The following is a 57671-nucleotide window of genomic DNA, read 5'->3' as shown; positions in this document are numbered from 1 at the left end:
CACTAAATTACGCGGGTTTGGGTCCACCGGCGCAAATTTGCCATGTTTCGTGGAAAAGGCGGAGCACACGTTCACGCGACCGTGAAGGTGGCTTTGTTTCCGGCTGTTCAGCACCGGTACAGAAACCGGCTGCTAGAAGACGTCACTTTGCGGAGTAAATGCCGCGCGTATTATTTCCAGCCGTCTGAAAAGGCGGTGTCGTTCAACTCGGTTGTTCAGAAATTCAAAGTCCATGTCCGATCATAAAAACGTATCCGCCGCAACGCCTGAGTTCGATACGAGGCAGATCGACCACAACGGGTCTATCCGTGCCGACTATATGACTGCCGAGGAGCTTGGCGCCTGCGCGGCGGCTCTCGCTTCGGGCCAGGTTCCGGCTCTGCCAGGCTTGCAGGCTTTCGAATTCTTCTCGCGCCACCGGGAAAACGAGAAGGAGATCCTCAGGGTCTACCGGATTTCGTCTGCGGATGTCGAAGCCGGTGCAACCATCACGCCGGCCGCCGAATGGCTGCTCGACAACCATTACATCGTCGAGGAAGGTATTCAGGAAGTTCGCCGTGACTTCCCGAAGAAGTTCTTCCGCCAGCTTCCGACCATGAAGGTCGGTGATATGGAATTGCCGCGCACGCTGGTTCTGGCGTGGCTTTACGTTGCCCACACCCACAGCCAGGTGAACACTGAAACCCTCGCCACCATGGTCGAGGGCTTCCAGTCGGTGCAGACGCTGGAAATCGGCGAACTCTGGGCGTTGCCGTCCTTCCTGCGCTTCGTGCTGGTTGAAAACCTGCGCCGCATCGCGCTGCGCGTCGAGCGCTCGCGCGACATGCGCCACCGGGCCAACGATGCCGCCGACGAGGTGATCCGTCTCAATGACGAGAAGGCCTGCCAGAACCTTTTTGCCTCCATCGCGCCGCTTGCGACCGATTCGACCTTTGCCACACAGTTTCATTACCGCCTGCGCAACGGTTCGCAGGCCTCGGACTTCGCCATCAAGTGGCTTGAAGAGCGCCTGAAGGCCATTGGCACCGATGCCGAGACAGTCGCGACCTGGGAACAGAACCGCCTGTCGTCCGGCAACGTGACCATGGGGTCGCTGATCAAGAGCCTGCGCCTCATCAACGATACCGAATGGTCTGTCTGGTTCGAGGATGTCAGCCAGATCGACAAGATCCTGCGCGCGGAAACCGATTACGGCGCGCTCGATTTCGGTTCGCGCAACGCCTATCGCAACCGCATCGAAATGATTGCGCGTCGCTGCGGCAAGAGCGAAGTAGACGTGGCGAAAACCGCCATCCGCCTGACACAGGAGGCGGCTGAAAAGCCCTCTGAGAACGGTCAGGAAGCCAATGTCGGTGCTTTCCTTGCGGGATCGCGCCGCTCCGAGCTTGAGAAGGCCGTCGGCTACAGCCTTCTGCCGGTGCAGCATTTCGTGCGCGCGGTGCGTCGTCTCAACTGGTTCGCGATTGCCGGGCCGGTTGTCTTGCTCACGGTTCTCGCAATGGCGGCTGTCGGCGCGTTTCTCGGCGCGGTCGGTCTGGGCTGGCCGCTCATCATTCTCTTCCTGCTGATGTTCTCGCTGCCAGCTTCGGAAGGTGCGACGGGCCTGTTCAACACGCTCGTCACCTTCTTCGTGCGGCCGGCGCGACTGGTCGGCTTCGAATTCAAGGAAGGCATTCCCGAAGACGCCCGCACGATGGTCGTCGTTCCCTGCCTGATCGGCAATCGCGATCAGGTGGATGAACTCGTCCGCAATCTGGAAGTTCACTACCTTGCCAATCCGCATGGCGCGGTTTCCTTCGCGCTCGTTTCCGACTGGCCGGACTCCAAGGTCGAGGAAAACGATGCCGATACCGAAGTGCTGGATTACGCCAAGCAGGAAATCGCCCGCCTCAACCAGCGTTACAAGGATGTGGGCGAACGCTTCTTCCTGCTGCATCGCCGCCGCCTCTATAACGAGGCCGAAGGCGCCTGGATGGGCTGGGAGCGCAAGCGCGGCAAGCTGCATGAACTGAACCTTCTGCTGCGTGGCGACCGCGATACCAACTTCCTGCCCGGTGCCAACCGCGTTCCGGCCGGCGTGAAATATGTCATGACGCTCGACGCCGATACGCGCCTGATGCGCGAAGCCGTCACCAAGCTCGTCGGCAAGATGCATCACCCGATCAACCGTCCGGTTCATGATCCCAAGACGGGCCGGGTCATTTCCGGCTACGGCGTGCTTCAGCCGCGCGTTACGCCGTCGCTGACCACCGGCCAGGACGCCTCGGTCTTCCAGCGCGTCTTCTCGGTCGGCCGCGGCATCGACCCCTATGTCTTCACGGTTTCCGACGTCTATCAGGACCTGACGGGTGAGGGCTCCTTCACCGGCAAGGGTCTTTACGATGTTGATGCCTTCGAGACGGCGCTCAAGGGCCGCATCGAGGAAAACACCATCCTCAGCCACGACCTGCTCGAAGGTTCGTTCGCCCGCTGCGGCCTCGTGACCGATGTCGAACTGGTCGAAGACTTTCCGACGCGCTACGAGGTGGAAGTGTCGCGCCAGCATCGCTGGGCGCGTGGCGACTGGCAGCTCATTCCCTACATCTTCGATGCAGCCCGCGAAATTACCGCGCTTGGTCGCTGGAAGATGTTTGACAACCTGCGCCGTTCGCTGACCCCGATCGCCTGGGCCTTCGCCTCGGTGCTTGGCTGGTACTTCCTCGATCCGCTCGGCGCGCTCGTCTGGCAGATCATCCTGATCTTCAGCCTGTTTGTCGCTCCGACGATCTCCCTCATCTCCAATATTCTACCGCGTTCCACGGACATCGTGCAGCGGGTGCATTTCAGCACGCTGTGGTCCGATATTCGCGATACCAACGCGCAGGTTGCGCTGCGCATCGTGTTCATCGCCGACAGCGCGTGGATGATGGCGGACGCCATCGTGCGTTCGCTCTATCGCCTGTTCGTCAGCCGCAAGAAGATGCTGGAATGGCGCACCGCCGCCAGCGTCCAGTCCTCGGCGCAGGTCTCAATCGCCGGCTATTACCGCAAGATGTGGCATGCACCGGCCGTTGCCTTCGCCAGCCTTGCCCTTGCCGCTGCCGCTGGCGACAATGCCTTCCTCGTTGGCATTCCCTTCGTGATGCTATGGGTGCTTTCGCCGGCGATTGCCTGGTATGTCAGCCAGTCTGCGGAAACCGAAGACCAGCTCTTCGTTCCCGATGACGTGGCCGTTGGCCTGCGTCGTATCGGTCGCCGCACCTGGCGTTATTTCGACACCTTCGTCACGCCCGAGCAGAACTACCTGCCGCCGGACAACGTGCAGGAATCGCCGCAGTTCGCGGTCGCCACCCGCACCTCGCCCACCAATATCGGCGTCTACCTGCTTTCGACCATTTCCGCCCGCCGCTTTGGCTGGATCGGCTTCCAGGAAACGATCGAGCGGTTGGAAAACACGATCACGACCATCGAAAAGATGGAAAAATATCGTGGCCACCTTATCAACTGGTATCATACCGACACGCTGAAAATGCTTGGCCAGCGCTATGTCTCGACGGTGGACAGCGGCAACCTTGCCGGCCATCTCGTTGCCGTGTCCTCGGCATTGCGTGAATGGGCGGAAGCGCCTTCCGCGCATCTTCAGGCCAATCTCGACGGTCTCGGTGATGTCGCCGGCATTCTTCGCGATGCGCTGAAGGACCTGCCTGACGATCGCAAGAACGTGCGCCCGCTGCGCCGCCGTCTGGAAGAACGCATTACCGGCTTCACCACGGCGCTCGCTTCGGTGAAGCGTGAACACGAGTTCGCGTCGATCCGCATCATCAACCTTGCGGTTCTTGCCCGCGATCTCGACAAGCTTGCGGCCAACCTGCACCACGAGGTGAAGTCGGCCGCTTCGGAAGAAGTGACGAAGTGGACGCAGACGCTGGTGAAAACCTGCGAAGGCCATGTGGCCGACAGCGTGTTCGACATTTCCAACATCGAGCCGCTGCGTGCCCAGCTTGCCTCGCTGCGCGACCGCGCCCGCGATCTTGCCTTCTCGATGGATTTCTCCTTCCTGTTCCGCAAGGAGCGCCGTCTGCTGTCCATCGGTTTCCGGGTCGACAGCAAGGAGCTGGACGAGGCCTGCTACGACCTTCTGGCTTCGGAAGCGCGCCTTACTTCACTCTTTGCCATCGCCAAGGGCGATATTCCGACCGAACACTGGTACAAGCTCGGCCGTCAGGTGGTGCCGATTGGCACGCGTGGCGCGCTGATCTCCTGGTCGGGTTCGATGTTCGAATATCTGATGCCGCCGCTTGTCATGCAGGAGCGTCAGGGCGGTATTCTGAACCAGACCAACAACCTGATCGTCAAGGAGCAGATCAACCACGGCCGCCGTCTCGGCATTGCTGCCTGGGGCATCTCGGAAGCGGCCTTCAATGCCCGCGACCATAACCTGAACTACCAGTACACCAACTTCGGCGTGCCGACCCTTGGTCTCAAGCGGGGCCTTGGTCAGAACGCGGTGATCGCGCCTTATGCGTCGATCCTGGCTGCCCAGTACGATCCGATCTCAGCCTATGAGAACCTCAAGGTGCTGGAATCGCTCGGCGCCGTCGGTCTCTACGGTTATCACGATGCCGTGGACTTCACGCCGACCCGCGTGCCGGACGGCAAGACCTGCGCCGTGGTCTACAACTACTATGCCCACCATCACGGCATGTCCGTCGCCGCTGTCGCCAACGTCTGCTTCAACGGCTGGCTGCGCGAACTCTTCCATGCCGATCCGGTGGTGGAAGCCGCTGAACTGCTGCTGCAGGAAAAGGCGCCGCGCGAAGTGCCGGTGATGAACGCCCGCGGCGAGGAAACACCTGGCGGCAAGGGCGGCGGCGAGCAGCTTCTGCGCGCCGAGTTCCGCAACATTGCCGATCCGCAGACCAAGGACCGCGAACTGGTCTTCCTGTCGAATGGCCATTACAATGTCATGCTCACGGCGACCGGCTCGGGTTATTCGCGCTGGAACGGTCAGAGCGTCACCCGCTGGAAGCCCGATCCGACCGAAGATCGCTGGGGCACCTTCATCTTCCTGCGCGATACTGCGTCGGGCGACTGGTGGTCGGCGACTGCCGAACCGCGCCGCATTGCCGGCGAGAGCAACAAGGTTCTGTTCTCCGACGACAAGGCCGAGTTCCACAAGACGGTCGGCGAGATCCAGAGCACCGTCGAATGCATCGTGGCCAACGAGTTCGATGCCGAAGGTCGCCGCATCACGCTGATCAACACTGGCACCGAGGATCGTTTCATCGAAGTGACGTCCTACATGGAGCCGGTCATTTCGAACGACAACGATGACAACGCCCATCCGCTGTTCTCGCGCATGTTCGTCAAGACGGAGATCGGCCGTCGTGGCGATGTGATCCGCGCCTGGCGCAACAAACGTAACCACAACGAACCGGATATGTGGGTGGCGCATCTGGCCGCCGATAATTCCGGCGAACGTCCGACCGAGTTCGAAACCGACCGCCGCCGCTTCGTCGGCCGTGGCCGTACGCTGGGTGAGGCGGCGGCCTTCGATGCGGGCGCAACGCTTTCGGGCGTCGATGGCTTCACGCTCGACCCGGTTCTGGTGCTGCGTCGCGTCGTGCGTGTTCCCGCCGGCAAGAAGGTTCAGGCCGTGTTCTGGACCATTGCCGCGCCGAACCGTCAGGATATCGACAAGGCTATCGAGCGCTACCGTCACTCGGAAGCTTTCGGGCAGGAGCTCATTCACGCCTGGACGCGGACGCAGGTGCAGTTGCGCCATGTGGGCGTGACCTCGCAGCAGGCCGTTGCCTACCAGCATCTCGGCCGCTACCTCACCTATCCGGATATGCACCTCAGGGCCGATGCCGGGACGGTGGAAGCCGGCCTCAAGTCGCAGTCCTCGCTCTGGGGCCTGTCGATTTCGGGCGACTTCCCGATCTTCACGCTGCGCGTCAATGACGACCTTGATTACGATGTGGTCAAGGAAGCGTTGTCGGCGCAGGAATATCTGCGCTCGCGCGGTGTCGTCAGCGATCTGGTGATCCTCAACGAAAAGCCGGCCTCTTACGCGCAGGACATGCAGCATGCGCTGGAAGCGCTGGTGGAAAACGCCATCCGCTTTGCCCAGCAGTCGGGTGACGGTCGCCCGAACGTCTTCACCGCCCGCAAGGACGTGATGGACGAAGCGACGTGGAGCGCACTGCTTGCCATTTCCCGCGTCGTTCTGCACGCCCGCAACGGCAAGATCATGGACCAGGTCAACCGCGCCGTTCAGCTTTTTGCGCCGAACAATGCGGCCAGCACCGCGCGCGTCAAGGACGAGCAGGAGGCCGTCGCCGTCCTGCCGCCGCCGCCCGCACCGTTCCCGAACGAACGTGCTGTCGAAGACAAGGGCGATCTCGACTTCTGGAACGGCTTCGGCGGCTTCACGCCGGATGGTTCTGAATATGTCGTGCGCCTTTATGGTGGCCAGTCGACGCCGCAGCCGTGGATCAACGTCATCTCGAACTACGAGTTCGGCTTCCACGTTGCAGCCGAGGGCGGCGCCTTCACCTGGAGCCGCAACAGCCGCGACTACCAGCTCACCCAGTGGACGAACGATTCCGTGACCAACCGTCCCGGTGAGGCGTTCCATGTGGCCGATCTCGGTTCCGGCGCAGTCTACACGCCGTTCGCAGCCCTTTCCAACGATCCGGAGGCGCTCTACGAGGCGCGTCACGGCATGGGCTACAGCCGCTTCCTGTCGAAGCGTGACGGGTTGGCACTGGAGCTTACCCAGACGGTCGACCGCGAACGTCCGGTCAAGGTTTCGCGCCTGACCTTGACCAACGAAGGCTCGGAAACCAGGACCTTCCGCGTCTATGGTTCGGTCGAGTGGATGCTCGGCAACAACCGGGCGAAGACGGCTCCGTTCATTCTGAGTTCGAGGGAAGAGGGGGCTTCGACCATCGTCGCCACCAACCCCTACAGCCTTGCCTATAGTGGCCGCTTCTCCTTCTTCAGCGCCAGCGAACCGCTTGCCGGCCTGACGACGAGCCGCCGCGAATTCATCGGTCGTAACGGCAATATTCGCCTGCCGCAGGCGGTGGCTGCCAATTCCGCGCTTTCGGGCCAGATCGAGAGCGACGGCGATCCGTGTGCCGTGCTGGCCGTGGATGTGACGTTGACGCCCGGCGAGACGAAGGAAGTCCGCTTCCTGCTCGGCGATACCGATTCGGCTGACAAGGCTCGGGCGCTGGCCGATGAAGCCCGTGCAGAGAACTTCGAAACCCTGCTCGACAGGCAGAAGGCTTTCTGGGGCGATTTCACCGGCCGCATCAAGGTGGAGACGCCGGACAAGGCGTTCAACCATCTCGTCAACCGCTGGCTGCCCTATCAGGCACTCGGCTGCCGCATCATGGCGCGTGCCGCCTTCTACCAGGCCTCGGGTGCCTACGGCTTCCGCGACCAGTTGCAGGATACGCTCAACCTCATCCTGCAGGAGCCGTCGCTGGCCCGTGCGCAGATTCTGAATGCTGCCTCGCGGCAGTTCAAGGAAGGCGACGTGCTGCACTGGTGGCTGCCGGATACCGGTGCCGGCGTCCGCACACTCATCTCGGATGACGTGGTGTGGCTGGCGCATGCGGTTCACCGCTATGTCAGCACCACCGGCGACAAGGCGGTGCTCGAAGAGAAGCTGCCCTTCCTCATGGGCGAGGCATTGAAGCAGGGTCAGCACGACTCGTTCTTCAAGCCTGACGAGAGCGACGATATCGGCAGCCTTTACGAACATGCCGCCCGCGCACTCGATCTGGCGATTGCCCGCACCGGCGATAACGGCCTCCCGCTCATTCTCGGGGGCGACTGGAACGACGGCATGAACCGCGTCGGCATCGAGGGCAAGGGAACGAGCGTGTGGCTCGGGTGGTTCCTGGCTGCTGCGCTCCGCGATTTCCTGCCCTATGCGGAAGAACGCGGCGATGCCGCCCGCAAGGAACGCTGGGCTTCGCACCTCGCCTCGCTCAAGACCGCGCTGGAAACGGCCGGTTGGGATGGTGCCTACTACCGTCGCGGCACGTTCGACAATGGCGCGCCGCTCGGCTCAACGCTCTCCGACGAATGCCAGATCGATTCGCTCGGCCAGTCGTGGAGTGTACTGTCGGGCATGGGCGATCCGGCCCGTTCGGAACAGGCCATGGATGCGGTGATGAACCAGCTTGTCGATAGCGACGAGAACATCATTCGCCTGTTCACGCCGCCCTTTGCCGAAACCCGCAAGGACCCCGGTTATATCCGCGCCTATCCTCCGGGTGTGCGCGAGAACGGCGGGCAATATACCCATGCCGCCATCTGGGTCGTGCTGGCGCTTGCCAAGCTTGGCCGTGCCGAAGATGCATGGCGCTGCTTCTCGATGCTCAACCCGGTCAACCACGCGCTGGACAAGGATGCGGCCGAGAAATACCGCGTCGAGCCCTATGTGGTTGCCGCCGATGTTTACGGCGAAGATTACAAGGCGGGTCGCGGTGGCTGGACCTGGTACACGGGCTCCGCCGGCTGGCTCTACCGCACGGCCATCGAGGGCATTCTGGGTATCGCCCGTACTCCGGATGGCATTGATGTCGCTCCGGCGTTGCCAGCGGCCTGGGACGGCTACTCCGCCGAGATCGCCATTGATGGGCGCACCCACAAGATCACGGTCAGCCGCGCGGGCGACAAGCCGGTCGTGACTATTGACGGCGAGGTGGTGAAGGCCGACGCCTGAGTGACGTGATATCCTGATCATGAAGGAGGCCGGGCGTGAAAGCGCCCGGCCTTTTGCATGGGCTGGTGCCACCTTGATCCGGGGGCGAAACCCGCCTAGAGCTTGGTTCGGACCTCAGCATGGCGAACGGTCTGCATATCAATCGCAGGTTCAGGCCGCATGACGGACAGCGCCGATTTCATGGCCAGACGCAGACAGGTGCTCGACGCGCCAGGCGTTGTCGTGGCCTTTCACATGCGCAACTGGAAACGTGATTTTCTTAGCCATTTCTTTCCGCACAAGCATTTCCACTTTGCCGATTTCCACTTGAACGAGCGGGGTTTCCGCAGGCATGTGCTGCCGGCGCTTGCATCGCGCGAAAAGCCGCTGGTCTTCGTCTGGAGCCAAAATTTGCCGGATTTCGCCGAACGGGCTATCCGTGACCTTGGACTCGACGTCTATTTCATCGAGGATGGCTTCGTCCGCTCCATGGCAGGCCATGCCAGCCGGTCAGCTCCGTTTTCCCTGACGCTTGACCGGCAACGCGCCTATTTCGACTGCCGGGGGCCGAGCGACCTCGAGGATTTGCTGAACACCTATGATTTCAATGCGGACCCGGCACTTCTGGCACGGGCGCGGCAGGCCATCAGCGCGGTGCTGGCGGGGCGGCTGACGAAATACAACGCTCCGGATGTGCCGGCGGGGACACCATCTTCGGGCAATGGTTCCGCGCAACGGCGCATTCTCGTGGTGGGGCAGGTGGAAGAGGATGCCTCCATTCGCTTCGGCTGCGACCGTCCCGTAACCAACAACGATCTTGTGCGTCTGGCCGCCCGTGAAAACCCGGAGGCTGAGATCCTCTACAAACCCCATCCCGACGTATTGAACGGGGTACGGCGTCATCTCTCCGATCCGGCGGAGGTGGCGCATCTGTGCACCATTCTCAAGGGCCCGGTGTCGCTGCCGGATGCGCTGGAAATAGCAGATCATGTCTACACCATTACCTCGCTCTCGGGCTTCGAGGCGCTGATGCGCGGCAAACCGGTCACGGTGATAGGCGCACCCTTCTATGCCGGCTGGGGGCTGACGGATGACCGGCAGCCGATGCAGCGGCGGGGGAGGCCGCTCAGTGTCGAGGCAGTCTTTGCCGCCGCCTATCTTCTCTATCCGCTTTATTTCGATCCCGACACGGGCAAGGCGACCACGCTCGAGGCTGTGCTGGAACGGGTAGCTTCCCGCCGGCCCGTGACCGCCACCTTCCGCCCGGCGCGGGCCGAATGGCGCCCCTTCGGCCCCTATGGCCTTCTGGGCTGGCGTCATCTGCTGACGCCGCTTCTTTCGCCGATCATCGCTCGGGTGGGTGAACGGGAGGATGCCGAACTTTACCGATCAAACCCCGCCCGCTTCTTCCGGGACAAGGATGACCGGCGTTTTCGCCTCATCGGGCGGCTGCTCTATCCCTGGTAAGGATCACTGGGGCTGCTTGGCCCGGGCTCGCGCATCGTCTTCCTCGATGGAAATGCCGCTTTCGCGCAGAAGCGCAGAGAAGCGCCCGCCGGCATGGCTCAGTTCATCATAGGTGCCGGTTTCGAGGATGTGGCCATGTTCAAGGAAGATCACCCGGTCGGCGTCACGAATGGTCGAGAGGCGGTGAGCGATGATGAAGGTGGTGCGGCCCTTGCGCAGCCGGTCGATCGCTTCCTTCACCTTGGCTTCGGTTTCCACGTCGAGTGCGCTGGTCGCCTCGTCAAGGATCAGGATGGGCGCATCCTTGAGGATGGCGCGGGCGATGGCGATGCGCTGGCGCTCGCCGCCCGAGAGGCGGTTACCGCGTTCGCCGACGCGGGTATCGTAGTGTTCGACGCGGCTCTCGATGAAGTCACGGGCTGCGGCGGCTTCTGCGGCGCGGTGCACGTCGTCATCGGTGGCGTTTTCGCGCCCGAGCCGGATGTTCTCCGCAATCGAGCGGTCGAGCAGGCCTGAATCCTGGAACACGGTGGCGATGGCCCGGCGCAGCGATTGCCGCGTAACCGTGGCGATGTCGGTGCCATCGATGAGGATGGCGCCCTCCTGCGGTTCGTGAACGCGCTGGAGAAGGTTGACGAGGGTGGTCTTGCCGGCGCCGGTCGGGCCGACAATGGCAAGTGTCTGGCCGGCGTCGACCGTGAAGGAGACGTTGTGGATGCCCTGCGTCGTCTTGGCAAAATCGAAGGACACGTTGCGGAACTCGATATTGCCCTTCACATTCTTCAGTTCGGCGGCGTCGGTATTGTCCTCACGCTCACGCACGGCGTCTTCCAGCTTGTAGAAGTCCTCCAGCTTGGCGCGGGCCTCGAAGATCTGGTTGGTGAACTGTAGCAACAGATCGAGGCGGCCGATGAGCAGCGTTGCAAAGCCGGTAAAGGCGATGACATCACCGACCTTCATCTCGCCCTTCTGGACGAGCACCGTGCCGATGACGAGGATGATCATCATCGAGATGGTGGAGGCCATGCGGTTGAGCGCGCTGGCCAGCGCCCACCAGTCGAGAACCGGATATTGCGCCGAGAGAAGCTTGCGCGTGAATTCCTTCAAGGCGCGTGTTTCGGCCTCGATGCGGTTGTAGCTGTGAATGACCGAAACGTTGCTGATGCAATCGCTGATATGGGAAAAGACGCGATGGTAGTGGCCTTCCACGGAGGCCTGGCCATCTTTGGTCTTGCTCATGACCAGCTTGCCGATCAGCAGATAGAGCACGCCGAGGCCAAGAAGCACCATGGTAAGCCGCACATCCATGGACAGCGCGGTCGGGATCAACAAAGCCAAGGCCACGGCGGTCGCCAGATGCGAGCGCATGAATTCCAGCCATAAGCCGAACAGCGAATCGGAGGCGCGCAGCAGCGTGTGGAGCGCATTCGACGTGCCCCGGCGGTTATGCCAGGACAGCGGCATGGAGACGATGCGCTCGAAGGCTTCCGTGAGCAGCGATGCACGCCGGCCATGGGCAAGGCGGTCTGCTTCGCGAGCCACCAGCACGAAGGCGATGGTGTTGAAGACGGCGAAGCCGGCCCACATCATCAGAACGGGCTTTACGTCCCCCTTGCTGGAAATGGCCTCGATGATCTTGCCGAACAGAATGGGTTCCGCGATGGTGATGACGGCCAGCACCGCATTGGCGACGACGACCATCGAAACACGAAGACGATTGGCTCCGAGATACTTCAGCGCGCGGAGATAGACCTGCAACAGTGACAAATGGGAAACCTCGACAAAGCCGGACACCGCAATTTCCAGACCGCGGCTGTTCCGTCACCCGACGCTTGGGTAGCATGCGAACTGCGAGAACCATAATTCACTTTTGATCACGGGAACACAGTTTTGTTATGGCCGATACATGCCTCTCCGCGTGCTGTTGCGCAATCGGGCAACGTTATTTTTTGCAGGTCAATAATCGTTTTGCGCGTAGCGGGTTAATTGTCTAAGCTTATGGTTATTGATAGGTTGATTTTCATGTTCGGGGCAGTTCGTGCTTCCTCCCCACTGAGGGCGATCATTCGCTCCGGATCGGCAATGAGTGATCGGAGGCATCGTGCAATCAGATAGCATCATCCAGTTCCTAATGGCCGTTGATGAGTGCGATTCGCTCGAGCGACTCATGGACGCTTTCACCGGAATTCTCGATGATGAGGGCTACGGCCACTACGCGGTTCTGCGCATTCCCATGGTCAGCGAAACCTCCGTTTTCCGCATCCTGCATCACCAACTTCCGGAAAACTGGGTCGATTTCTACATGTCGCGCGGGTATCATCTCATCGATCCCGTTTTGCGACACCTCTCGGCGGCGCAGGGCTACTATCGCTTCGCGGACGCCTATGGCGCGTTCGAGAAAGATACCCATCGGCGTGGCATCGAGCGACTGGCTGCCGATCGTATGCGTTTCGGGATCGAGGACGGTTATCTCTTTCCGATCTACGGACGTCTTGGCCTGATGGGGGCCATTGCAGTGGCCGGGCGACGCAGCGATATCGCCCCGATGGAGCTTCGTCTGATGAATGCTGCGGTCAACCACCTCTTCTGGCGTATCGTCAATCTGGGTGACGGGGTCATTCCGACCAGCCTGCCACCATCCGATCAGCCGGTTTCCATGACGCGGCGCGAAAAGGAAGTCATTGCCCTTCTGGCCGAGGGGCTGACATCGAACGAAATCGCCCGCGAACTCTCCATCTCCAACCATACGGTTGACTGGTACGTCAACGGCTTGCAGGACAAGCTGGAGGCCCGCAATCGCCAGCACGCGATCTCTCTCGCCTTCCGTCGCGGGCTTCTGGTCTGACCACCCAGTGCACGCCTACCCAGAATCCCGTTCGGCGGCGCAAAATAGTTCTAAGGTGAAATTGCGCATCATCAGGTGAGTCGCTAACATCCGCGTGAACCGGGTGAGGAGTGCTTGGGAGGCCGTCTGACGGCCATTGCCCGGTTGCAATTGAACGCGGTGCATTTGAACATGGTTCGTCCGGTTCCCGGCGTGAGCAGGGTCGGCGAGAGGCGTTTCGGCGTGCTGGAAAACGCACGACCTGGAGGAGATTTCGACTTGCGGATCAAAAAGATACTCGTTGCCAACCGATCTGAGATCGCTATCCGTGTGTTCCGGGCAGCCAATGAATTGGGGATCGCAACCGTCGCCGTATGGGCCGAGGAGGACAAGCTGTCGCTCCACCGCTTCAAGGCCGACGAAAGCTACCGGATCGGGCGGGGCCCGCATCTTTCGAAAGACATGGGGCCGATCGAGAGTTACCTGTCTATCGAGGAAATCATTCGCGTCGCAAAACTCTCCGGTGCAGATGCCATCCATCCCGGTTACGGCCTCCTCTCCGAAAGTCCTGAATTCGTAGAGGCCTGCAACGATGCAGGTATCATTTTCATCGGTCCGAAGGCCGAAACCATGCGCCGGCTTGGCAACAAGGTGGCTGCCCGCAACCTGGCAATGTCGGTGAACGTGCCGGTGGTTCCGGCCACCGAACCGCTGCCGGACGATCCGGCGGAAGTCGCACGCATGGCCGAGGAGATCGGTTATCCGGTGATGCTCAAGGCCTCCTGGGGCGGTGGCGGTCGCGGCATGCGCGTCATTCGTTCCGCCGACGACCTGATGCGCGAGGTGACGGAAGCCAAGCGCGAGGCCAAGGCTGCCTTCGGCAAGGACGAGGTCTATCTGGAAAAGCTCGTCGAGCGTGCCCGCCACGTCGAAAGCCAGATTCTCGGCGACACGCACGGCAATGCCGTTCATCTCTTCGAGCGTGACTGCTCCATCCAGCGTCGTAACCAGAAGGTCGTGGAGCGTGCCCCGGCCCCCTATCTTTCCGAGGCCCAGCGTCAGGAACTGGCGGATTATTCGCTGAAGATCGCGAAGGCGACGAATTACATCGGTGCCGGCACGGTCGAGTATCTGATGGACGCCGATACCGGCAAATTCTACTTCATCGAAGTGAACCCGCGCATTCAGGTGGAGCATACCGTGACCGAAACGGTCACGGGTATCGATATCGTCAAGGCGCAGATTCACGTTCTTGAAGGCTATGCCATCGGCACACCCGAATCCGGCGTGCCGCCGCAGGAAGCGATCCGGCTGAACGGCCATGCCATGCAGTGCCGCATCACCACTGAAGATCCGGAACACAACTTCATTCCGGACTACGGTCGCATCACCGCCTACCGTTCGGCGGCGGGTTTCGGCATCCGTCTCGATGGCGGTACCGCTTATGCAGGCGCCATCATCACCCGCTTCTATGATCCGCTGCTGGTGAAGGTCACGGCCTGGGCGCCGACCGCCGATCAGGCGATCAGCCGCATGGATCGCGCGTTGCGCGAATTCCGTATCCGTGGCGTCGCCACCAACCTGACCTTCCTCGAAGCGATCATCACGCATCCGAAGTTCAAGGATAACACCTACACCACGCGTTTCATCGACTCGACGCCGGAGCTTTTCCAGCAGGTGAAGCGTCAGGACCGCGCGACCAAGCTTCTGACCTATCTCGCCGATGTGACGGTAAACGGTCATCCGGAGACGCGTGGCCGCGCCAGGCCTTCGGCCGATGCCGCTGCGCCGGTCGTGCCCGGCATCGATGCACCGATCCTCGACGGTACGAAACAGAAGCTCGATGCGCTCGGCCCGAAGGGGTTCGCCGAGTGGATGCGCAATGAAAAGCGTGTTCTGCTGACCGACACGACCATGCGTGACGGTCATCAGTCGCTGCTCGCCACGCGCATGCGCACCTATGACATCGCCTCGGTCGCCGGCACCTATGCCAAGGCTCTGCCGGGCCTGTTCTCGCTGGAATGCTGGGGCGGCGCGACTTTCGACGTGTCCATGCGCTTCCTGACGGAAGACCCGTGGGAGCGTCTGGCGCTGATCCGTGAAAGCGCGCCAAATATCCTGTTGCAGATGCTTCTGCGCGGGGCGAACGGCGTTGGCTACAAGAACTATCCCGACAATGTCGTGAAGTATTTCGTGCGTCAGGCCGCGCGCGGCGGCATCGATCTGTTCCGCGTGTTCGACTGCCTTAACTGGGTCGACAACATGCGTGTGTCGATGGACGCCATCCTTGAAGAGAACAAGCTTTGCGAGGCGGCGATCTGCTACACCGGCGATATTCTCGATCCGGAACGGGCCAAGTACAGCCTGAAATATTACACCGATCTGGCGGTCGAACTGGAGAAGGCCGGCGCCAACATCATCGCCGTCAAGGACATGGCGGGCCTTCTGAAGCCCGGCGCGGCCAAGGTCCTGTTCAAGGCGTTGCGCGAGGCGACCGGCCTGCCGATCCACTTCCATACACATGATACGTCCGGCGTTTCTGCGGCCAGCGTGCTGGCAGCGGTCGATGCGGGCGTCGATGCCGTCGATGCTGCCATGGACGCCTTCTCCGGCGGCACGTCGCAGCCCTGCCTCGGCTCCATCGTCGAAGCGCTCAAGGGCACCGAACGCGACAGCGGTCTGGACGCCGCCTGGATTCGCCGCCTGTCCTTCTATTGGGAAGCGGTGCGCAACCAGTATGCGGCCTTCGAAAGCGATCTCAAGGGACCGGCCTCGGAAGTCTATCTTCATGAAATGCCGGGTGGCCAGTTCACCAACCTCAAGGAACAGGCTCGTTCGCTCGGTCTTGAATCCCGCTGGCATGAAGTGGCGCAAGCCTATGCCGACGCGAACAAGATGTTCGGCGATATCGTCAAGGTCACGCCGTCCTCCAAGGTGGTGGGCGACATGGCGCTGATGATGGTCAGCCAGGATCTGACGGTTGCGGATGTCGAGAACCCGGACAAGGATGTGTCCTTCCCGGAATCGGCGATTTCCATGCTCAAGGGCGATCTCGGTCAGCCTCCGGGCGGCTGGCCGGCCGCGCTGCAGAAGAAGGCGCTGAAGGGTGACACGCCCTATACGGTGGTGCCGGGTTCGCTGCTGCCGGAAGCTGATCTCGACGCCGAGCGCAAGACGATCGAAACCAAGCTCGATCGTGCCATCAACGACTACGAGTTTGCCTCCTACCTGATGTATCCGAAGGTCTTCACCGACTTCGCTCTGGCCAGCCAGACCTATGGTCCGGTTTCGGTTCTGCCGACGCCCGCCTATTTCTACGGTCTGGAAAACGGCGAGGAAGTTTCGGCGCAGATCGAAAAGGGCAAGGATCTCGTTGTCGTGCTGCTGGCGACCTCCGATCCCGACGAGCAGGGTCTGGTCAAGGTGTTCTTCGAGCTGAACGGCCAGCCGCGCCTCATCAAGGTGCCGGATCGCTCACTGGCTGCTTCCGCCAAGGCACGCCGCAAGGCCGAAGCTGGCAATGGCGCGCATCTCGGCGCGCCGATGCCGGGCGTCATCTCCACCGTCTTCGTGAATGTCGGCCAGGAAGTGAAGGCGGGTGATGTGCTCGTTTCCATCGAAGCGATGAAGATGGAAACGGCGCTGCACGCCGAACGGGATGCGACGATTGCCGAAGTGCTGGTGAAGCCGGGCGATCAGATCGACGCCAAGGACCTGCTGATCGTATACGGCGGTTAACAGCCAACCGCATCAACGCAGACAAGCGAATGGTTGAGGCTCAGCTTTGCTGGGCCTTTTCCTTTTTCCAGGCGCGCCGTTCGGAGAGAACGATGATGAGGCCGGCCGACGCGATCATCAGCGCACCGATGACGACGTTCGTCGTGGGCGTGTCACCCCAGATAACGTAGCCGAGCAGGAAGGCCCAGACGAGGGCGGAATATTCGAAAGGGGCGAGCACGGAGACCGGCGCGCGACGGATACTTTCGAACAGGGCATATTGGGCCAGCCCGCCGAACACCGCGGTGCCGAGCAGCAGCCCCATTTGCGACCAGCTCGGTGTCGTCCAGAAGAAGGCGGTGGCGGCAGTCATCGCGATCACGAACATGGCGTTGGTAATGGTCATCTGCACAATGGTCTTTTCCGCCATGGCCGTTCTGCGCAGATAGATGGTGGCGCTGGCCCAGAGCACGGCGGCGGTCAGCGCGAGCAGGGCCGCGCCACTCACCTCAAGCCGGGTGATGCCGGAGGCGGCTGCAACGCCCGCAAAGCCGGTGAGGATGGCGATCCAGCGAATGGGCGGCACGGTTTCTTTGAGTATCGGTACGGCGAGCAAGGTAGCGGCGATGGGGGCTGCATAATAAAGCGTCATCAATTGTCCGAGCGGCAGATAACGTGCCGCCGAATAATAGCAGAGCCAGGCGCCGAGCAGCAAAAAGGAGCGCAGTACCATCGGCTTCATGACCGGTGAGGCGATGGTGCGGGCAATGTGGGCGCGACCGCCACCGATCAGGATACAGCCGATGAGAATGGCAAGGGACCGGGTGAAGAGGACCTCGAAAACGGGAATATCGCCTTCCACCAGAAGCTTCACCGCTGCATCGTGAAAATTGAACAGCGCATAGCTGACGCAGGAAAATGCGATGCCGGCTGGAATGGTGCTTTTTGTGGATGGAGACATGAGCGGCCTGCGAAGCGCCGCAGAGGGGACGACCAGAGCGCGGCCACCATGCATCTGTCATTTGTCAGGATATGTCAATTGTAAGGGAAATTGACTGTTCACAGCGCTAAAACCATGCATAAGTCTCGACCGGAAACGTTGCAGGAGATGGATTCAACGATGGAATCGGCTGTTTTGGAGAAAAATGCGACCGTGCGACCAACCGGGTTTTTTCCCGGCATCCGGCTCGGCGTATCGCTGCTTTTCCTTGCCAATGGCTTTGCCGCCGGTTCCTGGGCGCCGAAAATCCCGGAATTCGCCCAGCGTCTGGCGCTCGGCGAGAGCGCACTCGGGGTCATGATCATGATCTTCGGCATCGGCTCGCTTCTGATGATGCCCGTGGCCGGCGCAATGGTGGCGCGGCTCGGGTCCGGTCGCATCTCGCTCATGTCCGGCTTCGCGCTGATGCCGATGCTGTTGCTGATTACGCTGTCGCCCGGCTGGCTGAGTGCGGCGGTGGCCATGTTTCTCTTCGGCGGTTTCATCGGTGCCATGGATGTGGCGATGAACGCCAATGCGGTGGCGGTGGAAAAAGCCATGCATCGGGCCATCATGTCGTCCTGCCATGCCTTCTGGAGCCTTGGCGGCCTGCTCGGCGCGGGTATTGGCGGCTATCTCATCGAAGTTCTCGGGATATTCGGCCATGCCGTTCTCGTGACCGTCGTCATCGGCTTGCTCATTGCCGCCACCTGGCCGGTTCTCTACCGCCACGACGCGCCGGAGGCCAGTGTGGACGGAGGCAAGGAAAAACTGCGGCTGCCGGCAACGCCCTTGCCCTGGCTGATCGGCCTCATTGCGCTGTTTTCGATGATCCCCGAAGGCGCGATGCTCGATTGGAGTGCGCTTTATCTCAAGAACGAACTCGGGGCTCCGCTTGCCGTTTCCGGCTTTGCCTATGCCGCCTTCTCGCTGACCATGGCGGCGATGCGTTTTGCCGGCGATCTCGTGCGTGATCGGTTCGGGCCGGTGAGGACGCTGCGCGCATCTGCAGCGCTTGGCATGATCGGCCTCTTCATCGCCGGTGTCGCGCCCACCACGACTGTCGCGCTCATCGGGTTTGCCATTGCCGGTATCGGCATTGCGAACATGTCACCGATCATCTACTCGGCGGCGGGTTCCATTCCGGGCGTGCCCTCCGGCATCGGCCTTTCTGTGGTCACGACGCTCGGCTATTCCGGTATCCTGTTCGCGCCGTCCATCATCGGTTTCATTGCCGCCCATGCCGGTCTCGGCACGGTATTCATGGCCATGCCGCTTCTGGCGCTCACGGTATTGGCGCTTTCGCATCTGGTGCGTCACGCCGAACGCAAGTGACTGCTTGAGAAAAGTGATGGCCGAAGCGGTTGACAAGGCGTAAAGCTTGCGCCACCTCAAAATCAGTCAGTCCGCTTGTTCATAAGGGCCGCCATGTCGTCTTGCCTTGCCGATTACGATCCGAAACCGCGCCGCGCCTCCGTCGCCGTCGATGTCGGCGGCGTGATTGTAGGGGGAGGCGCCCCGGTCGTGGTGCAATCCATGACCAACACCGATACGGCGGATGTGGACGCCACGGTGGCGCAGGTCGCGGCACTGTTCAAGGCCGGGTCTGAAATCGTGCGCATCACCGTCGACCGCGACGAGAGCGCCGCTGCCGTGCCGAAAATCCGCGAACGCCTGCTGCGCCTTGGGCTCGACGTGCCGCTGGTAGGTGATTTCCATTATATCGGCCACAAGCTTCTGGCCGATCACCCGGCCTGCGCCGAGGCGCTGGCAAAATACCGTATCAATCCCGGCAATGTGGGTTTCAAGGACAAGAAGGACAAGCAGTTTGCCGAGATCGTCGAAATGGCGATCCGTTACGACAAGCCGGTCCGCATTGGCGTGAACTGGGGATCGCTCGATCAGGAGCTGCTGACGACCCTGATGGACAAGAATCAGGCAGAGGGCTTTCCGCTGTCGGCCCGGCAGGTGACGCGCGAAGCCATCGTTCAGTCGGCGCTGATTTCGGCCGAACTTGCGGAAGAGATCGGCCTGCCGCGTGACCACATCATTCTCTCCGCCAAGGTCAGCCAGGTGCAGGACCTTATCGCGGTCTATTCCATGCTGTCGGAACGTTCCGACCATGCGCTGCATCTCGGTCTCACCGAAGCGGGCATGGGCTCGAAGGGTATCGTCGCTTCCTCTGCGGCCATGGGCTATGTGCTGCAGCAGGGTATCGGCGATACGATCCGCGTTTCGCTGACACCGGAACCGAATGGTGATCGCACCCGCGAAGTGCAGGTGGCGCAGGAACTTCTGCAGGTCATGGGTTTCCGCCAGTTCATTCCGGTCGTTGCCGCCTGTCCGGGTTGCGGGCGCACCACGTCCACCGTATTCCAGGAACTGGCGCAGCGTATTCAGGACGATATTCGCAAGAACATGCCGGTCTGGCGCGAGAAATATCCGGGTGTCGAGGGGCTGAACGTCGCCGTCATGGGCTGCATCGTCAATGGTCCCGGCGAAAGCAAGCATGCCGATATCGGCATTTCCTTGCCGGGCACGGGCGAGACGCCGTCCGCCCCCGTCTTCATCGACGGTCAGAAGGCCATGACGCTGCGCGGGCCGAACATCGCCGCCGATTTCGAGGCGCTGGTGATCGAATACATCGAAAAACGCTACGGTTCGGGAAAACAGGCTGCGGAATGAGCCCGGCCTTCAAGATTTGGCCTTAATCAAAAGTAAATGCTTCTGCGATTCAGTTCGACGCATCACGGCTGGTTCGGCAGTGCTGGCTTGCACACAGGGATATTCGGAGCTTTCATGTTGAAAAAGGTTATCACGCTGGCCGTTGCAGCCGGCCTTCTGGCCTCTTGCACCACTACCAATCCCTATACGGGTGAACAGCAGATGTCGAAGACCTCGGGCGGGGCGCTTCTGGGCGCGACCGTCGGTGCGCTCGGCGGTCTCGCCGTCGGTCATGACGCCAACAGCCGCCGCAATGCCGCCCTCATCGGCGCCGGCATCGGCGCGCTCGGTGGCGGTCTCATCGGTAATTACATGGATCAGCAGGAAGCCCAGCTTCGCGCCGAACTGCAGGGCACGGGTGTTTCCGTCACCCGCGCCGGTGATCGTATCATCCTGAACATGCCGTCGAACATCACCTTCGACACCGATCAGGATGCGATCAAGCCGGAATTCTATCCGACACTGAACTCCGTCGCCATCGTGCTGAACAAGTTCAACAAGACGCTCGTCGATGTGAACGGCCATACGGACTCGGTCGGCAACGCTGCCTACAATCAGGGCCTGTCGGAGCGCCGCGCCATGTCGGTGGCCACCTATCTCGGTGGTCAGGGCCTCGACCAGCGCCGCGTTTCGGCGCTCGGTTACGGCATGTCGCAGCCCGTCGCCTCGAATTCCACGCCGCAGGGCCGCGCCCAGAATCGCCGCGTGGAAATCCAGATCGCCCCGATCCGTCAGGGCTGATCCAGCGCATTTGTTTGTTGCGGGAGCGCCCTGCCATGCCTGAACCGGCGGGCCGCTCCTGCGGCACCTGCATTCTCTGCTGCTGGCTGCCGGATATCGACGCGCTCGACAAACCGGCGAATGTGCCATGCGCGCATTGCAGCCCGGCGGGAGGCTGCGCGATCTATCCCGCCCGGCCCCGGCTCTGCCGGGATTTCTTCTGCGAATGGATGACGGATGCGCGGCTAGGCGCCGAATGGGAGCCGACTGTCGCGCATATGATGGTCTACCGGCAGGGACCCCAGACGACCATTCTGGTCGATCCCGCTTATCCCGATGCATGGCGGCAGGAGCCCCATGTCAGCCAGCTTCGCGAATGGGCGAAGGCTCCTGAGCCTGAGGGCGGTTACGTCATCGTCTTCGTTGGCGATGATGTGTTCAAGGTCAGGCCCGATCCGGGCTGACGATCAGTTCGCGCTCTCGAAAATTGCGTCGAGCGCGGCAATCAGCCGGGCACATTCGGCTTCCGAGCCGATGGTGATGCGCAGGAAATCCGAAATGCGGGGCCTGGCGAAATGGCGCACGATCACGGCGCGTTGTCTGAGCGCCGTTGCCAGTGTCTTGCCTTCGAAACCGGGTTTACGAGCAAAGACGAAATTGGCCTGAGAGGGCAGCACTTCGAAACCGCGCGCCTCAAGCTTTGCTGTCAGGTCCTCACGAATGGCGATCAGCCGGTCGCGATGGCTGGAGAACCATGCCTCATCCTCTATGGAGGCGATGGCGGCAACCTGCGCCAGCCGGTCCAGCGGATAGGAGTTGAAGCTGTCCTTCATCTGCTCCAGCGCCTCGATCAGCGGGCGCTGCGCAATCGCATAGCCAATGCGCAGGCCGGCCAGTGATCGCGACTTGGAGAAGGTGCGGATGACAATGACATTCTCATGTGTGGCAACGAGAGGAATGGCGGTCTCGCCGCCGAAATCCACATAGGCTTCGTCGATCGCCACGACCTGATCCGCATGGGTGCTGGCCAGTTGCGAGATATCGGCAAGCGGCAGGCCGATGCCCGTCGGTGCGTTCGGATTGGGAAGGATGATTGCGCCACAAGGTCCCGCATAGTCCTCCGGACGAATACGGAAATCGTCCGAAAGCGGAATGATCCGCGTGTTTATGTCGAAGAGGCGGCTATAGGTCGGGTAGAAGCTGTAGGTGATGTCTGGATAGAGCAAAGGCGCGTCGTGCTTCAGCAGGCCGGCAAACAGGAAGGCCAGCACCTCGTCCGAGCCGTTGCCGACGAAGACCTGATCCGGCGATACGCCGTGATAAGTGGCCAGGGTCTGGCGCAGACGGGTCGCTGACGGATCCGGGTAGAGCCGGAGGTCGTCGGTTGCCGCCGTGCGGATGGCATCGAGAACGCGGGGCGATGGACCCCACGGGTTCTCATTGGTGTTCAGCTTGATGAGATCCGGAATGGCTGGCTGTTCACCGGCCACGTAGGGTTCAAGCGAAGCGACGAGGGGCGACCAGAATTTGCTCATGCTCAGTTCTTTCGCTGGGCCACGAAATGGGCCGCTTCCACCAGAATGGCGGCGCGGTCGCCATAGGGGGCGAGGAGGGCGGTGGCCTCGTCGATCAGCCGGGTCAGTTCCGCCTCCGCCCATTCCTTTCCGTGCAATGCCACCAGCGTTCCCTTGCCGCGGGCGGCATCCTTGCCGGCGGCCTTGCCGAGCGTGGCGGCATCGGCGGTCAGATCGAGCAGGTCGTCGGCGATCTGGAAGGCGCGGCCGATGATTTCGCCGAAGCGGCGCATGCGCTGCCGGTCTTCGGTGGATGCGGCCGAGAGGATGGCGCCGGCCTCACAGGCAAAACGGATCAGCGCGCCGGTCTTCATGGCCTGAAGGGTGACGATGCCCTGCTCGCCCGGGCGGTCCTTTTCGGCGGCGAGATCGAGCGCCTGGCCGCCAACCATGCCGCCTATGCCGGCGGCGCGGGAAAGCGCCAGAACCAGTTGCGTCTTCTCCCTGTCGGCCAGCGGTGTTTCCGGTGCAGCGATGATGTCGAAGGCCAGCGTCAGCAGGCCATCACCGGCGAGAATGGCGGTCGCCTCGTCAAAGGCGATGTGGACGGTCGGCTGCCCACGTCGCAGATCGTCGTCATCCATGGCGGGCAAGTCGTCGTGCACCAGCGAATAGCAATGCAGGCATTCGAGCGCGGCGCCCACGCGGCGGGCGGCAAGCGCGCTGCCGCCGAAAATAGCTGCGCTTTCAATGACGAGGAAGGGCCGAAGACGCTTGCCGCCGTTCAGAACGCCGTGGCGCATGGCTTGCAGAAGCCGGGGCGGGCGGGCAATCTCGTCGCTCTCCGGCGCATCGGCCAGAATGTGTTCCAGGAGCTGCCCGATACCGGCCGCCCGGTTGCGCAGACGCTGTTCGAAAGTCTCTGACGTGCTCATGCGTGCTGTTTGGCATGAGGCGGGTTTCGTTGCAACGGGAAAGCGGCGTCCCACTCTGGCCTTGCGGGCTGTCGCGGGCTATTTATGCCTATCAAACCCGGCAGTGGTGGAAGGTCGCGTGGATATTGAAGCGGAAGGCAAGACGGATGGGGGCGGGGAGGCGGTGCGCGCCCGGCGCTTTCTGCCGTCCGTTCAGGGCCGGTTCCGTTCCATTCTGATGGGCGTCGGCTTTTTCGTCCTCATCCCCTATGCCCTTATCGTTCTGTACTGGCTGCCTTTCGTTCGGCCCGTCTCGACCCTGATGCTGGCCGATCTTGCCTTTTTTCGCGGTTATGACCGGCAATGGGTAGAACTTGATGACATTTCGCCGAATGTCGTGAAGGCGGTGATGATGTCTGAGGATGGGCAGTTCTGCGCCCATAACGGCGTCGACTGGGGCCAGTTGCGTGGCGTGGTGCAGGATGCGCTTGACGGTGAGGCAACGCGCGGCGCCAGCACGATCACCATGCAGACGGCCAAGAACCTCTTTCTGTGGAATGGTCGCTCCTTCCTGCGCAAGACGCTGGAGTTGCCGCTGGCGCTTTTCGCCAATACGCTGTGGTCGAAGCGGCGGACGATGGAGATCTACCTCAACATCGCCGAATGGGGGCCTGGGCTCTATGGTATCGAGGCGGCGGCGCGGCATTATTTCAAGGTGCCCGCTGCGAAGCTGTCGCTACGCCAGGCAACGCTTCTTGCGGTGTCGCTGCCCAATCCCGTTCTGCGCAAGGCCTCCAAGCCGACCCGCAACATGACGCGTCTCGTGCCGGTCATCGAGCGGCGGGCGCGGGCCTCTGGCGATTATATCACCTGCATTTATAACTGAGTTCTGGGGAATTCATTGGTCCCGCCCACCCTGCTGCGATTATCTTCGCGCCAACATGCGTGAGGGGTTCAATGGACAGGTTCGTTCTCTATATCGGTAACAGAAACTACTCCTCCTGGTCGCTACGGCCATGGATGGCGTTTGAGGGCTGCGGCATTCCCTTCGAGGAGGTGCTCTTGCCCTTCGACTTCGAGAACGGCAATCCGCATCTTCTTGAAGTCTCGCCGACCGGGCGCGTGCCGGTGCTTCACCATGGTGATATGCATGTGTGGGAATCGCTGGCAATCATCGAGTATGCGGCCGAGCTTTTTCCTGAGGCCGGGCTCTGGCCCGCCGCTCGCCACGCGAAGGCCATTGCGCGCTCGGTTTCCATGGAGATGCTTTCCGGCTTCGTCGCCCTGCGGAGCGCCTGTCCCATGAACATCCGTCGCCCGAAACGGGCGATTGCGCTGCCCGCGGGCGTGGCGGCCAATGTGGCGCGCATCGAAACGATCTGGCGCGAATGCCGGGCGACCTCGGGTGGACCTTTCCTGTTCGGAGCCTTTTCGGCGGCGGATGCGATGTTTGCGCCGGTCGTCAGCCGCTTCGATACCTATGATCTCGTTAGGTCGGCGGATACGCTCGATTATATGAATACGATCAAGGCGCATCCGGCCTTTGTGAAGTGGCGAGACCTTGCCTGTGCCGAGCCCTGGATCGTCAGGCAAGACGAGGTCTGAGGATTCGTGAAAAAATGCGTCCGGGGACTGGTCAAAGCCCCGGCTTGTATGTATAAGCCAGCCAAATTCCCGGATCGACAGGGTTTCTGTGTGCGCGGTTTTTCCGCGGGCCCCGTCCGGAACGTCAATTGGAGTTGAGAAAATGGCTGTACCGAAGAGAAAAACGAGCCCGTCCAAGCGCGGTATGCGCCGTTCTGCTGACGCGCTGAAGGGCTCGGCTTACGTCGAGGACAAGAATTCCGGCGAACTGCGCCGTCCGCACCACATCGACCTGAAGACGGGCATGTATCGCGGTCGCCAGGTTCTGACGCCGAAGGAAAGCGCATAATCCGCGCATTCCGTCTGGAATGAAAAAAGGCCATCCCTCGGGATGGCCTTTTTGTTTGTCCTGACGGTGAAGATCACGCCGGCGGGCTCCTCTTCCCGCCGGCGGATCGCGTCGTTTCAGAGGCGGTCCAGCCGCTCCTGCAGCGTGCGGAACTGGGCGCGCAGGTCTTCGATGTCGCGGTTGTCGCTGCGGCGGCGTTCATGGCGCGTTGCACGGAAAGCCGGATGGAAGGTTTCCGCCGTGCGGCGAGCTTCTTCCTCGATCGCGCCCGCGGCACCGCTGGCGGCCCGTTCGGCCATCTGGCTGCGCTGTTCCGTAAAGGTGCGCATGGCGTGGTCGAGAAACTCGCCGGCAATCGCCTGCGACCGGTCGCCATAGCAGGCGATCAGGCGGCGCAGGAAGGCGGGCGTCAAAAGCGCGTTGCCGCCATCGGTCTCCTGTTCGAACACGATCTGCGTCAGGACCGTCTGGGTGATGTCATCGCCGGTGCGGGCGTCGAGCACGGAGAACTCCTCTTCTTTCCGTACCATCTTCGCCAGGTCATCGAGCGTCACATAGGAACTGGTCGCCGTATTATAGAGGCGTCGGTTCGCATATTTCTTGATGATAGTCGTGCCTATAGATTTGGCCATTCTCAACTCCTCCCGTCAAAATGGTCAATTTTTCCTCTTCCATTGGGAGTTTACGCCCAAATCAACGGCAAATACAATCGATTTGTGCATCGCAGCAGCACAGTTGACACAAATCCGGGTTAGTATGGTTTCGCGCATAGCCAAGGCCCGATTTTGCCGGAGGCGGCCCCGCCCCCTTTCGTTTCTGCGAAAAACAGGTTATGAGCGCGGCAAATGAACATGGCGCTCTCCTCTCCTTGCGCCCCAGCCCCAGAGATTTGACAGATGGAACTTCGCAATATCGCGATCATTGCGCACGTTGACCATGGGAAAACGACCCTCGTCGACGAACTTCTCAAGCAGTCCGGTTCTTTCCGTGAGAACCAGCGCGTCAATGAGCGCGTCATGGATTCCAACGACCTCGAAAAAGAGCGCGGCATCACGATTCTTGCCAAGGCGACGTCGATCGAGTGGAAGGATACCCGCATCAACATTGTCGACACGCCCGGCCACGCCGACTTCGGCGGCGAAGTGGAGCGTATTCTCTCGATGGTGGACGGCGCTATCGTTCTGGTCGACTCTTCTGAAGGCCCGATGCCGCAGACGAAGTTCGTGGTATCCAAGGCGCTGAAGGTCGGTCTTCGCCCGATCGTCGCGATCAACAAGATCGACCGTCCGGATGGCCGCCATGAGGAAGTCATCAACGAAGTGTTCGACCTGTTTGCGAACCTCGACGCCACCGATGAGCAGCTCGACTTCCCGATCCTCTACGGTTCCGGCCGCGATGGCTGGATGAACTTCAACCCGGAAGGCCCGAAGGAAGAGGGGCTTGCTCCCCTCCTGGATCTGGTGCTGAAGCACGTTCCGGCTCCGACCGTCGAGGAAGGCCCGTTCCGTCTCATCGGCACCATTCTCGAAGCGAACCCCTTCCTCGGCCGTATCATCACCGGCCGCATCGCTTCCGGTTCGATCAAGCCGAACCAGGCCGTCAAGGTTCTGGGCCAGGATGGCAAGCTGATCGAAAACGGTCGTATTTCCAAGATCCTCGCGTTCCGCGGCATCGAGCGTACCGCCATCGAGGAAGCCCATGCCGGTGACATCGTCGCCATTGCTGGTCTTTCCAAGGGCACGGTTGCCGACACGTTCTGCGATCCGTCTGTCACCGAAGCCATGAAGGCGCAGCCGATCGATCCGCCGACCGTTACGATGTCCTTCATCGTCAATGACAGCCCGCTTGCCGGCACCGAAGGTGACAAGGTTACGAGCCGTGTCATCCGCGACCGTCTGTTCAAGGAAGCCGAAGGCAATGTCGCGCTGAAGATCGAAGAAGCCGAAGGCAAGGATTCGTTCTTCGTTTCCGGGCGTGGTGAATTGCAGCTTGCCGTTCTCATCGAAACCATGCGCCGCGAAGGCTTCGAACTGGCCGTATCGCGCCCCCGCGTCGTGATGCACAAGGACGAAGCGACCGGCGAGATGATGGAGCCGATCGAGGAAGTCGTTGTCGACGTCGACGAAGAGCATTCCGGCGTGGTCGTGCAGAAGATGTCCGAGCGCAAGGCAGAAATGACCGAACTGCGCCCCTCGGGCGGCAACCGCGTTCGCCTGAAGTTCCTGGCCCCGACGCGCGGCCTGATCGGCTATCAGTCAGAACTGCTGACCGACACGCGCGGCACGGCAATCATGAACCGCCTGTTCCACGACTATCAGCCCTACAAGGGCGCGATTTCCGGGCGCACCAACGGTGTGCTGCTCTCGAACGGTTCGGGCGAAGCCGTGGCCTATGCCATGTTCAACCTGGAAGATCGCGGTCCGATGATCATCGAGCCGGGCGAAAAGGTCTATCAGGGCATGATCATCGGCATCCACAGCCGTGACAACGACCTGGAAGTGAACGTGCTGAAGGGCAAGCAGCTCACCAACATCCGCGCCGCCGGCAAGGATGAAGCCGTGAAGCTGACGCCGCCGATCCGCATGACGCTCGATCGCGCGCTCTCCTGGATTCAGGACGACGAACTGATGGAGGTGACGCCGAAGTCCATCCGTCTGCGCAAGCTCTATCTCGACCCGAACGATCGCAAGCGGTTCGAAAAGTCGAAACTCGCCTGATCGGTTCGAGCGATCTCCATCAGACCCCGGCCTTCGTGCCGGGGTTTTTGTTTGTGGGTTGGACGTCTCGGGGGCTTGCTGCAATCGTTAAAAGAAGCTTAACATCGGTCCGTCTCCGATGAGGTTGGAGGCCGGATGCGCGAAAATGTATCGAGTGCGCGACCGAAGGACCGGAGCCGGCGTTATGAAGACGTTAACCATTGATGTGAGGCGTGCCGAGCCTCAGGATGCGGCGTCGATCTCCGATGCACACCGGCTTTCGTGGCAATATGCCTATGCTGGGCTCATTCCGCACAAGGCGCTTACGCGCATGGTGGAGCGGCGACGCGAGGACTGGTGGCGCAAGGCAGCGCGCGGTCCTGCAACGCTTCTGGTGGCCGATGTGGCCGGCGTTATCGCCGGTTATGCGACCTTGGGCCTCAATCGCGCCCGGGCCTTGCCGCAGGAAGGTGAGATCTACGAACTTTACCTGCGTCCCGAATATCAGGGCATCGGCCTTGGCTATACCCTGTTCCATGAAGGTCGCCGTCTTCTCAAATCGCTCGGCTGCTCCGGTCTTGTCGCCTGGTGCCTTGAAGACAGCGAGAACGCCAGCCATTTCTTCCGCGCCCAGGGCGGGTCCGACGTTGCGGAAGGCATGGAGGACTTCGACGGTGTGGAACTGAAGAAGATCGGCTTCGTCTGGCCCTGAGGACATTTCGTTGTCCTCTGGCGGTCATTCCCCAAATTAGGTTTGCGCCTCAGGCGCGCTTTAGCCTACGTGCATGTTGCATTGGTGCTGGAAACTCTTTATCCAAACGGCCAACTTAACCCAGCTTGCAGAGGCTTATCATGCGTATTGATGCGATTGAGATTGGCAAGAACCCGCCGGAAGACGTGAACGTCATCATCGAAGTTCCGGTTGGCGGCCAGCCGATCAAGTATGAAATGGACAAGGAAGCCGGTGCGCTCGTTGTCGATCGCTTCCTCTATACGCCGATGACCTATCCGGGCAATTACGGTTTCGTGCCGCATACGCTGTCCGAAGATGGCGATCCGGTCGACGTCCTGATCTGCAACACCCGCCCGCTGGTCCCCGGCTGCGTCATCAAGTGCCGCCCGATCGGCGTCATGGTCATGGAAGATGATGGCGGCAAGGACGAGAAGATTCTTGCTGTTCCGGTGCCGAAGCTGACGCGTCGCTATGACCACGTTCACAACTATACCGACCTGCCGGATATCACCCTGAAGCAGATCGAGCACTTCTTCGAGCACTACAAGGATCTGGAGCCGGGCAAGTGGGTGAAGATCGCCGGCTGGCAGGGTGTCGACGTTGCCAAGAAGCTGATCGTCGAAGCCATCGAACGGGCCAAGGCCGCCAAGAAGGCCTGATTTCAGGCCGGACGGTCTTGAACGAGCGCTTCAAGACGCTGAACGATATCCTCCGGATCGCCATCGATCCGAAGGATTTTTTGTCTGGCGGTATCGCCGGAGAGCAGTTCGACCGACGATTTGGAAACGCCCAGCATCTTGGCGAGCGCTGCAATCATGGCCTTGTTGGCCTTGCCCTTTTCCGGCACAGCGCTGACGCGCATCTTTAACCGGGTATCGCCATTGGCATCGGCTTCGATGCCGTCGACCGCATCACGCCCACCACTCGGTGTCAGCCTTACGGCAAGGCGTATGTGGTCGTCTGTTTTCTGCCAGGGCAGGCCGCTCACTGCAGCATCGGCCAAATCGTATTCCACATGAAGGTTCGCAGGAAGAAGATCAGGATCAGTACGACAACCGGAGAAAGATCGATGCCGCCGAGATTGGGAAGGATGCGGCGGATCGGCGCCAGAACCGGCTCGGTGACGTTATAGAGAAAGCGGCCGATCGAACTGACGAACTGGTTCGAGGAGTTGATCACGTTGAACGCGTAGAGCCAGGAGAAGATCGCACTCGCGATCAGAACCCAGGTGTAAAGGTTCAGCACCAGATCAATCGTCTGCAACAGGGCGAACATGCATGTCTCCATTTCTTTGTTGACAGAGATGTAGACATTGGCGACTTAACGGACAAGCCCCACTCGATTACCGCGCATCATCATGTTTAACATCCGGGGCCTTGAACCGCCTTCAGGATCGGATTTTCCATGAGCGTTACCCGCGCTGACGATGATCGCTTTGCCGCCTTCCGGCACCGGTCCTATGCGCTGTTCTTCTCCGCGCGCTTTCTGACCGCCTTCGCCACACAGATCATCAGCGTCTCCGTGGGCTGGCAGATGTATGACGTGACGGGCAATGCGCTCTATCTGGGCCTCATCGGCCTGTTCCAGTTCCTGCCGTCGCTTTTCCTCATTCTGGTCACGGGGACAGTGGCGGATCGCTACAACCGCCGGGTCATCGTGGCACTGTGCCTGTTGCTGGCTTCCGCCTGCGCGGCCGGCCTCTTCGTGCTGACTGTGACCGGGTCGTTCTCGCCCTGGCCGGTCTTTGCCATTCTCGGCGTCTTCGGTGTGGAGCGCGCCTTCATGGGCCCGGCCGTGCAGTCGCTCGGGCCCAATCTGGTGCCGGCGCAGGATCTGCCGAATGCGGTGGCATGGAACTCCTCGTCGTGGCAGGCGGCATCCATTCTGGGGCCCGTGGCGGGTGGTCTGCTTTATGGGCTTGGCCCGACCATCGCTTATGGCACGGCTTTCGTGTTCATGGCACTGGGGGCTGTGCTGGTCATCGCCATTCCCAAGCCCGGCGCCCGCACGGCCTCGCGCGCTGTCAATCTCGAAACCATTCTGGCCGGTTTCCGCTTCATTGCCTCGGAAAAGGTGGTGCTCGGAGCGATTTCGCTCGATCTCTTCGCCGTGCTGCTTGGCGGCGCCGTGGCGTTGATGCCGATCTTCGCCCGCGATGTGCTGACGCTTGGCCCCTGGGGACTTGGCCTGCTGCGTGCCGCGCCGGGCATCGGCGCGATTGCCGTGGCGCTGTTCCTGGCCGCCTATCCCATCCGCCATCATGCCGGGACGATCATGTTCGTCGGGGTGGGGCTGTTCGGCTTCGCGACCGTTCTTTTCGGCCTGTCGGAAACCGCGTGGATTTCGATTGCAGCCCTCATGCTGCTCGGCGCATCCGACATGCTTTCGGTCTATGTGCGCGAAACGCTTCTGGCGCTTTGGACGCCGGACGAGGTGCGCGGACGCGTCAATGCCGTCAACATGGTGTTCATCGGCGCGTCCAACGAGCTTGGCGAGTTCCGGGCCGGCACCATGGCGCACGGTGTCGGTGCGGTGCCGGCAGTCATTGTCGGCGGCATCGGCACGATTGCCGTCGCCATCGTCTGGGCGGGACTGTTTCCGACGCTGCGCAAGATCGACAATCTCGATGCGCCGACCGGTGCGAGCCGGGGCTGACGGGCGGATCAGCCGCCTGTCGTCTGGTATTGCCGTTCGAAGACGATTTCGAGGAAATCCGATAACCACGCCCTGAGCGGAGCGTCGAAGAGCATACGGCCTTCGAGATGTTCACTGCCACGCTGCGCGTTCGGCATGGTGAAGCGGCTGGCACCCCGAACCACCCAGCTCTGCATCATCGCCCGTGTCAGTTCTGCGTGGAACTGGATGCCGAAGGCGTTTTCGCCATAGCGGAAGGCCTGGTTGGGATAGGCGTCGCCTTCCGCCAGAAGCTTCGCACCGTGCGGCAGGTCAAAGCCTTCCCGGTGGAAGTGATAGACCATTTGCGGCCAGCGCATCATCTGCCGGCCATGTTCCGTCGGACGCAGCCGATACCAGCCGATTTCCGTAAGGCCTTTCTCATCGGCTGCGACCCGCGCGCCCAGATGGCGGGCCAGCATCTGTGCACCAAGACAGATGCCCAGATAGGGGCGGTTTTCTTTGAGCGGAACCTTCAACCAGTCGATTTCGGCCTGGACGTAATCATGCGGATCGTTGGCGCTCATCGGGCCGCCGAAGACGACGGCGCCGGAATGCCCGGCCAGCGTATCCGGCAGGCTGTCGCCGAGCGCCGGGCGGCGGATATCGAGGTGATAACCCTTCTCGACCAGAATTTGCCCCACGCGCCCCGGACTTGAACGCTCCTGATGTAGGACGATCAGCATCGGTGCGCGGGCAGGCTTGCGGCTGGGGTCGAAAAGCATGGTGCGTTCTGTTCCTTTTGCTGTCAGGCCGGCCCTTCGTCTTGTCGCCGGGCTTCTGCGTCCTGTCGCTGGAGAACCCTGTCCCGACCGGAGACACCGAGCAGATCGGTGATACGCCAGACGATATGGTCCTCGATTTCGTTGCGTGCGCCGTCTGCGTAAGTGATGTCCCACAACAGGCCGACCAGTGCTATCTTTTCGTCTTCCGAAAGGGCGCGGTTGATGACGGACGTGAAGCGGTAATAATCCACCGCTTCGCTTTCCGCCGCTTCGCCTGCCTTCAGCAAAGCCGACAATGCCTCGTCACTCAAGGAATATTGTTGTTTGAGCAAGGTATCGAGGCGTTGACGCTCCGTTTCATCGATGACGCCATCGGCGCGCATGACCTGAATACAGAGCGCGGCAACGGCAACGCGCGGGTCGTTCGTCTCGAAACGCTCCGTTTCTTCACCGCCGGCGAGGGATTTCAGGAAGGACTGGATCTGTTCCCACATGCGCGGTTCTCCGTCAGTAGAGCGGAAGGCGAGTCTTGTCGCCCGATGTTTGGTCAGGCTTCTTCACGCCCGGATCATCCGGTGGGCGCCCGAAGAAGGGTTCCGGCACTGCGGTAACCGGTTCCGTCGCTTCTGGCGCGGCGACGGGCGCCGGTGCCTTCACCACGACAGGAGACGGTTGTGGCGTGACGGGCGCAGGGGGTGCCACGGAAGAGGGTTCTTCCGCGATCGCCTGTTTGACGCCCGGATCGTCCGGCGGGCGTCCGAAGAACGGCATGACTTCGCCCTTGCGATCGGTGACGGTGGTGGCGGCCGCTGGTTCAAGCACCGGATCGGGCCGGATGATGACCGGTTCGGCCTTTGGAGCGGATGCGGACACCGTGCCGGTCTTTGCTTCCGCAGACACCGGCTTGACCGGCGGCAGGGAGGCAAACGCGGCTTCGGCGGCGGACAGGCTGCCTTCTTCCACCGGGCCGGAAAGCTGACCGTAGGGCACTTTCCAATGGAACGCATCCAGCTTGCCGGTGACGGGTGAGGTCGGTCGCCAGGTTTCCGAGACCGCGCCGTCGGCCACCCAGGCGGGATCGCGCGGGGCCTTCAGCGCCTGCGCCATCCAGTGACGGATGCGGGCGTCGTCGCCGGTTTCGGCTTCCTCGATGTCAGCCAGCAGCAGGAAGGCGCTTTCGCGCGGTTCCATGCGGGCGGCGGCCATGGCCTTTTCGCGGGCCTTGGCAAGGTCGCGGGCGGCAAGGGCGGCATCGGCAACCGCCAGCAGCGATTCCACGTGGTTGGGACGCAGCGACTGCAGCCGTTCGGCGCGTTTCAACCGATCCAGCGCGGTGTCGCCGCCACGGGCGCGCACATAGAGAGCAGCCACCTGCGGGTGAGGTTCGATCTTCCAGACCTGCTCCAGAACTGCGGCCGCCTTGCGAAGGTTGTCCTCGCGGACATAGCCCTGCGCGGCGATGAGCGCCGCGGGCACGAAGCCCTTATCGAACTTCAGCGCCTGCACCGCATTATCGCGGGCAACCGCCGGGTCCTTCTCGATGGCTTCGCTGGCCTTGGCGGTCAGGAGAACGGCCCGCAGACGGTTTGCCGTCGGCTTATCCAGCACATGCGCGGCCTTCTGGCGGTCGAGCAGGTCGAGCGCGGCCTGCCAGTTGCCGGATTGCGCATGGTGTTCCAGTGTCGCTTCGGCTGCCCAGGACAGGTAGGGAGCCGCTTCCGCTGCCTGCTCGGCATATTGCCGGGCCGCCTCGTTGGCGCCGAGACGCCGGGCCTCGACATAAAGGCCGCGAAGGCCAAGCTCACGCGTTTCCGGATCGTTGGCCATGGCCTCGAACTTCGCGCGGGCCTCATCATAGCGCCCTTCGATCAGGGCCGCCTGCGCATCGAGCAGCAGGATCAGCGGTTCCTGATCGGCGCGCAGCAGGCCGCGCGAGCGGGCGGCCATCTTGCGGGCCAGCAGCGCATTGCCGGCGCCGGCGGCAATCAGGCCAGTCGAAAGCGCCTGATAACCGCGGTCGCGCTTGCGGGCGCGAAAGAAGCGACGCACGGAATGGGGGGAGGTCCAGACGGTGCGGATGAGCCACCAGACCAGCATGACCGCCGCCACGAAGGCAACGGCGATGGAGGCCGCGACCATCAGGCTCATTTCGATGAGCTGGCCCTGCCAGATGACGGAGAGCGTGCCGGGGCGGTCTGCCAGCCAGGAAAAGCCGAAGCCGAGTGCCAGAACCATGCCGGCGTAAATCAGAAGCTTGATCATTGTGTCGCCTCCCTCACCGTCAGTTTCCCGCCGCGCCAAGCACGGCGTTCTTGAGCGTTGCGCCCACGAGCTTTTCCACCTCGATGCGTGCGGCGAGCGCCTTGCCGAAATCCGGCGCAGCGGCGCGGCCCTCCTCGGGCAGGCGGTTCCACTCGGCAAGGGCTGCGTCGAGATCGCCACCCTTGAGAGCTTCCTCGGCGCGGGCGATGAAGGCCTCCGGCGTGTCGCCTTCCACATGCCCGACCGGGCGGACCTTGACGAGCGAGAGCGCACTCGACCAGAGCCTGTCGACGACGCCTTCGTTCGGGTCGGGCTTGTTCACCACGGCGAGAACCGCATTGGCGGCATCCGGAAAGCTGGCGATCAGCGCCGCGCGGGTCGGCACGCCGGTTTGAGCATAGGGCGTCAGGCCGGCAACGGCGGGCTCGTCTGCCGCAACGCCGGCAAAGGTTTCGAGTTCGGAGACGAAGCTGCCGCCGCGATCAATGGCGGCCTTCAGGCCGGAGGCGGCAATGGCGCGCGCCACCGCATTGCGGTGGGTCGTGTCGTTCACATCGGTCTCGACCTTTTGCAGCCGGTCTATGAGATTGGTCTGGATCGATTGCTGCTTCTCGTCGGCGCCGGCGACGGAGCCTTCAAGCTGGGTCAACTGACCTTCCAGCGCGGCGATCCTGGCTTCCACCGGTGCGAGGTCGACAGGTGCGGCAGCAGGCGCTCCGGGGCCTGCCGCTTCCAGTGCGGTAAGGCGGGCTTCCAGCGCGGATGTATCTGCCGTCGCGCCGGCGGGCCGTGCGGCAAGGGCTGCGATGCTGCTCTTCAACGTGGCGAGTTCCGCCTCGAGCGCTGCCGTGCCGGCAGACGGCTGGGCCGGTGCGGTGGGTGCCGCACCAAGCGAGGGCAGGTAGCCGGCATATTGCATGGAGCCGGCGCCGGCGAGGGCGACAAGGCCGCCGAAAATGCCGGCGGCAATGGCGCCGGTCACAGATGTTCCCGACTTGCGCTCGATCACGGTTGGCGCTGCGACGGGAATCTCCGTCTCGGTTTCCGGCACAGGCTCGGCGGCGAGGGCTTCGGCCGTGCCGATATCCTCGGGCTTTTCCTCGTCGGCTGCCTTGGGCTCATCGGCATTGGGCAATTCCTGGGCGTGATCCGGTCCGGTGGCTGAAACGGGTGTTTCCACCGGTACCGCATCCGGCAGTTCCGTCAGGGCTTCGGAGATGGCATCGCCCGGAGAGGTTGCGGGAATAGCTTCGTTTGCGGCATCGGTCGCCTCCATGTCGATGATGGCCGGTTCCTGCTTCGCTTTGGCGCGACGTGGCGGTTTTTCCGATCCCATGATCTTCCCTCGCAACTGACATTTCGTTTCATGCCGGAATAAAACGCCGTGCATGTCCTCTTCTCAGGAAACCTAGTCAGTGATCCCTCGGAAGGAAAGGGGCTGGATCAATTTTGCGACGAAGGGAGAGGCAGGAGTGAAAGCAGCGTCGTTTCATCCGGCGTGGCCGCGATGGCGATCTGGGCAGCATATTCCGGCGGCACGATGCCGGCGGTGCGGGCGCTGATACAGAGGAACCGAGTGTGGACCAGTGTCCGGTGGCAGTCGGCAAGACCCGGCAGGCGGAAGAAGCGCACGGCACTCTCCCGCGAGTAGAACAATATGGCCTGCGGCGGCGGGGTAAAGGCCGCGTCGATCTGCCCGGCACCGGGCGTAACCGGCTCCATGCGGTAACAGACGGTGATCGTAAGCGGCAGGCCGCTTTCGGCGAGGCTCGTTTCGAGATCCGGCGAACGCGGCTCTCCGGCCAGATAGAGCAGGGCCGGCTTTGCGGGATCGCCGGCAATGCGCGCGGCGAGCGAAAGGCCGGTGCCTTCAGCGGTGACGATATCGGAAAAGCCGGCACGGTGCGCGGCCTCCGCCGTGGCCGGACCGACGCAGAAGATCCGGCGGGCCTTGATGGCGTCCGGAATATTCACGCGCATGCGGAACACTTCGGCGCTGGTGACGACGAGCGCATCGAAGGGCAACTTCAGGGCACGGGAGGCCGCATCGCGGTCATGAACGGCGCGTGACAACGGCAGGAGAACGGGTTCATGTCCCAGCTTCCTCAGCCTTTCGGCTGTGGCATTTGCTGCTGGTTCGGGTCTGGTGACGAGAACGCGCATGACCCCGTCCCGTGCCTCAGCTCCAGTCTTCGAAGAAGCCGGGGCCGGCTGCGGCCTTGATGGTTTCGCCTGCCTCGCGGCCGATGGCGGCGGCATCCGTGGGGCGGCCTTTGCGCTCGATCTCGTGGACCTTGCGGCCATCCGGGGTGAGGATCATGCCGTGGAAGGCGAGCGCGCCGTCCTCAATCCGGGCATAGCCGGCGATCGGCGTGCGGCAGGAGCCATCGAGCGCCCCCAGGAAGGCGCGTTCGCAGGTGACGGCATCGAAGGTCGGCTGGTCGTTGATCGCCGCGAGCAGTTCGGACACGCGGGTGTCCCCGACGCGGCTTTCGATGCAGATCGCGCCCTGCGCGGGAGCCGGCGGGAAATCACGAGGGTCGAGAAGGGCGGTCGGCACGTCTTCGCGGCCAAGACGCCTGAGGCCGGCATAGGCGAGCAGCGTGGCATCCACCTGTCCCTCGGCCAGCTTGCGCAGGCGGGTGTCGACCAGACCGCGGAAGATCACGACGGTGATATCCGGGCGCAGACGACGGATGAGCGCCTGTCGGCGCAGCGATGACGAGCCAATGGTGGCGCCCTGCGGCAGCTCCATCAGCGTCGGCGCGCTGCGGCCGATAAAGGCATCGCGCACGTCTTCTCGTGGCAGATAGGCCGAGAGATAAAGCCCTTCCGGCAGAACGGTCGGCATGTCCTTGGAGGAGTGGACGGCAAAATCCAGGTCGCCGGACAGGAGGCCGTCCTCCAGCTCCTGCGTGAACAGGCCCTTGCCGCCGATTTCCGAAAGCGCGCGGTCTGTGATGCGGTCGCCGGTGGTGGACAGCACCACGATCTCGAACATTTCTTCGGGCAGGTTATGGGCCGCCATCAACCGGGCGCGCGCCTCATGGGCCTGGGCGAGCGCCAGCGGGCTGCCGCGCGTGCCGATCCGGAAAGGTTTTGTTTGCATCCGCGTCATTCCATTGTTACCGGAAACTCCGTATTCCGCTTTTGGCATAACCGCAACCGGTGAAGACGTGTCCCTGATGGAACCTTTGCGCATCCTCGGCATCGAAACAAGCTGCGACGAAACGGCGGCCGCTGTCGTCCTGCGCCATCCCGACGGTCGTGGTGAAATCCTTGGCGACGTGGTGCTTTCGCAGCTTGACGAACACAGCCCCTATGGCGGCGTGGTTCCGGAAATCGCCGCCCGTGCCCATGTCGATGCGCTGGACGGGCTGATCCGCGAAGCGCTCGCCCGCGCCGATTTGCCGCTCTCCGGGGTCGATGCTATTGCCGCCACTTCCGGCCCCGGCCTGATCGGCGGGCTGATTGTCGGGTTGATGACCGGCAAGGCGATGGCGCGCGCCGCCGGCAAGCCACTTTACGCCGTCAACCATCTCGAAGGCCATGCGCTGACGGCGCGGCTGACGGACGGCCTGACCTTTCCCTATCTGATGCTGCTGGTGTCCGGCGGCCATACCCAGCTCGTGCTGGTGCGCGGCGTCGGCGACTACGTGCGCTGGGGCACCACCATCGACGATGCGCTGGGCGAGGCCTTCGACAAGACGGCGAAGCTGCTCGGACTGCCCTATCCGGGCGGCCCGGCGGTGGAGGCGGCGGCGCTCTCCGGCGATCCCAAGCGGTTCGCCTTTCCGCGTCCCATGGTGGGTGAAACCCGGCTCGATTTCTCGTTCTCCGGCCTGAAAACTGCCGTACGGCAGGCCGCGGAAGGGCTTCAGCCTGTGAGCGAGCAGGATGTTTCCGACATCGCAGCCTCCTTCCAGCGCGCCGTCTCGCGCACGCTGGAGGAGCGCATCGGGCGCGGGCTGCAGCGGTTTCGCGATGAGTTTCCCGCGTTCGAAGGTCGTCCGGCGCTGGTCGTGGCGGGCGGAGTGGCTGCCAACAAGGCCCTGCGTCAGACGCTTCTCGATCTCTGCGCAAAGAACGGTTTCGATTTCGTGGCGCCGCCCATCCGGCTTTGCACCGACAATGCGGTGATGATCGCCTGGGCCGGGCTGGAGCGCATGGCGGCGGGTCTTCCCGCCGATCCGCTCGACGTGCAGCCGCGCTCGCGCTGGCCGCTCGATGCCGGTGCGCAGGCGCTGGTCGGTTATGGCAAGCGGGGTGCGAAGGCATGAGCGGGCAGGATCGGGTCGTCGTCATCGGCGCCGGTGCCTTCGGCACGGCGCTGGCCGCCGTCATCGCCTCCACCGGCAAGGCCGAGGTGACGCTGCTCGGGCGCGATGCGGGTACGATGGAAACGCTGGCCACGCTCCGCGTTCATGAAGAGGCGCTGCCGGGGATCGAATTGCCTGAAGCGCTCTCGTTCTCCGCCGATCCCGCGGTTCTTAAAACAGCGGCGACCGTTCTCTTCGTTATGCCCTCGCAGGCGCAGGCCGAAGCAGCCCGTACCTATGGCCCCCATCTGGCGGAGGGCGCAGTGGTCGTGACCTGCGCCAAGGGCATAGACCGTGCATCCTCGCGATTGCTGACGGAGGTTCTGGAAGCGGAACTGCCGCATCATCCCGTGGCGGTTCTCTCCGGTCCCGGCTTTGCTGCCGATATTGCCAGGGGCCTGCCGACGGCCATGGCGCTTGCGGCGGCCGATCTCGATCAGGCGACGGGCCTTGCCCGTCTTCTTTCCGGCCCGACCTTCCGGCTTTATGCCTCCACAGACCGGGTGGGCGTGCAGCTTGGCGGCGCGCTGAAGAACGTGCTGGCGATTGCCTGCGGCATTGTGGAGGGGGCGGGGCTTGGCGAATCCGCCCGCGCGGCGCTGATCGCGCGCGGCCTCGCTGAAATGGGCCGCTTCGTGGCGGCCATGGGCGGAGCTGCGGACACGGTCATGGGACTGTCCGGTCTCGGTGACCTCGTTCTGACCGGCACCAGTCACCAGTCGCGCAACCTGCGTTTCGGCATTTCGCTTGGCCATGGCGAACCGATGGATTTTTCGCGCGGCGGTCTGGTCGAAGGCGCCTTCGCGGCTGCCGTTGCGGCAAGGCTTGCGGAAGGCCGCGGCGTCAGCATGCCCATTACCAATGCGGTTGCCGCCATCATCGATGGCGCGCTTGATATTCCCTCTGCGATCGAGGCGCTGATGTCGCGTCCGATCACCACCGAAAGACACCGTTGAAGGAGTTCGCAAATGCTGTTCGTCGTCCTGTGCAATGACAAGCCCGGCCATCTCGACCTGCGCATGGCCACCCGCCCGCCCCATGTCGAATGGCTGAAGGGTCTCGAAGCCGAAGGAACGCTCAAGGCTGCCGGCCCGTTTCTGGGCGATGACGGCAAGCCGGTCGGCTCGATGCTCATCCTGAAAGCCGAAAGCCTTGAAGCCGCCACGGCGCTTGCCGCGCAGGATCCCTACGCTGGTGCCGGCCTGTTTTCCGATGTCACCGTGCGCCCGTGGAACTGGGTCTTCGTGAACCCCGAGGCTTGACCATGGCGAACTACTGGCTCTTCAAATCCGAACCCTTCAAATGGTCGTGGGAGCAGCAGAAAGCCAAGGGCGAGATCGGCGAGGAATGGACCGGCGTGCGCAACTATCTGGCCCGCAACAATATGCGGACCATGAAGATCGGCGACAAGGGCTTCTTCTACCACTCGAACGAGGGGCTGGAAGTGGTCGGTATCGTCGAGGTCTGCGCCCTGTCGCATCCGGATTCGACGGCTGAGGGCGATGCCCGCTGGGATTGTGTCGATATTCGTGCCGTTTGCGACGTGCCAAAGCCGGTAACACTGAAGACGGTGAAGGCAACGCCGACGCTTGCCAAGATGGCGCTGGTGACCTCCATGCGTCTTTCCGTGCAGCCGGTGACGGAAGAGGAATACTTTGAGGTTTGCCGCATGGGCGGGCTCGATCATCCGCCTCGCTCGCCGGACTGATAACGCCCCCTCTCCTGTTCCTTCTCGCCAGCCCCGGAGGCTTTCATGGCGGTCTTGCAGGCATTCAATGTTGCAACGGATGGGGCGCAGGCGTGGCTTGGCGGCCTCGTCTTTGCCATTGCCTTCGATCGGGACGGGGTGGGGCGAACGCTTTCGAACTGCGATGCCTCGACACTGGAGCAAGGTGTCGGCGAAGGTTGGTTGTGGCTTCATTTCAACCTCGCGGACATGCGCACGCAAACCTTCGTCGGTCGTCATGCGGCATTGTCGGCTCCCGTCCGCACCCTGCTTCTGGATGATGAGGACCGTCATATCGCGGTGGGTGATGCGCAGGCCGTCGGTCTCATCCTCTCCGATTTCCAGACCGAGTTCGATGGCGCCGTCGGTTTCGAACCGGCACGGTTGCGGCTGGCGCTGGGCGACCGGCGGGTCATTTCGGTGCGTCGTCACCCATTGATGTGCGTTGAAAAGGTCCGCCGTGCCGTCGTGTCCGGCCGTCGCATCGAGACACCGGGGGCACTGATCGGTGCGCTGGGCGATGCCTTCATCGATGCCGCATCCGATCATATCGAAACCTTCGCCGACCGGTTCGACGATCTGGAGGACGCGGTGATCGCAGGCCTGAGCGATGCCGGTCATCACAATGTCGCACGAATGCGCCGGACGCTTCTGCGCCTGCACCGCGAGGTCGCGCCGATGCGCTCCCTGATGCGTCGCCTCGGGATGCTGGCCGCCGAGAACCCGACGTCGCCGGCCGTTTCCGCCATCGGTGAGGCGTCGCGGCTGGTCGCTTCTCTGGATGGGCTCGATAACGAGGTCCGCGATCTTCAGGCGCGCGCCCGGCTCATTCGCGAAGAAATCGAGGCGCTTGCGAGCGCCGAAACCAACCGGCAGCTCTTCATTCTGTCGGTTCTCTCGGCGGTCTTTCTCCCGGGCACGCTGGTCACCGGCCTTTTCGGCATGAACACCAAGGACCTGCCTTTTGCGGAAACGGCGGGTGGCTTCTGGTTCGCGCTGGGCTTCGTGGGGCTCGCGACCGCTTTCGTCATCTTCATCATCCGCTGGCTGGGAGGGCGCCGTTGATCGACAAGCGCGCGTTCATTCTCGACAATACGGGGCTGGCGCAGCCGCCGCATGTGCCGGAGATTTCGCTGTATCTCGCTTCGGAAGCCCATGATCTCTGGTTGAAGACCGAGGACGAACTGGAAGAGATCGGCTTACCGCCACCCTTCTGGGCCTTTGCCTGGGCCGGCGGACAGGGGCTTGCGCGTTTCGTGCTGGAACATCCGAGTATAGTGGAGGGCAAGCGCGTCCTCGATTTCGCTTCCGGCTCCGGTATCGTCGGGATTGCGGCGATGAAGGCGGGGGCGGCGGAGGTTATCGCCGCCGATATCGATCCCTTTGCCGAAGCGGCAATTGCGCTTAACGCCGGAGTGAACGGCATAACGCTCGGCTTTTGCGGTGAAGACCTGATCGGTCGCGACGAAGGCTGGGACGTGATCCTTGCCGGCGATGTCTTCTACGACAAGGCCTTCGCGGGCGCGCTCATTCCATGGTTTGCGGCCCTGTGCGATCGAGGTGCGGTCGTGCTGGCGGGTGATCCGGGCCGGGCCTACCTGCCCAAGGAGCGGCTGCAGCCGGTCGCGACCTATCAGGTGCCGGTGACCCGCGCACTGGAAGACAGCGAAGTGAAACGCACGACGGTGTGGCGCTTCACCTGAACGTTTAGGGACGGATCACGCAGACGCCGGCCTCGTAGCTGCAACGCGCCTCGCGTGCATCGATGATGCGGGCGGGCCGCCGCTTTTCCTGCGGTGCGAAATCCGGACGTGCGTCCCGATCGATCGAGAAATAGGTGCCGTGGCGAAAGCTGACGGCGGACACCGCACCGGCATAGGTATCGCCCCAGCGGGTCATCGATGGCAGGTTTGCTGCACCCCGGTCGCCCTGGGCGAAATATTCGCCGGCCTGTGCCGATACGGTCGAGGCCGCAAGGCCGACAAAGGCTGCGAAGGCGCCGTTGCGAAAACGGTGAGGCATGGCTTTTCCTCCCAAACGTTTGTTCCAGGACTTTAACGAATTGCTAACCTCGCATATGTTGCAGATGAGGGCGAGGGGAAGGGCGTATCGATTTTTCTGCACAGGTGATTCGTTTTTGCGCCAATCCGGCGGGTCTCCCGACCCTAGGTCATTGGGCGAACCAATCGATTAAATTCCTGACGGCGAAAACATAGTGCTTGTCGAGGCGTCCTTTGTTGTTCTAAAGGTCCGGACTGACGCGATACATGGTAAAACCGGGGATGTATCGCCGGGAGGGATGCCCCGAAAATCGAAGCGCACTTTAACGCCGCGAGGTTCTGATGGCGAATGTGACAAATAATCGGCCTTTGTCGCCGCATCTTCAAATTTACAAACCGATTCCGACGATGATTTCGTCGATTGTGCACCGCATCACCGGTGGCGCGCTTTATTTCGGTACGTTGCTCGTGGTCTGGTGGCTGGTTGCCGCCGCGTCGGGCGATGCCTATTACGCCTGGGTTCAGTGGGCTATGGGCACGTTCATCGGCAAGATCGTGCTGCTCGGCTACACTTGGGCACTCGTCCACCACATGCTCGGCGGCCTACGCCACTTCATGTGGGATGCCGGCTATGGTTTCGAAAAGCACTTTTCCACCAAGCTTGCCAAGGCCACCTTTGTCGCTTCGATCTGTCTGACGGTCCTCATCTGGATCATCGGCTACATTGTCTGGTGAGGAGATCCAACATGAGCGATATGCGTACCCCTCTGGGTAAGGTTCGCGGACTGGGCTCCGCCAAGGATGGCACCGAGCATTTCTGGCGCCAGCGCGTGACGGCGGCTGCCAATGTGCCGCTTCTCATCTTCTTCGTCATCTTCCTGCTGAAGTATGGCGGCGCTCCGCATGCGGAAGTTGTGGCGGCGCTTGCGAACCCGTTCGTGGCCGTTACGATGGGTCTCGTCGTGATCTCGGGCATCATTCACATGAAGCTCGGCATGCAGGTCATCATCGAGGACTATATCCACGTTGAATGGCGCAAGGTCGTCCTTCTGATGCTGAACACGTTTTTCTCGATTTTCGTGGCGGGTCTCTGTCTCTTCGCCATTCTGAAGATCGCATTCGCAGGATAATCCATCATGGCACCCGTTGTTTCACCCGCCCAGAATGGCAAGGCCTACACCTACGTCGATCATTCCTATGACGTCGTGGTCGTGGGCGCCGGCGGCGCTGGTCTTCGCGCCACGCTCGGCATGGCAGAGCAGGGCTTCAAGACCGCCTGCATCACCAAGGTTTTCCCGACCCGCTCGCACACTGTTGCGGCGCAGGGCGGTATTGCCGCTTCGCTTACCAACATGACGCCCGACTGCTGGCAGTGGCACCTTTACGACACCGTCAAGGGTTCCGACTGGCTCGGCGACGTCGACGCCATGCAGTATCTCGCCATGGAAGCCCCGAAGGCTGTCTATGAGCTGGAACATTACGGCGTGCCGTTCTCGCGTAACGAGGAAGGCAAGATCTACCAGCGCCCGTTCGGCGGTCACATGCAGAACTATGGCGAAGGCCCGCCGGTGCAGCGCACCTGCGCCGCCGCCGACCGTACCGGTCACGCCATCCTGCACACGCTCTATGGCCAGTCGCTGCGCAACAATGCCGAATTCTTCATCGAGTATTTCGCGCTCGACCTGATCATGTCCGATGACGGTCGTTGCACCGGCGTCGTGGCCTGGTGCCTGGAAGACGGCACGATCCACCGTTTCTCCGCCAAGATGGTCGTTCTGGCCACCGGCGGCTACGGTCGCGCCTACTTCTCGGCAACCTCCGCCCACACCTGCACGGGTGACGGCGGCGGCATGATCTCGCGCGCCGGCCTGCCGCTGCAGGACATGGAATTCGTCCAGTTCCACCCGACGGGCATCTACGGCGCCGGCTGTCTCATCACCGAAGGCGCACGCGGCGAAGGCGGTTATCTCGTCAACTCCGAAGGCGAGCGTTTCATGGAACGCTATGCGCCGTCTGCCAAGGACCTTGCCTCGCGTGACGTGGTTTCGCGCTGCATGACGATGGAAATCCGTGAAGGCCGCGGCGTCGGCAAGAACAAGGATCACATCTTCCTGCACCTCGACCACCTCGATCCCGCCGTTCTTCACGAACGCCTGCCGGGCATCTCGGAAAGCGCCAAGATCTTTGCAGGTGTCGACGTGACCCGCGAGCCGATCCCGGTTCTGCCGACCGTTCACTACAACATGGGCGGCATTCCGACTAACTACTGGGGCGAAGTGCTGAACGCCGACGCCTCCAACCCGGAACGTGTCGCTCCCGGCCTGATGGCTGTGGGTGAAGCCGGCTGCGCCTCGGTGCACGGCGCCAACCGTCTCGGCTCCAACTCGCTGATCGACCTCGTGGTCTTCGGTCGCGCCGCCGCCATCCGCGCCGGCCAGATCATCGACAAGTCCGAGCCGATCCCGGCGCTCAACACGGATGCCTGCGACAAGATCATGGCTCGCTTCGATGGCCTGCGTTACGCCAAGGGCGCGACGCCGACTGCCGTGCTGCGCGACAAGATGCAGCGCGCCATGCAGGAAGACGCCGCCGTGTTCCGCACGCAGGAAGCGCTGGAAAGCGGCTGCCGCCGCCTTTCGGCCATCTGGAAGGAACTGCCGGACGTCAAGGTCACGGACCGTTCGATGGTCTGGAACTCCGACCTTGTCGAAACGCTGGAACTCTACAACCTGATGCCGAACGCCATCACCACGGTATTCGGTGCGGAAGCGCGCAAGGAAAGCCGCGGCGCTCACGCCCGCGAGGACTACAAGGACGGTCCGCTTGGCGGCCGCGACGACGAGAACTGGCGCAAGCACACGCTGGCCTGGGTCTCCGAAGCCGGTGACGTCAAGCTCGACTATCGCCCGGTTCACACCGACCTCATCGCCGACGGTATCGATCTCAAGAAGATCGCGCCGAAGGCCCGCGTCTATTGATTTGAGGAGATATCGATATGGTTGAACTCGCTCTCCCGAAGAATTCTCAAGTCAAGGAAGGCAAGATCTGGCCGAAGCCGGCGGGCGCCAAGAATGTGCGCGAATACCGCATCTATCGCTGGAACCCGGACGACGGCCAGAATCCGCGGATCGACACCTATTACGTCGATCTCGATGATTGCGGCCCGATGGTGCTCGACGCTCTGCTCTACATCAAGAACAAGATCGACCCGACGCTGACGCTGCGCCGTTCCTGCCGAGAAGGCATCTGCGGTTCCTGCGCCATGAACATCGACGGCACCAACACCCTGGCCTGCACCAAGGGCATGGACGAGGTGAGCGGCACGGTGAAGGTCTATCCGCTGCCGCACATGCCGGTTGTGAAGGACCTCATTCCGGACCTGACGCAGTTCTACGCGCAGCACCGTTCGATCGAACCCTGGCTCAAGACCGTTTCCCCGCCGCCGGCGAAGGAATGGAAGCAGAGCCACGAAGATCGTCTCAAGCTCGATGGTCTGTACGAGTGCATTCTCTGCGCCTGCTGTTCGACCTCCTGCCCGAGCTACTGGTGGAACGGGGATCGTTACCTCGGCCCGGCCGTTCTGCTTCAGGCCTATCGCTGGCTGATCGACAGCCGTGACGAAGCCAAGGGCGAGCGTCTGGACAATCTGGAAGACCCCTTCCGTCTGTACCGCTGCCACACGATCATGAACTGTGCGCAGGCCTGCCCGAAGGGTCTGAACCCGGCCAAGGCGATTGCCGAAATCAAGAAGATGATGGTCGAGCGCCGCGTCTGATCGCGATTGTCCGAGCGACATTTTCAAGGAACAGGGAGCCGCCGGTTGCAAGACCGGCGGCTTTTTGATGCAATGCAATCGCAGCGGATGGTCATGGAATTACGTCTTTCGTTCCGAAATGCGACAATCGCCGGCAAGGCGACCTTGATCGCCCGCTATTTATTAGGATAATTCCGCCATGTTTCGCGGGTAAGGGCTGTATTGTCCTCAAGGCGGTTCGATGCGCCTCCGGGCGTATTCGAGATGACAGGGTCAACGGGAGTTCGAGAATGCAGTTGAGATATGTTGCGACAATCGCCGCAATCGGTCTTTCTCTTGCTGGATGTCAGCGCACGACAGACGGTTTTGGCGGTTCGTCCTCCTCCCTTGCCCCGCTTCAGGCCCAGCCGGTGGGCGGTGTCCAGTCGGGCGCCCTGCCGCCGCCGGCTTCGCCGCAAATGCCGCCGCAGCCCGGCCAGTTCCCGAATGCACCGCAGACGGCCTCGCTGACGCCGGGGGCTGCTTCCGCCGCTCCGCCGGCCACTGCGCAGGACGTGAAGAAGGAAGGAATGGTCGGGAGCTGGCGCGTTTCGAACGGTGGTTCGAACTGCGACATGTTCCTGACGCTGACCAATCTTGGCAGCGGCTCGCGCGGCGGAACGCGCGGTTGCTCGGGCACCCTCAGCACGATGGGCTCCTGGGAGGTTTCTGGCCGTCAGGTCAGTCTCAAGGATCGTAATGGCAATGTCATCGGCACGCTCTACAAGACTGCGGACAATCGTTACGAAGGCTCGACCAGCGACGGACAGACGGTCAGCCTGAGCCGTTGATGCCGGCGGGATGGCGGGGTGTTCGGCACGCTGCCATCACACGGTTGCGAAATGACAGTTTGGCGTGTCGATCGCCCAATCGGGCGAGACGTGCAAAAGATAAAACGGAGCCGCTTCTGCGGTCTTTCGGGTCGGATCATTCACGATGCTATCGAGACAGGATGCGCCGTTCGGCGTCAGTGAGCAACTTCGGGCACTGACGGAATCCGGCAGCCTTCAGGCGGACGATGCACAATTTGCCGTCGCCGCCCATCTCGATCGTATTCTCGGCGATCTTGGTGTGCGTCAGCCTTCTCCCAAGCGGGGCGCGCTCGGCTGGCTGTTCGGCAAAGGTCGGAAAGCGGAGCCCATTCAGGGCCTTTACGTCTATGGCAGCGTCGGTCGCGGCAAGACGATGCTGATGGACATGTTCTTCAAGCTGGCGCCGGTCGAGGCGAAGCGGCGGGCCCATTTCCATGAGTTCATGGCGGATGTGCATGCGCGCATCCATGCACACCGGCAGAAATTCAAGGCGGGGGAGACACGTCAGGCCGACCCCGTGCCGCCTGTAGCGGCGTCCATCCGCGCAGAAGCGGAACTTCTGTGTTTCGATGAATTTACCGTTACGGACATCGCCGATGCGATGATCCTGTCCCGGTTGTTCACGGAGCTGTTCGCACATGGCTGCGTTCTGGTGGCAACGTCCAATGTCATTCCGGACGATCTTTATCACAACGGCCTCAATCGTGGCCTCTTTCTGCCGTTTATCGGGTTGCTCAAGCAGAATGTCGAGGTGACGAGCCTCGATTCACCGACGGACTACCGCATGGAGAAGCTCGACAGCCTGCCGGTCTACATTGCGCCGCTCGGGCCGAAGGCCGACGCGGCCATGGACGCGGCCTGGAGCCGTGTGACCGGCGGTGAGGATGCCGAGCCGACCCAGATCCAGATGAAGGGCCGACATATCGACGTGCCGCTCGCCTGTGGCCAGGCCGGACGCTTCACCTTCGCATCGCTGTGCGAGGTGCCGCTCGGCGCTTCCGACTATCTCGCCATCGCGCATCGTTTCGACACGGTGTTTCTGGATGGTATTCCGCGCATGTCGCCGGAAAAGCGGAACGAGACGAAGCGCTTCATCATTCTGATCGATACGCTTTACGACAATCAGGTCCGGCTCTTTGCTTCTGCCGAGGCAATGCCGGAAGACCTTCTGGCCGAACGACGCGGTACGGAAGGTTTCGAGTTCGACAGAACCGTTTCCCGCCTTTTTGAGATGCGGAGTGCGGATTATCTCGAGCTGCACCGCACAAAACGCGGAAACTAATCCCCCATCGCGAGAAATTTCTTACGTTTACGTAAGAAATTATGACATTAAGTTGTTGTATTTGCTTCATCCGAAAGAATCGGTTGATATTTTTTGCAGTTGAGTTTAAGCCCGATGCCGAGAATGCTTGGCATCAAACCCGTTTTCGGGTTCTTTCGAGAGGAGACGCTTCGATGGCGCGTAATAAAATTGCACTCATTGGCTCGGGTATGATCGGCGGCACGCTGGCGCATCTGGCCGGTCTGAAGGAACTGGGCGACGTCGTCCTGTTCGACATCAACGACGGCGTGCCGCAGGGCAAGGGCCTCGATATCGCGCAGTCGTCGCCGGTCGATGGCTTCAACGCCAAGTTCACGGGCTCCTCCGATTACGCCGCCATCGAAGGCGCCGATGTCTGCATCGTCACCGCCGGCGTGCCGCGCAAGCCGGGCATGAGCCGTGATGACCTTCTGGGCATCAACCTCAAGGTCATGGAGCAGGTTGGCGCCGGTATCGCCAAGTACGCTCCGAACGCGTTCGTGATCTGCATCACCAATCCGCTCGACGCCATGGTCTGGGCTCTCCAGAAGTTCTCTGGCCTCCCGGCCAACAAGGTTGTCGGCATGGCCGGCGTTCTCGACAGCGCCCGTTTCCGCCTCTTCCTTGCTGAAGAATTCAACGTGTCCGTCCAGGACGTCACCGCCTTCGTGCTCGGTGGCCACGGCGACACCATGGTCCCGCTCGCCCGTTACTCGACGGTTGCCGGTATCCCGCTTCCCGACCTCGTCAAGATGGGCTGGACGACGCAGGAGAAGCTCGACCAGATCATCGACCGCACCCGTAACGGCGGCGCCGAAATCGTCGGCCTGCTGAAGACCGGTTCGGCCTTCTATGCTCCGGCTGCTTCGGCAATCGAAATGGCTGAGTCCTACCTGAAGGACAAGAAGCGCGTTCTGCCGTGCGCCGCTTACCTGGATGGCCAGTATGGCGTGAAGGACATGTATGTCGGCGTTCCGGTCGTGATCGGCTCGGAAGGCGTCGAGCGCATCGTGGAAATCACCCTCGATGAGCAGGATAATGCCGGCTTTGCGAAGTCGGTTGATGCCGTGAAGGGTCTTTGTGACGCCTGCGCGGCCATTCAGCCGTCGCTCAAGTAAGTCGGGTCAGTAACAACCAAGGAGGAGTGGTTCGTGAACATTCATGAGTATCAGGCCAAGGCCTTGTTGAAGAGCTATGGCGCACCCGTCGCGGCGGGTGTGGCCATCTTCAAGGCTGAGGAAGCGGAGGCTGCCGCAAAGCAGCTTCCGGGCCCCGTTTACGTGGTGAAGAGTCAGATTCACGCCGGCGGTCGCGGCAAGGGCAAGTTCAAGGAACTTGCGCCTGATGCGAAGGGCGGTGTGCGCGTTGTGAAGACCATTGAGGAGGTCGTCACCAATGCGAAGGAAATGCTCGGCAACACGCTCGTGACCAAGCAGACCGGCCCTGCCGGTAAGCAGGTCAACCGTCTTTACATCGAGGACGGTGCCAGCATCGCTCGTGAATTGTACCTTTCCATCCTGGTGGACCGTTCCGTCGGCCGTGTCGCCTTCGTCGTTTCGACCGAAGGCGGCATGGACATTGAAACGGTCGCTGAAGAAACGCCTGAAAAGATCGTCACCGTCGCGATCGACCCGGATGCGGGCGTGACGGCTGAAGATTCCGCACGGCTTTCCGATGCGCTGGAACTCGAAGGCGTTGCCCGCGGGCAGGCGTCCATGCTGTTCCCGCTGCTCTACAAGGCCTTTATCGAGAAGGACATGAGCCTGCTCGAAATCAATCCGCTCGTCGTGCTGACGGACGGCAACATCCGCGTTCTCGACGCAAAGCTCTCGATCGACGGCAACGCCATGTTCCGTCATCCGGAACTGCTCGAACTGCGCGATCTCACCGAAGAAGACGACAAGGAAATCGAGGCGTCGAAGTACGATCTCGCCTATGTCGCGCTCGACGGTAATATCGGTTGCATGGTCAACGGCGCAGGCCTTGCCATGGCAACGATGGACATCATCAAGCTCTATGGTGCGGAACCCGCCAACTTCCTCGATGTCGGTGGCGGCGCGTCCAAGGAAAAGGTCACTGCGGCCTTCAAGATCATCACCGCCGATCCGGCCGTGAAGGGTATTCTCGTCAACATCTTCGGCGGCATCATGAAGTGCGATGTCATTGCCGAAGGCGTGCTTGCAGCCGTTACGGAAGTGGGGCTCAAGGTTCCGCTCGTCGTGCGCCTTGAAGGTACCAACGTCGAGTTGGGCAAGAAAATCATCAGCGAAAGCGGCCTGAACGTCATTCCGGCCGACAACCTCGATGATGCCGCCCAGAAGATCGTTGCCGCCGTGAAGGGAAGCTGAGACGATGTCGATCCTGATCAATAAAGACACGAAGGTCATTTGCCAGGGCATTACCGGCAAGAACGGCACCTTCCACACGCAGCAGGCCATTCTTTATGGCACCAACATGGTTGGCGGCGTGACGCCCGGCAAGGGCGGCACGAAGTGGGATGCGGGTATCGTCGACAGCGGCATGGAGTTGCCGATTTTCGACACCGTGGCCGCAGCCCGCGAAAAGACCGGTGCCGATGCTTCGGTGATCTATGTGCCGCCGAAATTTGCGGCTGCCGCGATCGTCGAGGCCATCGATGCCGAGGTTCCGCTCATCGTCTGCATCACGGAAGGGATTCCGGTCGCCGATATGGTGAAGGTCAAGGCCCGGCTCGAGAAGTCGGCCTCGCGGCTGATCGGCCCGAACTGCCCGGGCCTTCTGACGCCGGGCGAATGCAAGATCGGCATCATGCCGGGCAACATCTTCAAGAAGGGTTCCGTCGGCGTCCTGTCGCGCTCGGGCACGCTTACCTATGAGGCCGTGTTCCAGACTTCGCAGGAAGGCCTCGGCCAGACGACAGCTGTCGGCATCGGCGGTGACCCGGTCAAGGGCACGGAGTTCATCGACGTGCTTGAAATGTTCCTGGCCGACGACCAGACGGAATCGATCATCATGATCGGTGAAATCGGTGGTTCGGCCGAAGAAGACGCGGCTCAGTTCCTCAAGGACGAGGCCAAGCGCGGTCGCAAGAAGCCGATGGTCGGCTTCATTGCCGGCCGTACGGCGCCTCCGGGCCGCACCATGGGCCATGCCGGCGCCGTCATTTCCGGCGGCAAGGGTGGGGCCGAAGACAAGATTGCGGCGATGGAGTCGGCAGGCATTCGTGTGTCGCCGTCGCCGGCGCGTCTTGGCAAGACGCTGGTCGAAGTCCTCAAGTGCTGAGGCCGCAAGACAATATGAAGAAGAGGGCAGGCTCCGGCGGGGCCTGCCTTGCACGCATGCGGGAATAAAAACATGCAGGCGCCGTTCCTCTCAGGGGACCGGCAGCGAAATGCGGAAAGCCGGTCGCACGGGACCCGGCTCAAGAATCAGGAGGCCGGCGGTCACGCCAGCGATTCATCATGGCAAGGCAAGAAACCAACGAACAATTTCAATTAACGTCCTTCCTCGATGGTGCCAACGCTGTCTACATCGAACAGCTTTATGCGCGCTATCAGGAAGATCCGTCTTCGGTGAACCCCGAGTGGCAGACCTTCTTCAAGGCGCTTGAGGACAATCCCGAGGATGTCAAGAAGGCCGCCAAGGGCGCCTCCTGGCGCCGGGGCAACTGGCCGCTCGCCGAAAGCGGCGATCTCGTTTCGGCACTCGATGGCAACTGGGCCACGGTCGAAAAGGCTGTCGAGAAGAAGGTGAAGGCCAAGGCCGAGGAAACCGGCAAGGGCATTTCGGACGCCGAAGTGCTGCAGGCGACCCGCGACAGCGTTCGCGCCATCATGATGATCCGCGCCTACCGCATGCGTGGCCATCTGCACGCGCAGCTCGACCCGCTGGGCATTGCCGCGCCGGTGGAAGACTTCAACGAGCTTTCGCCGGCTGCCTACGGCTTCACCGAAGCCGATTATGGCCGCAAGATCTTCATCGACAACGTGCTGGGTCTCGAATACGCGACGATCCCGCAGATGCTCGACATTCTGAAGCGCACCTATTGTTCGACGCTCGGCGTCGAGTTCATGCACATCTCCAACCCGGAAGAAAAGTCCTGGATTCAGGAACGCATCGAAGGTCCGGACAAGGGCGTCGCCTTCACCAAGGAAGGCAAGAAGGCCATTCTTGCCAAGCTGATCGAAGCCGAAGGCTACGAACAGTTCCTCGACGTAAAGTTCAAGGGCACCAAGCGCTTCGGTCTCGATGGCGGTGAATCGCTCATCCCGGCGCTTGAACAGATCATCAAGCGTGGCGGTCAGGAAGGTCTCGAAGAGATCATCCTCGGCATGGCGCACCGCGGTCGTCTCAACGTTCTGACGAACGTGATGGGAAAGCCGCACCGCGCCGTGTTCCACGAGTTCAAGGGTGGTTCGTTCAAGCCCGACGAAGTCGAAGGTTCGGGCGACGTGAAGTACCACCTCGGCGCTTCATCCGACCGTACGTTCGATGGCAATGACGTGCACCTTTCGCTCGTCGCCAACCCGTCGCACCTTGAAATCGTCAACCCGGTGGTGATGGGCAAGGCCCGCGCCAAGCAGGACCTGCGCGCCAAGAACTGGGATGGCGATATCGTCACGCTCAAGGAACGCTCCAAGGTTCTGCCGCTGCTGTTGCATGGCGATGCGGCCTTTGCCGGCCAGGGCGTCGTTGCCGAAATTCTCGGCCTTTCCGGTCTGCGCGGCCACCGCGTTGCCGGTACGATGCACTTCATCATCAACAACCAGATCGGCTTCACCACGAACCCGGCCTATTCGCGTTCGTCGCCCTATCCGTCCGACGTCGCCAAGATGATCGAGGCGCCGATCTTCCACGTCAACGGCGACGATCCGGAAGCGGTCGTGTTCGCGGCCAAGGTCGCGACCGAATTCCGCATGAAGTTCCATAAGCCGGTCGTGGTCGACATGTTCTGCTACCGTCGCTTCGGTCACAACGAAGGTGATGAGCCGAGCTTCACGCAGCCGAAGATGTACAAGGTCATCCGCGCGCACAAGACGGTTTCGACCATCTATTCCGAGCGCCTGATCGCCGAAGGCGTCATTACGCAGGCTGATTTCGATGCGATGAAGGCCGAGTGGCGCAACCATCTCGAAGCCGAGTTCGAAGCCGGCCAGGCCTACAAGCCGAACAAGGCCGACTGGCTGGACGGCGAATGGTCCGGCCTGCGCGCTGCTGACACGTCGGATGAAAGCCGTCGTGGCAAGACCGCCGTGCCGATGAAGACGCTGAAGGAAATCGGCCGCAAGCTGTCCGAAATTCCGGAAGGCTTCGAAGCACACAAGACGATCCGTCGCTTCATGGACGGCCGCGCACAGATGATCGAGACCGGCGAAGGCCTCGACTGGGCGATGGCGGAAGCCCTTGCGTTCGGCACGCTGGTCACCGAAGGCCACAAGGTTCGTCTGTCCGGTCAGGATTGCGAGCGTGGCACCTTCTCGCAGCGCCATTCGGTGCTCTACGATCAGAACTCCGAAGCCCGCTACGTGCCGCTGTCCAACCTTGCCGTCGGCCAGGCCAAGTACGAGGTCATCAACTCGATGCTCTCGGAAGAAGCCGTGCTCGGTTTCGAATACGGCTACTCGCTGGCCCGCCCGAACGCGCTGACCATGTGGGAAGCCCAGTTCGGCGACTTCGCCAACGGCGCACAGGTCGTGTTCGACCAGTTCATCTCGTCTGGCGAACGCAAGTGGCTGCGCATGTCCGGTCTCGTCTGCCTTCTGCCGCACGGCTATGAAGGTCAGGGTCCGGAACACTCCTCGGCCCGTCTGGAGCGCTTCCTCCAGCTCTGCGCCGAAGACAACATGCAGGTTGCCAACTGCACGACGCCGGCCAACTACTTCCACATCCTGCGCCGCCAGGTTCGTCGCGACTTCCGCAAGCCGCTGATCCTGATGACGCCGAAGTCCCTCCTGCGTCACAAGCGTGCGGTGTCCAGCCTTGCCGACCTCGCCGGCGAGAGCAACTTCCACCGCCTGCTGTGGGATGATGCCGAATTCCAGAAGGACGGCCCGATCAAGCTCGTCAAGGATGCGAAGATCCGTCGCGTCGTGATGTGCACGGGCAAGGTCTATTACGACCTGCTGGAAGAGCGTGAAAAGCGCGGTATCGACGATGTCTACCTGCTGCGCGTCGAACAGCTCTACCCGTTCCCGGCCAAGGCTCTGATCAACATCCTGTCGCGTTTCCGCAATGCGGAGATGGTCTGGTGCCAGGAAGAGCCGAAGAACATGGGTGCGTGGTCGTTCATCGATCCGTACCTGGAATGGGTGCTGGCGCATATCGATGCCAAGTACCAGAAGGTCCGTTACACGGGCCGTCCGGCCGCCGCCTCGCCGGCAACCGGCCTCATGTCCAAGCATCTGGCGCAGCTCGCCGCCTTCCTCGAGGACGCTCTGGGGGGCTGATCGCCCCCCGGACTGCGACCCCACGACCGAAACACGATCTGATGAAACGGAATTAAATCATGGCTACCGAAATCCGCGTCCCCACGTTGGGCGAATCCGTCAGCGAAGCTACCGTCGGCACCTGGTTCAAGAAGGTTGGCGATGTCGTCAAGGCTGATGAACCGATCGTCGAACTCGAAACCGACAAGGTGACCGTCGAAGTGCCGGCTCCGGCCTCCGGCGTTCTCACTGAAATCGTTGCCGCTGCCGGCGAAACCGTCGGCCTCGCTGCCCTTCTCGGCCAGATCGCCGAAGGCGGCGCTGGTGTTGTCGCCGCTCCGGCTGCTGCCGCGGCTCCTGCCCCCGCCGCTCCGGCTCCGGTCGCTGCTGCCGCTCCGGCTGCCGCTGCCGTCCCGCCGTCGCCGGCGGCTGCCAAGGTCGCTGCCGATGCCGGCCTCTCCACCGCTGATGTCGATGGTTCCGGCAAGCGCGGCCAGGTGCTGAAGGGCGACGTTCTCGCCGCCATCGCCAAGGGCCCGGTCGCCGCCGCCGCTCCGGCTCCCGCTGCCACGGTCCGCGCTCCTGTTGCTGCCGACGACGCTTCCCGCGAAGAGCGCGTGAAGATGACGCGCCTGCGCCAGACGATCGCCAAGCGCCTCAAGGACGCCCAGAACACGGCCGCCATGCTCACCACCTATAACGAGGTGGACATGAAGCCGGTCATGGACCTGCGCGCCAAGTACAAGGACCTCTTCGAAAAGAAGCATGGCGTAAAGCTCGGCTTCATGGGCTTCTTCACGAAGGCCGTGACGCATGCACTCAAGGAACTGCCGGCGGTCAACGCTGAAATCGACGGCACGGACCTTGTCTACAAGAACTTCTGCCATGTCGGTATGGCCGTCGGCACCGACAAGGGTCTTGTCGTTCCGGTCATCCGTGATGCCGACCAGATGTCGATTGCCGAAATCGAGAAGGAACTGGCACGCCTCGCCAAGGCCGCTCGCGACGGTTCGCTGTCCATGGCCGACATGCAGGGTGGCACCTTCACCATCACCAATGGTGGGGTCTATGGCTCGCTGATGTCCTCGCCGATCCTGAATGCGCCGCAGTCCGGTATTCTCGGCATGCACAAGATCCAGGATCGCCCGGTCGTCGTCGGTGGTCAGATCGTCATCCGTCCGATGATGTATCTCGCCCTGTCCTACGACCACCGTATCGTGGACGGCAAGGAAGCCGTGACGTTCCTCGTGCGCGTCAAGGAAAGCCTTGAAGACCCGGAACGTCTGGTTCTCGACCTCTAAGGATTGGATGGTATGGACACGCTCCCCGCGACAGCATCCGGCTTTGCCACGCTCGCCGCGTGGAGCGTCGTCCTGCTCATCGTCCACATCATGACGCAAGGCTTTACCGCTACACGCGAACTCGGCGCCAAGTGGAATGCCGGGCCGCGCGACGGCGGACGAAAGCCGACCGGCATTCTGGCCGGGCGAGCCGAACGGGCGAGCAATAATTTCCGCGAGACCTATCCCGGCTTTCTGGCCTTGTGCCTTGCCCTTGCGCTGGCCGGGGATCCCTCCGGCTGGGGCATGAAGGGCGCGCTGCTGTGGTTTGCCGCGCGTGTGGTCTATCTGCCGCTCTACCTTTCCGGCATTCCCGCGGTCCGGTCCGTCGTCTGGATGCTGTCGCTGGCCGGATTGCTCACGATGTTCGTTGTCGTCGTCTTCTGAGGATCGAAGCTGATGTCCAATTACCTCATGGAACTTGCAGCCCTGATGGCGATCTTCTCCTTCGCCATCGTGTCGCCCGGCGCAGACCTCGCCATGGTGATGCGCCAGTCTCTGGTTCATGGCCGGCGTGCGGCGATCTTCACATCGTTCGGGGTCGGAACATCGCTGATGTTCCATGTCACCTACACGATCCTTGGCCTTGGCCTCATCATTTCCAAGTCGATCCTGCTCTTCAACATCGTGAAGTGGCTGGGTGTTGCTTATCTGCTCTATATCGGCGTTCAATCGCTCCGGGCCGGCAAGATGTCGCTCGCCGTGGCGGAAGGCCCGGCGGACAAGGCACAGTCGGCGCTCAAGGCCTTCGGTCTTGGCTTTGCGGCCAATGCCCTCAATCCGAAGCCGGTGTTCTTCTTCCTGTCGATCTTCTCGACGGTCGTTTCGGTCGAAACGCCGACGGCGGTGAAATTCGGCTACGGGCTGGTGATGGCCTCCTGTCTGATCGCATGGTTCGTCGGCGTCAGCTTCTTTCTCACCACGCCGAAGATGCGTGCTGCCTTCGAGCGCGCCGGACAGTGGATCGATCGCACGAGCGGTCTGGTTTTCATCGCGCTTGGCCTGAAACTGGCCGTCCAGCGCGCCAACTGAACATGAACAAACGCCGCTCAGCGGCTCTCAAGGAATAGGAAAAGAAAAATGGCTTATGATGTCGTTATCATCGGTTCTGGCCCCGGCGGCTATGTCTGCGCAATCAAGGCAGCCCAGCTCGGCCTGAAGGTTGCTGTGATCGAAAAGCGCGCTACCTATGGCGGCACCTGCCTTAACGTCGGCTGCATCCCCTCCAAGGCGTTGCTGCACGCATCCGAAACCTTTGCCCACGTCAATCATGGCCTCGATTCGCTCGGTGTCGAGGTCGGCAAGCCGACGCTCAATATCGCCAAGCTGATGGGCCATAAGGACGGCGTGGTGAAGTCGAATGTCGATGGCGTCGCCTTCCTCTTCAAGAAG

At 61.9% G+C, this 57671-nt stretch carries 49 protein-coding genes (1 of these 49 cut by a window edge); 35 read left to right on the top strand and 14 right to left on the bottom strand.

The features are described from left to right. Positions 1 to 232 precede the first annotated feature (232 nt). On the top strand, positions 233 to 8725 hold the full coding sequence (locus tag GGQ66_RS12475; protein WP_183792970.1) for a glycoside hydrolase family 94 protein: 8493 nt from the start codon (positions 233 to 235) through the stop codon (positions 8723 to 8725). A gap of 180 nt (positions 8726 to 8905) precedes the next feature. Continuing rightward, complete coding sequence (locus GGQ66_RS12470) at positions 8906 to 10171, top strand: capsular polysaccharide export protein, LipB/KpsS family (protein WP_183792968.1); 1266 nt, start codon at positions 8906 to 8908, stop codon at positions 10169 to 10171. 3 nt (positions 10172 to 10174) lie between these two features. Here GGQ66_RS12470 and GGQ66_RS12465 read toward each other — a convergent pair whose 3' ends face one another. After that, positions 10175 to 11938: a glucan ABC transporter ATP-binding protein/ permease gene (locus GGQ66_RS12465; protein ID WP_183793138.1), complete on the bottom strand. Its 1764-nt coding sequence runs from the start codon at positions 11936 to 11938 to the stop codon at positions 10175 to 10177. Positions 11939 to 12272: 334 nt separating this feature from the next. Here GGQ66_RS12465 and GGQ66_RS12460 point away from each other — a divergent pair, with 334 nt between their 5' ends. Next, positions 12273 to 13016 carry a LuxR family transcriptional regulator gene (locus GGQ66_RS12460; RefSeq protein WP_183792967.1) on the top strand — a complete coding sequence of 248 codons (744 nt, stop codon included), beginning with the start codon at positions 12273 to 12275 and terminating at the stop codon, positions 13014 to 13016. 258 nt (positions 13017 to 13274) lie between these two features. Next, positions 13275 to 16733 carry a pyruvate carboxylase gene (gene pyc / locus GGQ66_RS12455; RefSeq protein ID WP_183792965.1) on the top strand — a complete coding sequence of 1153 codons (3459 nt, stop codon included), beginning with the start codon at positions 13275 to 13277 and terminating at the stop codon, positions 16731 to 16733. Between the two features lie 40 nt (positions 16734 to 16773). Here pyc and GGQ66_RS12450 read toward each other — a convergent pair whose 3' ends face one another. After that, positions 16774 to 17673 carry a DMT family transporter gene (locus tag GGQ66_RS12450; protein WP_183792962.1) on the bottom strand — a complete coding sequence of 300 codons (900 nt, stop codon included), beginning with the start codon at positions 17671 to 17673 and terminating at the stop codon, positions 16774 to 16776. Positions 17674 to 17832: 159 nt separating this feature from the next. Here GGQ66_RS12450 and GGQ66_RS12445 point away from each other — a divergent pair, with 159 nt between their 5' ends. From GGQ66_RS12445 to GGQ66_RS12430, 4 genes are all read left to right on the top strand, one after another. Continuing rightward, positions 17833 to 19026 carry an MFS transporter gene (locus tag GGQ66_RS12445; protein WP_237358896.1) on the top strand — a complete coding sequence of 398 codons (1194 nt, stop codon included), beginning with the start codon at positions 17833 to 17835 and terminating at the stop codon, positions 19024 to 19026. Between the two features lie 93 nt (positions 19027 to 19119). Further along, positions 19120 to 20376, top strand: a complete 1257-nt coding sequence (gene ispG / locus GGQ66_RS12440; RefSeq protein WP_183792959.1) for a flavodoxin-dependent (E)-4-hydroxy-3-methylbut-2-enyl-diphosphate synthase — start codon at positions 19120 to 19122, stop codon at positions 20374 to 20376. 114 nt (positions 20377 to 20490) lie between these two features. Beyond that, positions 20491 to 21156: a YiaD family glycine zipper/OmpA-like lipoprotein gene (locus tag GGQ66_RS12435; RefSeq protein WP_183792957.1), complete on the top strand. Its 666-nt coding sequence runs from the start codon at positions 20491 to 20493 to the stop codon at positions 21154 to 21156. Positions 21157 to 21191: 35 nt separating this feature from the next. Further along, positions 21192 to 21599 (top strand): hypothetical protein, encoded by a 408-nt coding sequence (locus GGQ66_RS12430; protein WP_183792955.1) that lies wholly within the window; start codon positions 21192 to 21194, stop codon positions 21597 to 21599. 3 nt (positions 21600 to 21602) lie between these two features. Here GGQ66_RS12430 and hisC read toward each other — a convergent pair whose 3' ends face one another. Both hisC and GGQ66_RS12420 read right to left on the bottom strand, forming a co-directional pair. Then, complete coding sequence (gene hisC / locus GGQ66_RS12425; protein WP_183792953.1) at positions 21603 to 22670, bottom strand: histidinol-phosphate transaminase; 1068 nt, start codon at positions 22668 to 22670, stop codon at positions 21603 to 21605. Between the two features lie 2 nt (positions 22671 to 22672). Continuing rightward, positions 22673 to 23584: a polyprenyl synthetase family protein gene (locus tag GGQ66_RS12420; protein ID WP_183792951.1), complete on the bottom strand. Its 912-nt coding sequence runs from the start codon at positions 23582 to 23584 to the stop codon at positions 22673 to 22675. A gap of 217 nt (positions 23585 to 23801) precedes the next feature. Between GGQ66_RS12420 and mtgA the strand changes: the two genes are divergently transcribed. The 3 genes from mtgA (at position 23802) to rpmF (ending at position 25496) form a co-directional block, all read left to right on the top strand. After that, the gene (mtgA, locus tag GGQ66_RS12415; protein WP_237358902.1) at positions 23802 to 24449 is read left to right on the top strand and encodes a monofunctional biosynthetic peptidoglycan transglycosylase; all 648 of its coding nucleotides are present in this window, start codon (positions 23802 to 23804) and stop codon (positions 24447 to 24449) included. 71 nt (positions 24450 to 24520) lie between these two features. Beyond that, entirely contained in the window at positions 24521 to 25168 is a 648-nt protein-coding gene (locus GGQ66_RS12410; protein WP_183792947.1) for a glutathione S-transferase family protein, read from the top strand. 142 nt (positions 25169 to 25310) lie between these two features. Next, entirely contained in the window at positions 25311 to 25496 is a 186-nt protein-coding gene (rpmF, locus tag GGQ66_RS12405; RefSeq protein WP_183792945.1) for a 50S ribosomal protein L32, read from the top strand. A 116-nt stretch (positions 25497 to 25612) separates the two neighbouring features. Here rpmF and phaR read toward each other — a convergent pair whose 3' ends face one another. Then, the gene (phaR, locus tag GGQ66_RS12400; protein ID WP_183792943.1) at positions 25613 to 26128 is read right to left on the bottom strand and encodes a polyhydroxyalkanoate synthesis repressor PhaR; all 516 of its coding nucleotides are present in this window, start codon (positions 26126 to 26128) and stop codon (positions 25613 to 25615) included. A 264-nt stretch (positions 26129 to 26392) separates the two neighbouring features. Between phaR and typA the strand changes: the two genes are divergently transcribed. The 3 genes from typA (at position 26393) to ppa (ending at position 29584) form a co-directional block, all read left to right on the top strand. After that, on the top strand, positions 26393 to 28213 hold the full coding sequence (typA, locus tag GGQ66_RS12395; protein WP_183792941.1) for a translational GTPase TypA: 1821 nt from the start codon (positions 26393 to 26395) through the stop codon (positions 28211 to 28213). A gap of 184 nt (positions 28214 to 28397) precedes the next feature. Continuing rightward, positions 28398 to 28904: a GNAT family N-acetyltransferase gene (locus GGQ66_RS12390; RefSeq protein ID WP_183792939.1), complete on the top strand. Its 507-nt coding sequence runs from the start codon at positions 28398 to 28400 to the stop codon at positions 28902 to 28904. 140 nt (positions 28905 to 29044) lie between these two features. Continuing rightward, the gene (gene ppa, locus GGQ66_RS12385) at positions 29045 to 29584 is read left to right on the top strand and encodes an inorganic diphosphatase (RefSeq protein WP_183792937.1); all 540 of its coding nucleotides are present in this window, start codon (positions 29045 to 29047) and stop codon (positions 29582 to 29584) included. Between the two features lie 2 nt (positions 29585 to 29586). Here the strand turns inward: ppa and GGQ66_RS12380 are convergent, their stop codons facing one another. Both GGQ66_RS12380 and GGQ66_RS12375 read right to left on the bottom strand, forming a co-directional pair. Further along, positions 29587 to 29928 carry a DUF167 domain-containing protein gene (locus tag GGQ66_RS12380; RefSeq protein WP_237358895.1) on the bottom strand — a complete coding sequence of 114 codons (342 nt, stop codon included), beginning with the start codon at positions 29926 to 29928 and terminating at the stop codon, positions 29587 to 29589. After that, positions 29910 to 30200, bottom strand: a complete 291-nt coding sequence (locus GGQ66_RS12375; RefSeq protein ID WP_183792935.1) for a YggT family protein — start codon at positions 30198 to 30200, stop codon at positions 29910 to 29912. The genes GGQ66_RS12380 and GGQ66_RS12375 overlap by 19 nt, the downstream gene beginning before the upstream one ends. A 129-nt stretch (positions 30201 to 30329) precedes the next feature. Between GGQ66_RS12375 and GGQ66_RS12370 the strand changes: the two genes are divergently transcribed. Next, positions 30330 to 31580, top strand: coding sequence for an MFS transporter (locus GGQ66_RS12370; protein WP_183792933.1), 1251 nt, complete (start codon positions 30330 to 30332; stop codon positions 31578 to 31580). Between the two features lie 8 nt (positions 31581 to 31588). Here GGQ66_RS12370 and GGQ66_RS12365 read toward each other — a convergent pair whose 3' ends face one another. The 6 genes from GGQ66_RS12365 to hemC form a co-directional block, all read right to left on the bottom strand. Next, positions 31589 to 32323 (bottom strand): glutamine amidotransferase, encoded by a 735-nt coding sequence (locus tag GGQ66_RS12365; RefSeq protein WP_183792931.1) that lies wholly within the window; start codon positions 32321 to 32323, stop codon positions 31589 to 31591. 23 nt (positions 32324 to 32346) lie between these two features. Next, positions 32347 to 32817 (bottom strand): tellurite resistance TerB family protein, encoded by a 471-nt coding sequence (locus tag GGQ66_RS12360; protein WP_183792929.1) that lies wholly within the window; start codon positions 32815 to 32817, stop codon positions 32347 to 32349. 13 nt (positions 32818 to 32830) lie between these two features. Continuing rightward, positions 32831 to 34585 carry a heme biosynthesis protein HemY gene (locus GGQ66_RS12355; protein ID WP_183792927.1) on the bottom strand — a complete coding sequence of 585 codons (1755 nt, stop codon included), beginning with the start codon at positions 34583 to 34585 and terminating at the stop codon, positions 32831 to 32833. Between the two features lie 19 nt (positions 34586 to 34604). Further along, entirely contained in the window at positions 34605 to 35921 is a 1317-nt protein-coding gene (locus tag GGQ66_RS12350) for a COG4223 family protein (protein WP_183792925.1), read from the bottom strand. A 107-nt stretch (positions 35922 to 36028) separates the two neighbouring features. After that, entirely contained in the window at positions 36029 to 36748 is a 720-nt protein-coding gene (locus tag GGQ66_RS12345) for a uroporphyrinogen-III synthase (protein WP_183792923.1), read from the bottom strand. Between the two features lie 16 nt (positions 36749 to 36764). Next, on the bottom strand, positions 36765 to 37694 hold the full coding sequence (hemC, locus tag GGQ66_RS12340) for a hydroxymethylbilane synthase (RefSeq protein WP_183792922.1): 930 nt from the start codon (positions 37692 to 37694) through the stop codon (positions 36765 to 36767). A 76-nt stretch (positions 37695 to 37770) separates the two neighbouring features. On the opposite strand from hemC, the gene tsaD reads away from it, so the two are divergent. The 6 genes from tsaD to GGQ66_RS12310 are packed head-to-tail and all read left to right on the top strand — an operon-like array spanning position 37771 to position 42333. Next, positions 37771 to 38865 (top strand): tRNA (adenosine(37)-N6)-threonylcarbamoyltransferase complex transferase subunit TsaD, encoded by a 1095-nt coding sequence (gene tsaD, locus GGQ66_RS12335; protein ID WP_183792920.1) that lies wholly within the window; start codon positions 37771 to 37773, stop codon positions 38863 to 38865. After that, positions 38862 to 39860 carry an NAD(P)H-dependent glycerol-3-phosphate dehydrogenase gene (locus GGQ66_RS12330; RefSeq protein WP_183792918.1) on the top strand — a complete coding sequence of 333 codons (999 nt, stop codon included), beginning with the start codon at positions 38862 to 38864 and terminating at the stop codon, positions 39858 to 39860. The genes tsaD and GGQ66_RS12330 overlap by 4 nt, the downstream gene beginning before the upstream one ends. Before the next feature lie 12 nt (positions 39861 to 39872). Further along, positions 39873 to 40166, top strand: a complete 294-nt coding sequence (locus GGQ66_RS12325) for a YciI-like protein (RefSeq protein ID WP_183792916.1) — start codon at positions 39873 to 39875, stop codon at positions 40164 to 40166. A 2-nt stretch (positions 40167 to 40168) separates the two neighbouring features. Next, a complete protein-coding gene (locus GGQ66_RS12320) occupies positions 40169 to 40612 on the top strand; it encodes an EVE domain-containing protein (protein ID WP_183792913.1) in 444 nt (147 codons plus the stop codon). Between the two features lie 45 nt (positions 40613 to 40657). After that, positions 40658 to 41695: a CorA family divalent cation transporter gene (locus GGQ66_RS12315; RefSeq protein WP_183792912.1), complete on the top strand. Its 1038-nt coding sequence runs from the start codon at positions 40658 to 40660 to the stop codon at positions 41693 to 41695. Further along, a complete protein-coding gene (locus tag GGQ66_RS12310; RefSeq protein WP_183792910.1) occupies positions 41692 to 42333 on the top strand; it encodes a class I SAM-dependent methyltransferase in 642 nt (213 codons plus the stop codon). The genes GGQ66_RS12315 and GGQ66_RS12310 overlap by 4 nt, the downstream gene beginning before the upstream one ends. Positions 42334 to 42337: 4 nt before the next feature. Here the strand turns inward: GGQ66_RS12310 and GGQ66_RS12305 are convergent, their stop codons facing one another. Further along, complete coding sequence (locus GGQ66_RS12305) at positions 42338 to 42652, bottom strand: hypothetical protein (protein WP_183792908.1); 315 nt, start codon at positions 42650 to 42652, stop codon at positions 42338 to 42340. A gap of 320 nt (positions 42653 to 42972) precedes the next feature. Between GGQ66_RS12305 and sdhC the strand changes: the two genes are divergently transcribed. The 14 genes from sdhC to lpdA form a co-directional block, all read left to right on the top strand. Next, the gene (sdhC, locus tag GGQ66_RS12300) at positions 42973 to 43365 is read left to right on the top strand and encodes a succinate dehydrogenase, cytochrome b556 subunit (RefSeq protein WP_183792906.1); all 393 of its coding nucleotides are present in this window, start codon (positions 42973 to 42975) and stop codon (positions 43363 to 43365) included. An 11-nt stretch (positions 43366 to 43376) separates the two neighbouring features. Then, the gene (gene sdhD / locus GGQ66_RS12295) at positions 43377 to 43760 is read left to right on the top strand and encodes a succinate dehydrogenase, hydrophobic membrane anchor protein (protein WP_183792904.1); all 384 of its coding nucleotides are present in this window, start codon (positions 43377 to 43379) and stop codon (positions 43758 to 43760) included. A gap of 6 nt (positions 43761 to 43766) precedes the next feature. After that, on the top strand, positions 43767 to 45608 hold the full coding sequence (sdhA, locus tag GGQ66_RS12290) for a succinate dehydrogenase flavoprotein subunit (RefSeq protein ID WP_183792902.1): 1842 nt from the start codon (positions 43767 to 43769) through the stop codon (positions 45606 to 45608). Between the two features lie 17 nt (positions 45609 to 45625). Next, positions 45626 to 46405 (top strand): succinate dehydrogenase iron-sulfur subunit, encoded by a 780-nt coding sequence (locus GGQ66_RS12285; RefSeq protein WP_183792900.1) that lies wholly within the window; start codon positions 45626 to 45628, stop codon positions 46403 to 46405. A gap of 269 nt (positions 46406 to 46674) precedes the next feature. Then, entirely contained in the window at positions 46675 to 47214 is a 540-nt protein-coding gene (locus GGQ66_RS12280) for a protease inhibitor Inh/omp19 family protein (RefSeq protein WP_183792898.1), read from the top strand. Positions 47215 to 47359: 145 nt separating this feature from the next. Beyond that, positions 47360 to 48517, top strand: coding sequence for a cell division protein ZapE (zapE, locus tag GGQ66_RS12275; protein ID WP_183792896.1), 1158 nt, complete (start codon positions 47360 to 47362; stop codon positions 48515 to 48517). Between the two features lie 173 nt (positions 48518 to 48690). After that, positions 48691 to 49653 (top strand): malate dehydrogenase, encoded by a 963-nt coding sequence (gene mdh, locus GGQ66_RS12270; protein WP_183792894.1) that lies wholly within the window; start codon positions 48691 to 48693, stop codon positions 49651 to 49653. A gap of 33 nt (positions 49654 to 49686) precedes the next feature. After that, positions 49687 to 50883: an ADP-forming succinate--CoA ligase subunit beta gene (sucC, locus tag GGQ66_RS12265; RefSeq protein ID WP_183792892.1), complete on the top strand. Its 1197-nt coding sequence runs from the start codon at positions 49687 to 49689 to the stop codon at positions 50881 to 50883. Positions 50884 to 50887: 4 nt separating this feature from the next. Then, on the top strand, positions 50888 to 51796 hold the full coding sequence (gene sucD / locus GGQ66_RS12260; RefSeq protein ID WP_183792890.1) for a succinate--CoA ligase subunit alpha: 909 nt from the start codon (positions 50888 to 50890) through the stop codon (positions 51794 to 51796). Between the two features lie 179 nt (positions 51797 to 51975). After that, positions 51976 to 54960, top strand: a complete 2985-nt coding sequence (locus GGQ66_RS12255) for a 2-oxoglutarate dehydrogenase E1 component (protein ID WP_183792888.1) — start codon at positions 51976 to 51978, stop codon at positions 54958 to 54960. Positions 54961 to 55019: 59 nt separating this feature from the next. Continuing rightward, on the top strand, positions 55020 to 56240 hold the full coding sequence (odhB, locus tag GGQ66_RS12250; protein WP_183792886.1) for a 2-oxoglutarate dehydrogenase complex dihydrolipoyllysine-residue succinyltransferase: 1221 nt from the start codon (positions 55020 to 55022) through the stop codon (positions 56238 to 56240). Between the two features lie 12 nt (positions 56241 to 56252). Continuing rightward, entirely contained in the window at positions 56253 to 56666 is a 414-nt protein-coding gene (locus tag GGQ66_RS12245; protein WP_183792884.1) for an MAPEG family protein, read from the top strand. 12 nt (positions 56667 to 56678) lie between these two features. Beyond that, positions 56679 to 57311, top strand: coding sequence for a LysE family transporter (locus GGQ66_RS12240; protein ID WP_183792882.1), 633 nt, complete (start codon positions 56679 to 56681; stop codon positions 57309 to 57311). A gap of 48 nt (positions 57312 to 57359) precedes the next feature. After that, a protein-coding gene (gene lpdA, locus GGQ66_RS12235; protein ID WP_183792880.1) for a dihydrolipoyl dehydrogenase crosses the window boundary here: on the top strand, positions 57360 to 57671 show its beginning. It continues 1095 nt past the right edge of the window; 312 of the gene's 1407 nt are visible here — the first part of the coding sequence; its start codon is at positions 57360 to 57362; the stop codon falls past the right edge of the window.

Source organism: Allorhizobium borbori (assembly GCF_014196535.1).
Lineage (GTDB): Bacteria > Pseudomonadota > Alphaproteobacteria > Rhizobiales > Rhizobiaceae > Ectorhizobium > Ectorhizobium borbori.
Note: the sequence above shows the minus strand (reverse complement) of the source record. Positions and strands in the feature narration are given on the sequence as shown.

Excerpts from the sequence above, each read along its gene's own strand:
- GGQ66_RS12240 (WP_183792882.1), top strand. The coding sequence starts at position 56,679 with ATGTCCAATTACCTCATGGAACTTGCAGCCCTGATGGCGATCTTCTCC.
- ppa (WP_183792937.1), top strand. The coding sequence starts at position 29,045 with ATGCGTATTGATGCGATTGAGATTGGCAAGAACCCGCCGGAAGACGTG.
- tsaD (WP_183792920.1), top strand. The coding sequence starts at position 37,771 with ATGGAACCTTTGCGCATCCTCGGCATCGAAACAAGCTGCGACGAAACG.
- phaR (WP_183792943.1), bottom strand. The coding sequence starts at position 26,128 with ATGGCCAAATCTATAGGCACGACTATCATCAAGAAATATGCGAACCGA.
- GGQ66_RS12370 (WP_183792933.1), top strand. The coding sequence starts at position 30,330 with ATGAGCGTTACCCGCGCTGACGATGATCGCTTTGCCGCCTTCCGGCAC.
- GGQ66_RS12475 (WP_183792970.1), top strand. The coding sequence starts at position 233 with ATGTCCGATCATAAAAACGTATCCGCCGCAACGCCTGAGTTCGATACG.
- GGQ66_RS12435 (WP_183792957.1), top strand. The coding sequence starts at position 20,491 with ATGTTGAAAAAGGTTATCACGCTGGCCGTTGCAGCCGGCCTTCTGGCC.
- mdh (WP_183792894.1), top strand. The coding sequence starts at position 48,691 with ATGGCGCGTAATAAAATTGCACTCATTGGCTCGGGTATGATCGGCGGC.
- GGQ66_RS12350 (WP_183792925.1), bottom strand. The coding sequence starts at position 35,921 with ATGGGATCGGAAAAACCGCCACGTCGCGCCAAAGCGAAGCAGGAACCG.
- hisC (WP_183792953.1), bottom strand. The coding sequence starts at position 22,670 with ATGAGCAAATTCTGGTCGCCCCTCGTCGCTTCGCTTGAACCCTACGTG.
- GGQ66_RS12420 (WP_183792951.1), bottom strand. The coding sequence starts at position 23,584 with ATGAGCACGTCAGAGACTTTCGAACAGCGTCTGCGCAACCGGGCGGCC.
- GGQ66_RS12375 (WP_183792935.1), bottom strand. The coding sequence starts at position 30,200 with ATGTTCGCCCTGTTGCAGACGATTGATCTGGTGCTGAACCTTTACACC.
- GGQ66_RS12315 (WP_183792912.1), top strand. The coding sequence starts at position 40,658 with ATGGCGGTCTTGCAGGCATTCAATGTTGCAACGGATGGGGCGCAGGCG.
- typA (WP_183792941.1), top strand. The coding sequence starts at position 26,393 with ATGGAACTTCGCAATATCGCGATCATTGCGCACGTTGACCATGGGAAA.
- mtgA (WP_237358902.1), top strand. The coding sequence starts at position 23,802 with ATGGGCGTCGGCTTTTTCGTCCTCATCCCCTATGCCCTTATCGTTCTG.
- GGQ66_RS12285 (WP_183792900.1), top strand. The coding sequence starts at position 45,626 with ATGGTTGAACTCGCTCTCCCGAAGAATTCTCAAGTCAAGGAAGGCAAG.
- hemC (WP_183792922.1), bottom strand. The coding sequence starts at position 37,694 with ATGCAAACAAAACCTTTCCGGATCGGCACGCGCGGCAGCCCGCTGGCG.
- sucD (WP_183792890.1), top strand. The coding sequence starts at position 50,888 with ATGTCGATCCTGATCAATAAAGACACGAAGGTCATTTGCCAGGGCATT.
- GGQ66_RS12430 (WP_183792955.1), top strand. The coding sequence starts at position 21,192 with ATGCCTGAACCGGCGGGCCGCTCCTGCGGCACCTGCATTCTCTGCTGC.
- GGQ66_RS12280 (WP_183792898.1), top strand. The coding sequence starts at position 46,675 with ATGCAGTTGAGATATGTTGCGACAATCGCCGCAATCGGTCTTTCTCTT.
- sdhD (WP_183792904.1), top strand. The coding sequence starts at position 43,377 with ATGAGCGATATGCGTACCCCTCTGGGTAAGGTTCGCGGACTGGGCTCC.
- ispG (WP_183792959.1), top strand. The coding sequence starts at position 19,120 with ATGTCGTCTTGCCTTGCCGATTACGATCCGAAACCGCGCCGCGCCTCC.
- odhB (WP_183792886.1), top strand. The coding sequence starts at position 55,020 with ATGGCTACCGAAATCCGCGTCCCCACGTTGGGCGAATCCGTCAGCGAA.
- GGQ66_RS12470 (WP_183792968.1), top strand. The coding sequence starts at position 8,906 with ATGGCCAGACGCAGACAGGTGCTCGACGCGCCAGGCGTTGTCGTGGCC.
- GGQ66_RS12355 (WP_183792927.1), bottom strand. The coding sequence starts at position 34,585 with ATGATCAAGCTTCTGATTTACGCCGGCATGGTTCTGGCACTCGGCTTC.
- rpmF (WP_183792945.1), top strand. The coding sequence starts at position 25,311 with ATGGCTGTACCGAAGAGAAAAACGAGCCCGTCCAAGCGCGGTATGCGC.
- sdhA (WP_183792902.1), top strand. The coding sequence starts at position 43,767 with ATGGCACCCGTTGTTTCACCCGCCCAGAATGGCAAGGCCTACACCTAC.
- GGQ66_RS12330 (WP_183792918.1), top strand. The coding sequence starts at position 38,862 with ATGAGCGGGCAGGATCGGGTCGTCGTCATCGGCGCCGGTGCCTTCGGC.
- GGQ66_RS12450 (WP_183792962.1), bottom strand. The coding sequence starts at position 17,673 with ATGTCTCCATCCACAAAAAGCACCATTCCAGCCGGCATCGCATTTTCC.
- zapE (WP_183792896.1), top strand. The coding sequence starts at position 47,360 with ATGCTATCGAGACAGGATGCGCCGTTCGGCGTCAGTGAGCAACTTCGG.
- GGQ66_RS12345 (WP_183792923.1), bottom strand. The coding sequence starts at position 36,748 with ATGCGCGTTCTCGTCACCAGACCCGAACCAGCAGCAAATGCCACAGCC.
- GGQ66_RS12390 (WP_183792939.1), top strand. The coding sequence starts at position 28,398 with ATGAAGACGTTAACCATTGATGTGAGGCGTGCCGAGCCTCAGGATGCG.
- GGQ66_RS12325 (WP_183792916.1), top strand. The coding sequence starts at position 39,873 with ATGCTGTTCGTCGTCCTGTGCAATGACAAGCCCGGCCATCTCGACCTG.
- GGQ66_RS12320 (WP_183792913.1), top strand. The coding sequence starts at position 40,169 with ATGGCGAACTACTGGCTCTTCAAATCCGAACCCTTCAAATGGTCGTGG.
- sdhC (WP_183792906.1), top strand. The coding sequence starts at position 42,973 with ATGGCGAATGTGACAAATAATCGGCCTTTGTCGCCGCATCTTCAAATT.
- GGQ66_RS12305 (WP_183792908.1), bottom strand. The coding sequence starts at position 42,652 with ATGCCTCACCGTTTTCGCAACGGCGCCTTCGCAGCCTTTGTCGGCCTT.
- GGQ66_RS12445 (WP_237358896.1), top strand. The coding sequence starts at position 17,833 with ATGGAATCGGCTGTTTTGGAGAAAAATGCGACCGTGCGACCAACCGGG.
- GGQ66_RS12360 (WP_183792929.1), bottom strand. The coding sequence starts at position 32,817 with ATGTGGGAACAGATCCAGTCCTTCCTGAAATCCCTCGCCGGCGGTGAA.
- GGQ66_RS12410 (WP_183792947.1), top strand. The coding sequence starts at position 24,521 with ATGGACAGGTTCGTTCTCTATATCGGTAACAGAAACTACTCCTCCTGG.
- GGQ66_RS12365 (WP_183792931.1), bottom strand. The coding sequence starts at position 32,323 with ATGCTTTTCGACCCCAGCCGCAAGCCTGCCCGCGCACCGATGCTGATC.
- GGQ66_RS12255 (WP_183792888.1), top strand. The coding sequence starts at position 51,976 with ATGGCAAGGCAAGAAACCAACGAACAATTTCAATTAACGTCCTTCCTC.
- GGQ66_RS12245 (WP_183792884.1), top strand. The coding sequence starts at position 56,253 with ATGGACACGCTCCCCGCGACAGCATCCGGCTTTGCCACGCTCGCCGCG.